Origin of the sequence: Sutterella wadsworthensis (genome assembly GCF_003315195.1) — a bacterium.
Classification (GTDB): domain Bacteria; phylum Pseudomonadota; class Gammaproteobacteria; order Burkholderiales; family Burkholderiaceae_F; genus Sutterella; species Sutterella wadsworthensis.
The window spans coordinates 1-57,671 of record NZ_QNRV01000020.1 but is presented as its reverse complement, the minus strand read 5'-3'; the positions used below and the strand labels follow the sequence as shown (position 1 = coordinate 57,671).

The window sequence follows — 57,671 nt, the reverse complement described above, 5'->3', positions numbered from 1 at the left end:
AAAAGGCTTTGTTACTGTAGAAAATCCTGTTGATACTCAAGTTCTTAAACATCTATTGCCAAAATACAAGAAGATGAAGGACTCACATCACGGCATGCTTCCCGTGCGTGACGTTCCACGGTTTATGGCAGATCTTCATAAACGACCCAGCATATCTGCACGGTGCTTGGAATTCTCAATCCTGACTGCTGTTCGCTCAGGTAATGCCAGATTTGCCAAATGGGAAGAAATTGACTTCAAGCGCAAAGTTTGGATTATCCCTAGTGAAAAAATGAAAGTAGCGTTGAATGGTGACCATGAAGTACCTCTTAGCAAACAAGCTATCAATTTGCTGAAATCGTTGCAAACTCAATCCTTACCTACTAAATATGTGTTTGCCTCTCCCATTGGCCTTGCACCTCTTTCGGATATGTCTCTACGCAGTGTCACTCTTAAGATGCACACTGAGTCACTTCTGAGCGGAGGAAAGGGATATTTCGATCCTAACCAAGTTACCCGTACGGGGAGACCTGCTATTGCAACGCCACATGGCATCGCACGTGCGTCTTTCCGTACGTGGGCGCAAGATGATGAGCTGGGAAATCATCGTCTTTTTTCCGACAAAATCGCGGAGTTATGCTTGCATCATAAGATTAGCGACGCGTACAACGGTGCTTACGAACGCAATCAAGCAATGAAGAGCCGTGCAGAGATGATGGAAGCGTGGGGAATGTATTGTGCTTCTGAATGGGAGGAATAAATGAAGATAATAAACCTTTCTCAAAAAGAGCGGGCAAGACTAATTGTAGAAAAAGAATGGACTATCGAAAATGCAGCATATTATTTTTGCAATGTCAAAAATAAAATCTTATACGGCATTCATGATAGTACCGAGCCTTCTACGCAATATGTTGAAATACAACCCACAATTGAGGGACTGATTAATGAAATGATTAAATTCTTTCAAACAAAATCACTTGAAAATGCCACCCCCTTGCAAAAGGTGTATATACAATGTCGCAGATTAATTCTTCAACAATATCAACTTGGTAAAATGATCTACACTAAAGATCCACCAATAAAACAAATTATAGAAGAATTTGAGCCGATCATAATCACAAGGTATTCATCAATTGATGTATTTCAGATTATTGTTTGGGGCATCAATCATTACAGCAAAAATCAGGAAAAATTACCAGCAATCATTAATGAATACAGTCTTCAAAAATTAATATATTTAAGTGATAATTATGAAAAATTAGAAACTGAAAATAAAAAATATAGGAACGATCTAGCCAAAATTAAAAGCAAGTTAGAAGATTCTAAACAAAATCAACCTTTCTCTGACAAGGTTTACGAACAATGCAAATTTTTAAGTGTGAGAGGGGTGCGACTTGATCTTTGGATTTGCCTTTTTTACAAGAGTTATAAATTATTTTGGAAGGAAGCATTAACCCCATTACCACTTCCACCTGTAAAAAGTGTTGAAGAACAGGAAGCAAGGGATAAAGAAGAAGAGAATAAAATCAAAACTATTAGAAGTTGGTTTGATAGTAAAGGTTGTTTTAAAGAATTGAATATTGGGCACATCCCTCAAGATATAAAAGGTATGCTTAGCCCTAAAAATAAGGGAGGAAGAACTGTAGGATCTAAGAATTTAAAAGGTAGAAAGAAATAGTTTGGTGTGATATTGTATTTAAAACATCGGGAATAAAAACTTTTATAACTTGCGATGCTTTCATCAATATTAAATGCGGTGATGAAATATTTTACGATATTTCAAGCAATAGTGACATTCTATTAGGTAGTAGCATCTATATTCATTTTTTGAACGTTCTCAAATAGCTATCCAAGTCACTCCAGATTTGAGATTTGAGAGCTTGTTTCAAGTATTCGAGCCCAAAAAAGGTATGTATAGGTTTTTTTGTTAGGGTTTTTCCTAGACAAGATGCTCGCTCCTCTTATCACGGGCACCATACCTCTATCAATCAAGTAAAAGCGCTCATCAAGTCACGAATAACATCAGTGACTCTTTTTTTTCAGCCGATCTCCACTACAAACTTGTCTCGTGAATAACGAACAAGTGCAGGAGATGCGATGCAGAGATCCGTACTTAGAGCTAACGAACTCGCAACAAGTTTGTCGATCAGCAGATCAACACTGTGGCGGTGGTGCAAGAACAAAAGCCACTTTCCTCAACCTCGAAAGATTTCGCAGGGTGTGACGGTGTGGTTTGCAGATGAAGTTCAAGAGTGGTTGAACTGTCAAAAGCGAAAGGAGGAGACGGCTATAGCAAAGAGATGAAGGGAGCAAACCCAAAAAAACAAAGCGAGTCACTCCTTCAAATGTTTGACTCGTTCGTTAACTTTATATTGCTGCCCTTCATCCAGGACTGTATCACGGTCACGGATAGGGGTGGCAAAGGAGTGATGACATGAAGTCATTATTCATCACTGCCGAAGAGGCATGTCTTGCTGTCGGGATTGATTTCGACGGTATATACCCGGCACCGGGGAAAAATCATCGTTTGGATATAACGGGGGATCCTCGTGGTAAAGGCGACGCCAACATCTACACTTTCCCTGATGGAAGTGGTGGTTGCGTTACGAATTTCAAAACAAGATCGCAGGGAATTTGGCGTGATGCCCATATTCCTACCGATCAAATCACGATGAACAGCAAGGTTTGTGTCCCAGAGCACGATCCGAGATTAAAAAAGTTGTGGGAAAAAGCTCAACCTGTGAAATCGCACCCTTACTGTGAACGCAAATGCATCAAACCGACAAAAAGGATCCGGCAAGTCTCTTGTGAAGAAATTCAAGTAATTTTTCGTTGGGCACCGTGGGATTTAACAGAACCGTTGCTCTGCATACCCCTTGTGATCGGAAAACACATGGTTTCGATGCAATTTATCGATGCCAATGGAAACAAAAGGTTCATTAAAGGACATAAGACTACTGGCGCCTATTGGTACGCAAGAACGATTCGTAGTGATAAGCCGTTAGGTATTGCTGAAGGTGTCGCTACAGCAATCAGCGTAGAAACTGTGAATCATTTCCCTGTCGTAGCGGCCATGAGTTGCGGAAACTTGCTTTCTGTTGCAAAACGAATGCGTGATCGATTCCCCACACGTCTTATTTATGTGCTTGCAGATGTTGGTAACGGTGAACAAGAAGCAAACGAAGCTGCTTATAAAATAGGAGCGCAGATTGCTGTGCCGTCATTTACAGATGAAATGAAAAAATCATTTAAAGATGGAACTACATCTGATTTCAATGATTATTATAGAATTATAGGGGTATTAAAATGAGTAAACCTCCATTCGTATTGATCAAAGATATTGCCCAATCCCCTATCAAGCCTGACAAGATCTGCTCACAGGATAAGCAAAGCAAACAACTGAAATTCATTCCTCCTCCGCTTTGTGAAGAGGATGTTTCATTTAAAGAAACGCTCAATAATTGTATTGATCTGTTGAAAAAGTTCGTATGGATGAGTGAATCGGAAGCTATTGTTATTAGTCTGTGGGTAGCCTCAACATGGTTTGTAGATTCTCTTGATCTTGTTCCATATCTGTTAATCACCTCAAAAACTAAAGCTTGTGGGAAAACGAAATTACTGGAATTCTTAGAACGACTTGTACGATTTCCAATTAAAGCTGGAGATTGTACCTCGGCTTCAGTGTTCCGATTGATGGATCAAGGCTCGCCTACTTTACTTATGGATGAAGTCGATCAATATTTGAAAGATCGAGATGGATTTTCTTCAATTTTGAACAATGGCAATACTCGAAGTGGTAAAGTTTTTCGTTCAGCCAGTAATATTAACGGCGGCTTCAGTGATAACGTTAAAACTTATAATTGTTTCGGATTTAAAGCTATTGCTGGAATTAAATCTGAACAGCTCTACGATACATTAACTAGTCGCAGCATTGTTATCTATCTTATGCGCAAACCAGAAAATCTCGCAAATAAGAAACGAATCAAGTTCAAACAACACGAAGAAGAGTTTAAGTCGATTAGACAACGATTCTATACACTCAGTATTAGATTCGGTGAGGAAGTGCGGAAATTAACGGATTCAGGAGAAATAGAATTTCCTAACGAATTTAATGATCGACAGATTGACTGCTACGAACCGATATGGGCAATGCTTGAATGTATGGCAGATGGAAATACACAGAGAATATGCAAAAATGCATGTCAAATGTGCTTAACTTCCACCTTATCTCCAGAATTGAGACTATTACACATTGTTTATGAAATAGCAAAAAAGAACAAACAAGACTGGATTACTACGTCAAAACTTATTAAGGAGCTTAACAATATGCCTGATTATATTGAATTAAGTTGCACAAAACTGTCTCGTAATTTAGCAACTTTCGATATAAAACCCAAACAGCTATCGCAGGAAAATAACAAAAGGGGATATTTAACTGTCCAATTAAAACGAGCATGCTCAGGATATAGATAATATATAAGGCGCCCTATAAATTACTTGGGCGCTATATATTTAGCAAAATTAATCATAACTTCCTCCTCATTTAAGGAATCGGAAAATTTAATTTTGAAACTCATAATGTAGTATCGATGATGGAATTTACCCAAATCAGTATAAACAACCATCATGAAAACCTCTAACGGCTCTAACGGGTTTAACGGGTTTAACGGGTCTTTGAAGACACTCCTCACCTTATCATTTATAGATGTTATTTATTATAAATAACATCTATAAATTAACGATGGTAATAAACGCATGTCGTATTGAGTGCTAGACCCGTTAGACCTGTTAGATCTGTTAGTAGATTAACTTCAACCGATTTTCTATCAAAATGGTAAACTCTTATTTTTTACCGATTCAGAAGAATCACGATTTTATTAAAGCTAAGGTCTACAATCTAAAAAAAGATAGGGATTTTGAGTTACTCTCAACCGATGTAGCTTCCCCAATATTTGATAAGTGCTATGCATCAGAAGATCGTGAAATGATTATTTATGTCGCAAATCCAAGAAAAAAATTGCTCGATACCTTCTCTGATTTCATACAGGTTGAGGTATATGACGAAGATGATATAAAAACCACCTTGAAAGCATTAAATAGATTGTTCCCTAAAGTTTCTATCTTTGTAGCTACAACAAGAAAAATACATATTCGATTAAAGAATTTATTTAAAGATATAGTTATCCTTGATGAGACAGATTGTTTTATTTAATGTAGGGGGGGGGGGTAGAAATCCCCCCCCCCCCCCCCCCCCCCCCATCGCAAGCGGGTAATCCCCTAATAAACTACTAACTGATTGACTTTCAGAAATAAAATCTCAATCAATGCGATCTGTATATGTTTGCAATAAACAACATATCGAATGTTTACATAAAGTGGTAGTGCATGAGTAAACATTGACCTTGCCTGCTTGTCTGACTCAAAAGTCTGTTCTTCCATGTCAGATTCTGTTTGACAATCCAACTCGGGGAATTGGAGTTTTCGTACGGGGACAAGAATGAGAGCACGATTGCGGGCGGTTCATTCTTCTTCACTGGCGTTGAACCCAACGCCGCAAACAGCGGGAAGACTTTGTCGATCGGCAGCAAAACTGCCCCGGCTGCTGCGGCTTTCGCCGACATTGCCAATGCCGGCAAGGTTATGGTGACCCCCGGCAGTACGCTGGGGTTGGGGAACGGCGCAGGCCTCTTCTCTCAAACCAAAGGGGCGGCTGCTTTGACGAGCAATACACCTGTGGTCTATGCGAGCGGCAATGTGAATCTCACTGGTTCGACCATCCTTGCCGGTGCGGGGACTGCTTCAGCTGGGCTGGTTGTTCATAACGGAACACTGGTGGTGGACGCCGCAGGGAAGACCAATATTACGAATGGGACCGTGACGCTGGAAGGGGATTCGATTCTTTACTTCCATAACGTCGGCGTCAATTTGGCTGACGGCGAAACCACGCAGACGGGCAGCCTGACGCTTGCGGATGCGCCCAGCACCGTGAAAGTCGACAACATTCTGTGGAAGTATGTCTATGGAACGGATACCTACACGCTTGCGCAGAAGTCTGCCGAAGAAGTTGCGCAGACAACCGGCATCAAGACTGCCGGCGTGATTGACTTCTACAACCGACTGCCGAGTGTGTCGCCCTTAAAGGACCGTATCAAGGATGAATTCTTCCTCGGCGAAGCCAATTTGAAAGGCGGGATGAATCTTGCCGCTGCTGCGGGCGTTCAGGCAGCCGCTCTGCAGGGGCTGGGTTTAGCAACGGATACTGCACAGAAACGTGCATCACTTTCGCAGACCTTTGTCGACGGGGTTACGAGTTTCGCCGAAGTTTCCGGCACGCGTCTGGATTTGGGCGGCAATTCATCCATGAATGAGATCAATGCTGAACTCGGCGGCGTGATCGTCGGCGGTGAGTGGACGAGAAGCGACATGACGTTCGGCGGGCTGGCCAATCTGGGTTCCGGCAGCGTACGCGGTCAGTCGGCCAATGCCGGCGTCAAGAATGATGTCGACTACTACGGCGCATCGCTCTATGCGGGCAAACGCTTCGGGCAGTTCAACCTTGTCGGGCAGGCCGGTTATCTGCGTACCAGCAACGATCTGACAGATTCCTCTGTCGGCTATGCTAAGGCCGACAGTGTGAAGACCAATGTCTGGACTATTGGGGTTCGCGGTGAGGCTGCGGTTCAGCTTTATGAGAATTCAAAACTCATTCCGTATGTCGGGCTCAACTATGTGCGTCTGAACACGGATGACTACACCGTAAGCAACGGCACTCATGTTTCGAGCACTCATCAGAGTCTCTGGACGGTCCCGGTCGGGCTGATGTTCACGGGCAAGACGGCAGCTGCCTCCGGGTGGACTCTGCAGCCGCTCTTGGATGTCGCCTATGTTCGATCCTTCGGCGACAAGGATGTCGAAGCAACGACGACTTGGGGTTCTACTGTCGGATCCGTCAATATGGTTGTTTGGGCAGAAAATGTTCTGCGCTCGCGCGCAGGCATTGAAGCCCAGAAGGGCGCGCTCAGTCTGGGCATTCAAGGCGGAGCCGCCTGCGGCAGCGACAATATGAGCAGCTTCTTCGCTCAGGTTTCGGCTCGCTACAGCTTCTAAAGAGAACGGCAGGAACCTTCTTAAGGAGGAAGGTTCTTATTCCAAACTCCCGAACGACTTGATCCTATTCCATAGGGCATGAGTCTTCGGGAGTTTTGTTTTTTCCCCGAGAGAGCCATTAGAGCTTGATGCGGGGAGCTGAGATTGCCGCATACAAACGTCTTTTTTGCCCGTAGGGGCAGGGTTGTATGCAATGAAGTCGGTTCGCTCGGATGTGCGATCTCAGAAGCAATGCCTCAAAGGTGGTGGATGCCTAGGTCGTTTGACCATCTTGCAGTATCTGGAGCAGAGCGTATGATGATTTAAGAAAACGTATGAATATCTGCTCTCGAGCAGTATTCAAAGCATTTATCTCCTCTCAGAAGGCATCGAGCAATGAAGCTTCAACTTCAATTCAGCACAATTGCCGCAGCTGCGGTTCTTTCGCTTTCAAGCGCTGTCGCTTGGGCACATTTCGGGATTGTGATTCCAGAGCATTCCGCCGTTTTGGAACAGAAGGATGCAAATGTGCATTTCACTATCGCCTTTGCTCATCCGATGGAGCGCAACGGGATGACAATGGCTAAGCCCGATGCTTTCTATGTCGTTCAGGACGGACGAAAGACGGATCTTTCGGGTTCACTCAAGGCTGACAAGCTTTTTGAAAAGGCTTCTTGGCAGGCAGACTACCGTTTCGCGCGTCCCGGGGTTTATCAATTTGTGGTTGACCCCAAGCCTTACTGGGAACCTGCGGAAGACAAGTTCATCGTGCATTACACGAAAGTGATTGTTCCTGCCTACGGCGATGAGGATGGCTGGGATAAGCCTGCAGGCGTTAAAACTGAAATTGTTCCGCTCACACGGCCTTTTGCCAACTATGCCGGCAATACTTTCCGCGGTCAGCTTCTGGTTGACGGCAAGCCCGCGGCAGGGGCAGACGTCGAGGTGGAGTACTTTAATCGCGACGGCAAATACGAGGCTCCCAATGACTACTTTGTCACTCAGGTCGTGAAAACCGATGTTCAAGGGATCTTCGCTTTCACTGCGCCGTGGGCCGGCTGGTGGGGCTTTGCTGCGCTCACGGACGCTGACTATAAGCTCAAAGAAGCCGGCGCTGAGAAGGATGTCGAGCTCGGGGCCGTGCTTTGGACGGAATTCACCGCACCGCTGGTGAAGTGAGCCATCATGCATATCGCCGAAGGTGTTCTTTCCGCGCCAGTGCTCATTGCCGGCGCGGCTGCGGCTGCGGCAGGCATCGCCGTCGGATTAAAGCGCCTTGATGAGTCCCGCCTCATAACTGCGGGGCTCGTTGGCGCCGCTTTTTTCATCGCTTCCCTGATTCATGTGCCGATAGGCGTGTCAAGCGCTCATCTGCTGCTTTGCGGACTTGTCGGCGTGATGCTGGGAGTCTCTGCCTACCCTGTGATTTTTACAGCGCTTTTGCTGCAGGGAGTGCTCTTTGAATTTGGCGGGCTCACCGTGCTCGGCGTCAACACAACTACGATGGGAACCGGCGCATTGGCTGCAGGCATGCTTTTCCATGCGTTGGTTCACCCTGGCGTATCGCGCCGGCGATTGATGATTGCTGGCGCTTTAGCGGGCGCAGCAGGCGTTTTAATTGCGGCACTGATGACCGCCTGCGCATTGGCATTCTCGAGCGAAGGTTTCGTTGCTTCGGCGGCTGCGCTCCTTGCGGCACACGTCCCCATTATGGCGGCGGAAGCCGTGATTACCGCTCTTGTGGTCGATATGATCGCTCGAACTTATCCTGAACTGCTTCATCTTGGTGAAGAGAGGCCCTTGTGAACACATCAAAAATCGCAGCCGGAGCGCTTGCGCTTTTGCTTTGTGCGGGTGCGAACGCACACCGCGTGAATATTTTTGCTTGGATTGAAGGTGATCAAGTTGTCACTGAATCCAAGTTTTCCAGCGGCAGCCGGGTGCAAAAGGGAGCCGTTACGGTGAAAAATGCCGCCGATGGTTCTGTTTTGGCGGCCGGCGTCACGGACGATGCCGGGGTCTGGCGGTTCGATGTCACTGACGCGATGCGTCATGCGCCCAAAGGCCTAGAGTTGGAGATCAACGCAGGAGAGGGCCATCAGAATCAATGGTCGATTCCCGCTGATGAGCTTGCTGCGGCCGACGGAGCCGGCGCATCCAAGCTCCCGGCAGCTGCTCCCGTCAGCACGCAAATGACTCAGCCAGCTGCACCGCCGAAAAAAGACAGTGCTGCGGCGGCTATGAGTGAGGCCGAGCTTGAGGCGGTCTTCAGCCGCGTTCTCGATAAGAAGCTTGCACCGGTTTATCGAGAGTTAGCGCTGAGTCACGATAAAACGCCCGGGATCCCGGAAATTGTGGGCGGAATGGGCTGGCTGATTGGCTTGGGCGGCATTGCCGCATGGGCTCGCCGTCGGCGGTCATAAGCATGCGTCTCACTTTGTCTCCGGCATTGCGGCTAGCCGTTCCGAGCATCCTTGGGACGGCAAGTGCTTTCCTGACCACGTTGTCGGCGGCGGAAGCGGCACTCTTGGGAGCCGTTGTGATCCGTCTCGCCGCATGGTTTAGCGGCGAACCGCTTCGTCTTCGGCGGCTCGCCGCCGTGAACGGTTTTCTGATTCTGATCTGGTGCTTCACGCCCTGGAGCACGCCTGGAGTGACGGTTGCTTCAGCGGGTGTCTTTGATATTACGAAGGAGGGGCTCCTGCTATCGCTTCTCGTCACGATGAAGTGCAATGCAGTTTTTCTGCTCTTCGATGCGTTTGTTCCAGGTATGCGGCTCACGGAAGTGGCTTCCGGTCTGCGGGCTGCTCGTCTGCCGATGAAGCTGGTGACGCTTTTGCTTTTCATGACGCGTGAGACGGAACTGCTCAGCCGTTCGTACCGTTCACTTTCGGAATCTGTTCAGCTCCGAGGTTTTCGGGCTTCTATGAATAAGCATTCTTACCAAACGCTTGCAGCCTTTATCTCGACACTCTTTATCCGGGCATATGCAAGAAGCCGTGTGCTCAATGAGGCGCTGATTCTTCGGGGATTCTCTGGGCACTGGCCAGTCCCTGCAAGCGGATTGAAGAATGCCGGTGAAGCGGGACTTCTTGTTCTGACGATTGGCCTTGCTTTGCTGCTTCTCGTCTGGGATTTCGTTTCATGATGCAGACTGCGCTTCTTGAGGTGAAGAACCTTTCCTTTTCACGCTCAGACCGCGTGATTTTTCGCGATGCGGCATTCTCACTAGCTCCAAAGGAATCGCTCGGCCTCTGTGGTCCGATCGGCTGCGGGAAGACCACGCTGCTGAGAATCCTCACGGGACTCGAGCGCCCGCAGGCGATGAATCTTTCGCTGGAAGGCGTGCCGGTAACTGCACAGAAAGACTTTCAAAGACTCAGAAGAAAAGTGGGCTACGTGCTGCAGAATCCGGACGATCAGCTCTTTTTCCCGGAGGTAATTGAAGACGTCATGTTCGGGCCGCTGAATCTCGGTCTCTCATACGCTCAAGCGCGCACTCGTGCATTGGATGTGCTGTCGATGCTTGGAATAGCAAATCTTGCCGAGAGCATCTCTTTCCGGCTCTCCGGCGGGCAGAAGCGGTTGGTCTCCATCGCCTGCATCCTTGCGATGGAACCCGAAGTGATTCTTTTGGATGAGCCGACTACGGCGCTCGACCCCGCATCGGTCGATCGTCTCACCAAGACAATCGAGTCTTTGCAGATCGCCAAGCTGATCGTCAGTCATGATTACGCATTTCTCAAACGTGTCTGCGGCCGAATGGTGACGATTCGCGACGCTCAAATCTTGGCATTGGAATAAAACAGAGGGGATGGCGCTCACCGGGCAGAGACGGTCGAGTGCAGAAAATGAGCTTTCGCTGCAGCGCTGGAAATGCTCTGCGTTCCCACAAAAAGCCAATGGTGGTTGGCAGGCGCATTCAGCCGGTACCGGCAATCTGAGGAGATGCTGGATTCAGCCTTCAGTTCAATGCGGCAGTGATCTGGGCTTTCCGGCTGAGGAAGGCCTTTATTCTCAATGCCGGCCTGACAATCGTCGTGGAGCGTTTGGCTGCTCCCAACAGGACTCGCGTCATTTGGTCAGTCAGAGTGAAGCTTTTCGGCTTTGCAAGCAGGCGGGAATGTCAGCGTACTGAGGCAACGGTGTGAATGACGCTTTTCTGAGGATGTCTTGAATGATTCATGGAGAATAAATAATAAATTCATAAAATTGTAAATGTTGATGTCTGTTGATTCCCATGTGAGTCAGCCGTCCGAGCAGTCTGCAGGCTGTTTGCTGGTCAAAATATTTTGCCGGAGACTAGATAATGATTTTTATAGTGAAATTGATCAGTCACCGCTGTGTATTTATCAATTGAAACGTATACAATAATGGATGAAAACGGATTTTCAGCAACGTATACTAAATAATTTAATTAAATGAAATTTTATTCAGTCAATGAATAAGTAATTTTACCAAGATTACAACTGACAGTTTTAGACTGTGATGAAAACAACTGATGCCGTTTTGTTTAATCCTAGTCGCAGTCTCAGATGGATGAAATAGGAAAGGCAGAGTAATCAGATGTATACGAAAAATTTGGAAGAATGAAAGGTCCTTCCGGGAATGTGTTTCAAAGATGAATTGAGAATGCACTATTCATATAATGCGAACAATTCTCAATATCAATTGATTTATTGATAGTAAACATCTGATTCGCTTAACTCGACAATGCCTATAACTTTTATTTCTTCTGCCGCCCATACGAAAAGATTAACGGCCCAATGGAGTTTCAAACATTCCGCCGTCATGGCAGCCCTGCTGATGGCGTGCTGCAGCGCTCAGGCACAGAATGCGCGTATGGATGAAGATCCAGCATCTGATGACGCTATTGAATTAAAGACGACTTATGTGCGGCCGGAATATGTAGAAATCGAACGACTGCGTGAAACAAAGGAAATTATCGTCATTCCAAAGGAAGATATTGTTGAGCGCGGCAACAGAACAATTTCCGATGTGCTTGAAGGCGTGCCCGGTGTTTCCGTTAATACGAGCGGGTGGGGCAGCATCGATTTGCGCGGTCAAGGCAATGATACGGCTAACCGAAATCTTCAGGTGATGCTCGATGGTGCGCCCATTACGACCTTGCTGAATCATCCTCACTCTACGAACTATGACGTCGTTCCCGTAGAGGAACTCGAACGCATTGAAATTATTCCGGGCGGCGGCAGCGTCCTTTATGGTTCGGGCACAGCGGGCGGCGTGATTAACATCACAACGAATCTTCGTTCGATGAAGGATCCGAAAACGTCAGCCTTCGGCGAATGGAATTCAGACGGATATCGTATCGGCGCGAGCGTGGGGGCTCGGCTCAATGAAAAATTCTCTTTCTTAGGCACCGCTTCAAAAATTGATCGGGATCTCTACTTCAAGAATACGTATCGCAATTCGAATTATTACTCTGCCGGTATTCGATGGGATTTAACCGAAAAGCAAAGTCTCACGCTTCGCGCCAGCCGACTTGAAGAGGATTCTCAGTTCATCAAAACGGCTTCTGCCAGAAACATTCAAAAATACGGGAAAGACTACGTCCCTCCATGGACTACGCAAACCGTTGGCGTGGACGAAAATGGTCAGCTTATTAAACGCCGAGTTAGGGGTTATCTGAACGGAGATCGCGCGATCAACAGCTATAACCTCAGCTATGCCAACGATCTCACGGATAGACTGCATTTGACGGCGGATAGTTTTTACAGCGATGGGTATTTCTCCAACAATCAGTTCGGGGATCAGATCATCGATCAGGAAAGCAAGGGCCTCAAACTGAAATTGGATATAGATTATCTTGAAGGCAGCGATCTGCTGCTTGGGTTTGACTACACCAAGCAAAGTGCTGACTTTAACTACATCGGTTCATGGAAGAAAGACAGCAGCGGCAAGTATTATGGTGAGCCCTACAGCTTCCTTTACGACAAAACAGTCATCGCGCTATACGGTTTGAATACTTTGAAGTGGGGCGACTTCAGCTTTACCCAGGGGCTGCGCCGTGAGCTCACTAAATGGGGATATGACAAAACGGGCAACAGGATTGCCGGCGCAGATACCTCAGATCGCTGGAATACGGCGTTGGAATTGTCGGCGGCTTGGCGGTACCGCGATACCGGCAGAATTTACGCTCGGTATGAGCGCGGCTATACCGTCCCTGACGGTCTGATGATTGCAGATCAAGCGGTTGTCAACGGGGACAGGGTTTATAAAATCACCAATGCCGAAGATGAAAAGTACGATATGTACGAGATTGGTCTTCGCGACAAGGTCGCCTTCTCAACCGTCAGCGTTTCACTCTGGATGTCGAACACCAACAACCAGCTGTACCGTATGTATGTCAGGGGACTCAGTGATGCTCGGACGCTGAATTTGCTTCAGACGCGCCGTTGGGGGGCTGACGTCAGCCTTCAGCAGACGATCGGCAGGCTGACGCTTACGGAATCGTATTCATGGCTTAAAGGAAGGTCTGACTATACATCTGCCGGCAGTCGATTCATGGATGAGGTCGGCAAGGACAAAATCGATTTCACGCGGAGCGGTCTGCAGAAAGTGCCGCAGCACTCTCTGTCGGTGCTTGCAAAGTACGACTTCACAGACAACTTCTCCGGTGACGTTCGCTATACCTACTATGGGAAATACAACAATTTCCTCTCAGATGCTGAAAAGGAAACGGACGGTATTGTCAAGTCCGGACAGATCGTCGATACAAGCCTGCATTTCAAACCTTGGGAGCATTTGGAAATTTATGCCGGCGTAACGAATCTCTTCAACGAGAAGTACTACGACTACGTATCAATCGGGAGCTGGTCGCTGATACCAGGACGTGAGCGGACTTATTTCGTTGGCCTGCGCGGCACGTATTGATCTCATTCAGTGCGAAGGAGGTGCAATAGCACCTCCTTTCGACGTCAGATCTTTTTTTGGGAACGCTGTCTCATGTCTCAGTTTATTCAAACCTTCCTGACAGGAGGGTTCATGATGTGGCCGCTGTTGGCGGCCTCCATCGTTACGATCGCCATCGCCGTCGAACGTACAGTTTTCTACCGACGCTCCGCATCCGATATGCAGGTGCTTCAAGGTGAATTTCTGTCAGCAGTACGGGCTAAAAATTTTGATGCTGCAGCCGCACTTTGCAAAAAAGCGGGAGGCACCGTCGGTGCAGTTCTTGAAAAAGCCATTGCAGAGCGCAATGCCGTGATCAATGCTGAGCAGTATCTTTCCGGAGCTGCGGCTTACAGCGCAGCGCGGCTCAAGGATCATCTCAACTATGTGAGTGCGATCGTAACTTTGGCTCCTTTGATGGGGCTTTTAGGAACCGTGACCGGCATGATCCGATCATTTGATATTTTGTCGATCTCTGAAGGACAGCCGTTTGCTATTACCGGCGGTGTTGCGGAAGCTTTGGTCGCAACGGGGTTCGGGCTGCTCGTCGCCATTATTGCAATGCTGGTTTATGTCTGGCTTTCTCAGCGGGCCAACCGAATTATTGAAGACCTTGAAGCTGCGGCAAGTGCTTATCTCGCCTGTCTTTCGGAGAAGTAAGGCATGCGCATCAACAGTCTCAAGGAGGACAGGAAACCTCTGCTGATGATCATTCCGATGATCGACATCATCTTTTTCCTGCTGGTGTTCTTCATGATGTCGATGCTGACCATGGTGACGCAGAAAACCATTGCCCTTAATCTCCCTAAGGCGACCATCGCAAAAGTGGACACCACCAAAACAGTCCCCGTGTCAATCACAGAGGACGGGCGTCTTTTCCTTGAGCAGAATTTAGTTTCAGAGGAGGAGTTAGCTCGACGGCTTGTGTCTTTAAAGACTGAGAATGAGAAGCTCACTGTGGTGCTGCGCGGCGATGAAAAAACCGATTTCGGCACGGTGGTTGGCGTTATGGATGTCATCCGCCGCACAGGCATTGAACGAGTCTCCATAGCAACCGAGGGAAGACGCTGATGAGTCCGAAGCCACTTTCCTGGCAGTCGGCATTGAGCGCTTCTGTCGTTATTCATGCTTTATTGGTCGGAGGTATCGGTCTTATCTTTTTCCAATCCGCGCCTGTCGGCGGATCCGGCATGCTTACCGTTGATCTTGGCGGCCCTGCAGGGAATGCCGGCGGTTTGGGAGATATGCATCAAGACGGCCGACTTGGCAACGGCGGGGCAGGCGGGGACGGCGCAAAATCCCATTCCAAGGACAGGCGTCTGGAACCGACTGATGAGCCCGAAAAGCCATTGGCCCCGAAAACAGAAGGAGAGACACTGGACGAGCCTCCGAAAGCCGCTGCCGCTGAGACTTCATTGGATTCGAAGCCCACTCCCAAAGCGCCTGAGCTGACATCGACACAGCCAACAGCAGATTCGGGGGATGAGCAGGTGAAGTCTGCGCAGGCAAAGCCTATTCTAAAAAGGCAGAATCCTCAGCCCCAAGTTTCCAAAAACATAAAGCCGGTCAGCAAACCCAAAAGAGAAAACTCGGAAGGCAAAGCTTATAAAGGCGAAACCCAAAAGCCCGCACCGCTTAAAGAAAAAGCTTCCGCTTCCGAAACGGATGGCAAAGACGGCAAGACTAAGCATGTCAGCGCAGGCTCCGGCGGTGCAGTTGGAGCGAGCGGAACGGCTGACGGCAAAGCTCAGACCGAAGGATCCGGAGTGGGGGATGGGCAAGGAACGGCTTTCGGCAGCGGCAATTTCATTGCGAACGGTGACGGCTCCTATACGGCATTGGGTTCCGGCGGCATCTCGTACAAAATCCTTTCAGAGGCAGCGCCAAGGTATCCGCGGGCAGCTCGTTCCATTGGCTTCAACAAGGTCGTACGGGTGCGGGTGAAATTCTTGGTAGGACTCGACGGACAGGTTGAAACCACAGAGATAATCGCCCGAAATATCCCGGATCTAGGTTTCAAAGAGGCTGCTGTCGAGGCAGTAAAGAAAATGAAGTTTGCGCCTATTTATCATCAAGGGCGTAACATTAAGGTTTACTTTCAAAAAACTATTGTGTTTCAACCTTAAATTTTCGTCGTGCTGCTTCCTTATTTGAGAACAGCACGGCACTAATTTCACAGCATTTTCCGAGCGATAAATTTAAAAAAACAGGCTCCGGCAGATTCTGATGCCTGACTGCACCTTCAATGCTCTGAGGGGCAGATGGCTGTACTGCGTGCAAACATAACCAGCACCAAATTGCAGACGTATCGCGGATGCGGCACTTAACTGTGCTCTTCTAGTTTACACGTTTGGCTGCGGCAACTATTTTTAAAGATTGGAACCCAGCCCCTGTTAGGTATCTAAGGCAGTTGTATGCGCGTTCTTTGCCGCAGTAAGATGATTAAAGCGGTATACAAATGAGCCAAAGAACAAATAATATTTAAAATATAGGAACGCAAAATGGTTCTGTATGCGGCATCAACTATTGAGCGCCGCCTGTTTATATAGTGTAAGCATCACATGGTCGGATTGATGTTATTGAGCAGAAGCATGAATCTTTAGATTTTGACTTATCCATGGATATTAAATCATATTCGTTTAAGATCCAATTGATCGATCTGTCGCTGGTTAGAATTTTTATATTATGTGCTTTTGAAGGTGAAGATAGGTGATGAGAAGGTAATAGAATTAAGTCGAGATATAAAACATTTTATGCAATGTTTAAATTTGATTTTGGATTATCTTATGACAGTAAGTATTAAGAAGCAAATTCTAATTCTCATTTTGGCGGCTTTTTCCCTGAATGGAGCATGTGGGATGTTGGATCCTAAAGTTGATGCTGCTGTTAAGGGACTCAGCCCTTTGAATTGGCCTCTGACAGTTAATGATCTTGAGTTGTGGAATAAAGAAAATTTAGTTGTTGCCAAAAATGAAAAAGAGCTCCTTGCTCATTATATGAGATATTATCATGCTAAATCTTCTTCATTGAAAAATGAATTCTATGATGGATTTTTATCTCGCTTCTGGGGATATTTTGTTTCGTGTGTGGCATCTAATCCATTTCATAAACAAGAAATATCTGTATTTGATGTCGCCTATAATCATAGTTTTGATATGGAGTATTTTTATTTTTTGTACGGTCTTCCTGGCGGCAATGCTTGGTCCGTTGATTCTAAAAAAATCGATGAAATCAGAACTAATTTCTACACAATGATTAAAGCTTACCCTAAGCTGAAGGATTATATGACGCCGGAAATGTATAAATATCATCCTTTAATGTTTGCGAATAAAGTTTTCCCTCCCCGATTAGAGGTTTGTGTCAATCGATCTGGGAAAGTTTTCGCACAAATGCAAGAAGCTCAATCCTTTAATGAGGACCCGCTTAATAAAGCTAAAGGGCTGAAATATCAATTTCAATATGAAGGAACGCTCAATCGTAGACTTGCATATAAGTTATATGACACCCTTATTAGAAAGGATGAGGATGTTAGTCAATATGTATATGAATACAGCTTTAAGGGTGCGAAAAAATAATGTAGATTGATGGTAATTCTTGTGTGTGAGTGAATGACCTTGAGTTTTAGGTGTTCGCCTTTTTGTTATATGTGTTTTTGGTGTAATCAAGGCGTCGGATAAGTTTTAAATGTTTGAATCGATGATTGTAGTTGCGCCCCTTTTTTATTAAAGAAGATAAAATCTGGCTTTAATCAAAGCAAAAGTGTTCTGAATATTCGTAATTGATAGTAATGCGTATATAAGAGTTTTTCGTGCTATAGGAATGAATTTTCTATTGCTGGGGTATGTTGAAGACAACACCGTTGGAAACGGTCATTTCACAGGCTTTAATAAGCGGCAGCATTGTGCAGCGGCGTCTGCGACGGCTTGGAGCACAGCTTCGGCTGCCTGTCAGCTGAGATTGAATAAATCTTCGATATGGGAAAAGTTGAGTCGCTTCTAATGGTTGGTATTTTCGAAAAATAATGCCAGGTCGTGCATCTGACAATTCATCCAGAAATCCAAGAGATCAGAGAACGTTGAGGGCATTCATTGCAGCCCCATGGACTGCGAATGAGGAAGGTTAGAGGGGGGCAAAGCAATTTCGAGCAGTGAGGACCTCCTGATTTCTGCTGGAGGCCGCACAGGCTGATTCCCCACTTTGGCACATCTCAAGAATGTCTGCGGGAGGGGTGCATGTTTGTCACGCGATGGAGCCGGAGCCCTCTGGGCTCTGACCGCAGACGAGCTGCGTCAGAAAATGATTTATAGCGGGCGCGAAAGCCGCTCGGTCTTTCGCGAGCCCAAGGCGGAGCGGCAAAGCGGCGGTCTGACAGGATCAAAACGCCGTTACTTCAGTGGTCGGGCTGCTTAGTCGGCCAATACATCGCTCCATGCTTCAAGTATTTCATGGCGTCTCAAGTCGAGCGCATGACAGTAATACGGTGCGCCGTAAATGCGTCCATTCTTTACCGCATTGCATTCGGCGAATTGGGGGTGTTTCCGGATGAATTCAGTTATTTTTTGTCCGCAAGCGGCCGCATCGCCGGTATAGACGATGAGGTCCGGGTTCTTTTCGAAGAGTTCGGAGAGGTCATCGAGTTCCTGAATGCCAGGGATGCGTTCTTCGGCATTTGGCCGAACATTGATGTTCTCTATTGCAAAAGTGTTTGTGAGCAGTTGAGAGAGTGCACTGCGCTCAGAGATCCGGAAGACATAGCTTTCATGGCGAACGGGACTGCGGATCGCCAGAAAAATTGCGGCCTTTTGTCCCTTACGAATGGATTTGCGCACATCGTCGAGCGCTGCCAGTCGCTCCGTTCGTTCACGAATAATGCGTTCGGCTTGTTTTTCCTCGCCGAAAAGTTTGCTGGCGCGGCGCAGAACCGATTCTGTTGATCCCCGCACGTCAAGAATTTTGACCGATATGCCTTCTTTTTCGAGTACTTCTCGGCCCGCTGCAGGATTGAAGTCGGCGGATCCGTTTTCCTCAAGCACCACAAAATTGGCTTTCATGCGCCGCACCGCCGGCAGGAGCACCTGTGTTGGGTCATTCAAAAAGCACGAAACGCATTCAAGGTGCTTTTCCATCGGATGGAGAAGTTCCATGGATGGTACGTCGCCGCCAATCAAGCCGCGGCCATAGATGCGCAGTGCACCGAGATATTCAGCGGCGGCATCGCCGACGATGATGATGTTTTCACATCTGGGAAACGGAATGAACGGATTGCCCATGAGCTGGTCCTTGGAGGTTGATGATTTGGTCCGCAAGCGGCCAAAGCGATTGCTGATGTGTGACGAGAAGCATTGCGGTCTGAGGGAGTTTCGCCTTGAGCAAGGCGATCATCCAGTGTGCATTGGCCGGATCAAGGCCGCTCGTCATTTCGTCGAGAAGCAGGATGTCAGGTTTGACAATAAGAGCCCGCAGCAAAGAAAGCCGCTGCTGTTCACCGCCGGAAAGCAGTGCAGACCAGTCGCCCGAGTCGTAAAGCTTTTCTTTGAGATGGTCAAGGTGTGCGGCACTGAGCAGTTCCTGTGCTGCCTGCTCCGTGATCGTTTCAGGACTTTGCGGATAGGTGAGCGCAGCGATGAGCTCTCCTTTTGGCAAATAAGGCTGCTGCGGCATCCAGAAGATGGATCCGCGTTCAGAGAGTTTACCTTCGTAATTTCCGGCGAAGCCTGAAAGAACTTTGAGAAGCGTGGATTTTCCGATGCCAGACGGGCCGCAGACGATGGTGAAGCTGCCCGGGACGAGTTTGAGATGGACGGGCACGCGGCTGATGTTTTTTCCGTTTGGAACGATGAGATCAAGGGCCGCGGTGAGACCAGTGCATGAATTGTCCTGACATCGTTTCTCCAAAGCTTGGCGTTGATCGTCCGCTTCGGAGAGCCCTGCTTCAAGACGGCGAAGACGCTCATAAGCGGCCGCAAGGGCAGCCAGATCGTCGTAGGACATGATGATCCATGAGAGTGACCGTGCCACGTCATTGAAGGCGCCCCTGATCTGCATGAGTCCGCCCAATTGGATGATGCCGGCGAAAAAACTCGGCAGCGCGAAAAAAATGGGAGCGAGGTGTGTGAATTGTCCGACGCCGACCGTGAAGAGGTTGAGGTCTCGCTTTCGTTTTACCAACGCAATGAGGACAGAGAGAAGCTGCCGGAAGCGCTCGACCAGACCGGCTTCCTCCACAGCCTCAGCATGAGCCCCGGCGATGGCATCTGCATGACGGCGTTTTTCCATCAGGGCAGCACGCAGATTCGCCTCCATGTGCTGAGCATTGATGTTGAGGCCTTTAAGCTTGCGTCCGATGAGGTGTGTAATCCATGTGGCAACGATCGTATAGAGGATGCAGACCCAGAACATGTAGCCGGGGATCGTGATGCCGAACACTTCAGCAGAGCCTGAGAGCTGCCAAAGGATGACTGAAAAACTGCCGATCGTGAGCATGGCGTCGTAAAAGCTCACCAGAAGATCGACGGAAAGATTGACGAGCTGCCGAACATCCTCCGTCACGCGTTGGTCTGGGTTATCGGGTTCTCGGCCGCTCTCGCGCAGCAGATAGTGGGCGCTTTCCGGAGATAGCCAGCGTTTGAAGAAAATCTGCGTAAGGTCGCGGCGAAGCGCAAGCGCCAAGCGGTCCTTGACATAGCCAGCCCAGACGAGCAGTACGATGATGACGGCGGCAAGCCCTATGAAATAAAAAAGTTCTCGGAAGATCGCATCGCGATTGACCGCCTGAAGTGCGTTAAAGAACCGTCCGTTCCAATCGTTATAGAGAACAGCAAGCTTGATATTGAATGCGTATGCCGCAAGAACGATGGCAAAAAGTCCCCACAAGCGCCATTGACTGCGGGTAAAAAGATACTGCGTGATAAGACGGCATAAGCCGCTCGGACGCGGATTAAGGAACATGCTTGTGCTTGAATGGTGCTGTGCCGAAAGCGGTTCGGGGAGACCGCTTTCGGCAGACTTTTTCAGGTGAAATTAGAACTGGGCCGAGAGCCAGGCACGGAAACCTCGAGCATAACCCACGTTGTTCTCACGCATGCCGAACAGCGCAACGTACTTCTCATTTGTCAGGTTAGTGACGGCGAGACCTGCCTGAATGTTGAAGTAATTCGGAATCTTCGGCGTCCAGTTGATGCCTACGGAGTGCAGGGTGTAGTCATCCAAATGGGTTGCTGCATATCCTGGGAACGGAACGGTATCGCCGCCCTTGGCCCAATGGAGCCGGTACCAAGGCTCAAGTTGGGCAGCTGCAATTTTGTAGCTCAGCCGCAGATTGGCGCTCTGAGGCGTAACACCGCCCAGCCGTTCGCCGGTTTCCTTATCTTCAGAATGCAGATAACCGTATGAAGCGGAGGCTTTAAAACCGTTGAGTTCATAGGTGCCGGAAAGCTCAGCACCCTTGTTGACAACGTGGCCGTAGTTCACCGTTTGGTACTTGATCGGTCCGACCATGCCGCCTTGCCACCATTCGAGCATATTATCCTGAACCGAAATGAAGTCCTTGACGTCGTCATAGAAGACCGCAACTCGCCAGGAAAGATGATCGTTCTCAGTGAGAAGATCGCCGAACAGGCCGCTCATGCCGACTTCGTAGTTCGTGGATTTTTCAGGCTTCAGATTGGGATTATTGATGACCTCAACATTCTGACCGTAGTCTGTGCTGTAGAAGTACATCTCATCGAGCATCGGCGGACGGTAACCGGTGTGTACGGACCCCCAGACCAGCAAAGATTCATAGGGCGTCATCTTCAGCGTGATGCCCGGCGTTACTTTGGAGTCGGAAAGCGAAGGGAAACCGGTATTCGATTCGCGCTTGAAGTAGTTGAAGCGCACGACGGGGACCACGGAGAAAAGACCGTTGATCTTATATTCGTCCTCAATGAAGAAGCCGCCGTCAAAACCGTCAGCATCCGGACGGGTTGAATCTTTGTTCCATTCATTTGTCGTTTGATCTAAAACTAAGCCGCTTTGCGATGTCTTTGAAAAATCGAACCCATAGGTGACGGCATGCCGGCCGAGTCCGCTGAGGTAGGAGGTGTTCTGCACATTTCCGCTCACGGAGTCGAACTTATCTTTGGAATTGATGCCGCGCCAAGGATCAGGATTGACGTAGTGGAATTTGGAGTGGGCGTATTGAAGGGCTGCGGTGAGATTCCAGAGGTCGCCTCGTTCGAACTCCCATTTGCCGGTGACGCGTTGCTGTTCATAGCGATAGAACGTATCGCTTTCAGAATTTGCACGGTCAAAATTGTATGAGAGGCTCAGCACGTTGGCATCGTTAGGCATGAAGGAGGCTTTGCCGAATGCTGCTGTGCTGTAGGCATCGATATCGGCTTTGCTTCGTTTGCCGGTCAGTGAGTTGGTGGAAGCACCTGAGTCACGGCGTGAAACCCCAAAGACGACGTCCCACTGGTTGGATCGGCCGAATGCGTAAGCGCTCTTTTGCCATTCCAGATTGTCTGAGGTGTAGCCGGCCTTGACTTTGGCGCCAAAGTTTCGATCGGTTCCCTTCAGGAAATCATTGGCGTTCATTGTGGTGACGGCCAATGTGCCGCCAATACCGCCGTTGCCGTATAGCGCGCTGCCGCCGCCGTGCTTGACTTCAACTTGTTTAAGAATTTCCGGATCAATGAAAATGCCGCTTGGACGGTTGCCGGCCATTGTTTGGTCGTCCTGACGCATTCCGTCAATCAAATACGTAATTTGAGAGGAGTTCGATCCTCGGATTGAAATTTGCGACGATATGTAGGCAAAGTCAAGAACGTCAACGTTAGGAATATCTAAAAGCAGTTCGCCCAAAGTAACAGGCTGATCTTCCTGAATATCCTGCTCTGTGAGCACGCTGAGTGAGCTTGCGGCCTGAGAGAGGGGCTGAGTGGTTCGGGTAGCCGTTACGACAATGGGCTGTGTATCAATGTAAGTCGCTTTGGGAGTCGAATCTTCAGCTGCGGCAGCACTATTCATTCCTGCAAATAGAAAAGATATCGTCAGTACGAGAGGACGAAATGAAAAATGGGGGGGGGGGTAAATATTAGAAGGGCTCATGCCAATCTCCGTTGACAAAGCGGTCTGCGTTTGTAGACTGCAGACGACCTTAATGATGAGAATGATTCGCATTCTAAGGTGAGGTTGGCGAAGCTAACAGATTATTTTTATTGAGAAATTTTGATTACGGCGCTAAGTAATTGGTTAACAAAGGACAATGACGAATTTGAAATGACAGAAGTAATTCTCTGAAATTGTTGTTTGGCGTTCACTGTAAAGGTTTACGAAAAGAGGGGTTTTTATTTCCAAACAGTGACTCCATTGGATGTTTTATAAATTATTAGGCCATTGCATATATCAATAACGACTAAAAATGTGATAGGTAAACTATTTTTTAAGATGTAATTATATGGTTTTCAGATTGAATTTTGGGATGGCTACGAAATTAATACTTGTTGAGAACAAGAAAACATTCAGAAGTTGACAGATTTGAATGCCTAGGTGACTCACCTAAGATACGGGCCTCCAGCTCATTCTTAATGACCGATCGGGCATTGAGCGCTAAATTAGTTCATCCGTTATCGGCAATCCAATGTATTTTTCCAAAGCCGGATGCCAGGGTTGGATTTGGCATCGGCAGAAGACTGGACATTTGCAGGTGAGCGCTGCATCACTTAGGCAGAGAGCATGACGAACTAACGAGATCTTCAAGCGAAATATTCGAAAGATTTTTTGTTCCGAGCTTTCGGTAAATGGCGTTTCGGTGCGCATAGATGGTGCGGTCGCTCAAACCCAAACGTTCGGCAATCTGCTGAGAAGATACGTCTTGGATCATGAGTTCCAGTATTTCGCGTTCTCGCTCAGTGAGGAGGTCAAATGCTTTTTCAAGATCCCGGCCGGTAAGTTCGCCGCAGCTTTTGGCGAGACTTTCTCTGCACAGTTTGGCGATCGCCTTCATCAGGCGGTCTTCGTCAACGGGTTTTTCAAAAAATTCGGCTGCACCCGCCTTCAGCGTCGTAACGGCGAGATCAACGTTGGCGTGTCCCGTAAGGATGATGATGGGCAGCGAGTACCGGCGGCGGCGCATTTCCATCTGCAGCTCCGTGCCGGTCATGTCCGGCATGCTGATGTCAAGAATAAGGCAGCCAGGCACAGATGGTGCGTCATCCATAAGGAAAGACCACGCACCAGCATAAGTGCGAACCTGCCAGCCGGCATAGGTGAGCATCATTTCACACGTTTCACGAAGGTCTTCGTTGTCATCAACGATGCGCACGAGCGTGTGCTGCTGAATATCCTTTAGCGTTCGTGTCATGAGGAGCCGCCTCCGGGGAGAGGAAGAATGATTTGTACTTCGAGACCTTTGTCGGCTCGTGCACTGAAGTGAATGCTGCCGCCGTGTGCGCTGATGATGCTCCGCACGATGCTGAGGCCAAGACCCAAACCGTCTCGTTTCTGTGACGGTCCGCAGGAGGCAATGCGTTCAAGCGCTTCAGCATCGAGCTGTTCTGTTTCGTCTGAAACGATCAGCTCGACGTGATCTTCGCCGCAGGTCAGTGCAATCTTGGACTGCGGGTTCCGTCCGGCTGCAGCTTCTGAGGAGTTCTTGAGGAGATTAAGCACAACCAGCTGGAGTTCAAGGGGATTGCCAGTAATGAAGACATTGTCCGATAGGACAAGCGTCACTGCATGATGAATGAGTTTCATCTGGGCGGCTTCAGCCACTGTTTCCCGGATCAGCTCGGAAAGATTAATCGGGAGGTTGCGGCGGTCCGTTCGGGCATAGGAGCAGACGTGCTCGACAATGTCGTTGATTCGCTCTGTTTGCCTTCGGGCTTTGGCACAGGACTTCTCAATGACGGCAGAGTCCTCTTCGTCGCGGGCGGCGGCCATCTCGATCGTACGCAGCGCATAGCGCAGTGCTGAAAGCGGCTGACGGATTTCGTGCGCAACCATGTTTGAAAGCATGCCCATCGTGCTCATTTGCTCGTAGCGGTGGAACTTTTGGAGAAGCGCAGTGTTGCTCTCTTCCAGAGCCATGCGTCGGGCAGCTTCGTCATTAAGTTCTCGGGTCCGGCGCTCAACGAGGGCATTGACCCGACGAAGGTGCAGCATTAAGGCGAGAAAAGCAACTAGAGCAGCCAATGCGAACGGCCAGACGGCCTCCCAGACTCGCGTAAAAGTCCAATGCCGCAGGTATTCATAGCGTCCCCATTTGAGCTCTCGGTAGAGCTGATCAATGCTTTTGAAGCTGTTGGCGGTGCTCCATGCGATGCCCGCTTCTGTTTGCGGCGGCGCGGTGAGCAGTGCCAGAGAGATTCGCTTGGCAACGTCGGACGGCACCTGACTCATGGCGCCAACCGTCCAGTTAGGAAAGAGCCTCGAGGTGTGCGCGCAGGCGAGAGGAGAGTCTTCTGCCGGCTCGATTACCTTGAAGTGTTTTCTCCTCTCTATAGGCAGTCCTTCCAAAACGCAGGCCCGCATCAGTCCAACGTCAATGGTTCCGTCTTCAAGTGCCTGCAGAATTTTCGGCACGGGCTGATCCACCTGTCTGAGGGAACTGAAGAAGCGGTACGGATCCAAGCCTCTGTCAAGGAGCGCAGAAGCCGGCATCTGCCAGTTGAAGAACATCGATTCGAGACCCGACATCGCCGAGAGATGTTTCAGGTCCTTTAGACTGTTGAGATCAGTGCGTCGGCTGCTCACAACGACTGCGCCGGCAACCGCTCGGTTGGGATCCGGGGCGAAATTGGTGACGAGCGTGGCGAGCGGATAGATGCCGTCAGGCAGCAGCGATGCATAGCACCCGCTGCTGCCGAAAATCACATCTACTTTGCCGCTGCGGGCTGCCTTGATGAGGGCTGCCGTACGGTAGACCTTCACATCCACGCGGTATTCCGGGAGACTTTGCGAGAGAATCTGCGGCAGTTTGCGCAGCACGTAGTCGTCGGCATTCACATAGGTCGTGAATCCCGACGGAGTGCCTTCCTGCAAAAAGGCCATCATCCCAAAACGCAGGACGGGACGGAGGTCTTCCGCCCCGCAGACAGAAAATCCGGGGAACGCGCAGAGCAAAGCCGCTGCTGCGGCCGCGGATCTTATTCTCCAGCTGGATATGTGAAAGGCCATTATGAGGAAATGGGGAATTCCGCACCGACAAAGGTGAGGGGGAGAGCAGCCGATGCCGATGCGGAGATGAAAGACGCTGTGTGCAGGCTACTTCTCTAATCGCCCAAGCGCTTTGAGAATGGATTCACTCGCGACCTTGCCGGAGGTGAAGCCCCACGCCACGTTCATGCCGGGTGAGGAGTCATCGCCGTGCACAGCATTCACAATTTCACCGGCGGCATAAAGACCCGGAATCGGTTTGCCCTGTTGGTTAAGAACCTGAAGATTCTCGTCGACGATAACGCTTCCCATCGTAGTGGCAAAGCGCGGTTTTTGTTCAACGATGTAATACGGACCTTCTGACGAGATTGCGGCCTTCATAAATGCTGCAGGACGGCCAAAGTCCTCATCTTTGCCAAGCTTCACGAGTTCGTTGTAGCGGGCAACGGTCTTCTCAAGCGTGCTGCCGTCAATGCCGGCTGAGGCAGCGGCTTCAGCGAGGGTTGAGCCATGAGCGAAGATCGGAGCTTTGCGGCCGTTTTCGGCGAGCCATTTTTCAAGATCTTCGTCCGTAATGCCCAGCGTGTGAACGCCGTCACGGAAGCCATTCCATGTAGCCTGATCCATCACGAGGTAGAGCATTCCGCCCTTTTGCTTCTCGAGCACAGTGAGGATATCGTGATTGGAGGCCTTTTCATTAATGAGGCGGCGTCCTTCATTGTTAACGAGAATACCCGACTGGAGCCACGCACGGTAGTTGCCTTGAATAATCGACTTTGCTACGCCGGGAGCCGCCTCAACGCCGTTAGGATAGCGCTTGCCGAATTCCATGAGTTCAAGCTTGGCGCCGACGGCTTGGGCCATACGATGTCCGTCGCCGGTTGCTGAGACCGGTCCGTAGTAGAGCGCGCTTTTGAGCGGTTCGATGAGCATCGCCTTATTTGCGCCGTAACCGCCGGTGGCGAGGAGAACTGCTTTGCTCGAGAAGATGTATTTCGTTCCGTCCTTCTTGTGCGCTTCAACACCCACGATCCGGCCGTCTTTAACAATCAGTCGTTCAGCCTTGGTGTCGGTGTGGATCTTGATGCCGAGATCCCGCACGGCCTTTTCCACCTTCCGGTAGGCCGGGCCGCAGCCGCCCTTGAGGTAGAGCGAGCGGTCGAATTGGAATTCGGCGCGGTACTGCAGTTTTTGGTCAATGAATTCCGGTTTGAAGCGATTGATCGCCCAATCGGCAGCGCGAGGAGAGTTCTCCGCGAACATCGTGAGCGTTGTCAGGTCGTTCTTCAGGTGGCCATTGCCGATGAGATCGTAGACCAGAGCTTGCGGAGGATCGTAGGGGACACCTTTTTCCTTCTGGAGCTTCGTGCCCATGATGGCCCACTGCCCGCCGCAGATGGCCGATGCGCCGCCGGTAACGCTCATCTTCTCAAGGACTGTCACGCGGGCACCGTGCTCAGCAGCGTTGACGGCAGCGGCAAGTCCTGAAAAACCCGATCCGATGATGACGACGTCTTCAGCTGCTTCAATCGTTTTTCCGGCATGTTTCGGCGCAGTGCTTCGGGCTGGCTGATTCGGATCGCCTTTGGCTTGACGAATGCAGTCTTCAACAGCCGCGAAGATGGCTTTGCTTGTTACCGTCGCTCCGCTCAGTCCGTCGATCTTTGTGCTCTGGGCTTCAACGATTTGCCGAGGAAGTTCGGCCGCCGCAGTCGTCCCGATGCCTGCCGTTTCCTTCTCTTCGATAACCTTGACTGAAGTCACCGCATCCTTTGAAAAAGTGACCGCAACTTTCACCGGTCCCTTCATGCCCTGAGCCGATGCTTCATAGGTCCCCGGCGTGTAACTCCAGGATGGACCGGCAATGAGCGCGGTTAAAAGAGCCGCAGCAGCGGTTAGACGAAAGTTTCTCATGACTGAATCTCCAAGTCGTTAGGCGGACCTCAAGGCCGCCTGACATGAGTTCATCGTCGTTGTGCGCTTTTCTAATCAACATGACCTAGATCAATCGACTGATTAAGAGAAAAACGCGGATGTGTTGAGAAATTCAGCAATTAAACCCTGTGGGGCCGGATGATTTGTATAAAACCGTCAAATTGTCCAGCGAACGCTAAATTGACCTACCTGATGATGTGCAGGCGTTCTCAATGATTGACTCGGGTCCGAAAGTGCTTTGAAATACCGCCATTATTGTGATTGGCAAACTGGGGTTTCTGGGCTGCCGCTTGCTATCGGACGGAATAAGAGAAAACAGCCCGTTTCGGCGAATTGCGAAAAACATGTTCGTCAAGTCGCCGTATCACGGGGGCAGCTGCAGCCATTATTTCGTTTCAACACGCACGCCGTCAGCAGCGGCATGGAGCACGTGGCCCGCAAAATTCGGATGACGAGCACGAACGAGTTCGATAAAACGCTCGGCAACGTTCTCAGACTTTGTGAGTGCAATCATCGTTGAACCTGATCCGCTGATGAAAAAAGCTGGTGCTCCGGCTGCCTTGGCAGAGGCCCGCACCGAATCGTAGTCTTTGATGAGTTTGCGCCGGCAGGGTTCATGAAGCACGTCCTGACAGGCTTCGGCCAGAAGTTCTTCGCTGCCGGAGCGGAGCGCCTCAATCATGGCAATGGCATGAGAGGTCGTAAAGACGCTGTCTTTAACGGCGATTTCTTTAGGCATTGCACGTCGGGCGTCAGCCGTGCGCACTTCATAGTCAGGGATGATGACGGCAAACTTCCAATTTTGGTCAAGCGGCATACGCAGCGCGTGAAAGCGTTCATCCGAGGCAAAAGACGCGGTGAAGCCGCCGAATGTCACAGGGGCCGCGTTGTCAGGGTGACTCTCAAAGCGAGCGCAAATTTGAAAGAGCTCGTCCTTCGCAAAGGGACTGCCGAGGAAAGCATTGGCGGCGGCAGCGCCGGCGGCGATGCAGGTGCTTGAACTGCCCAGGCCGCGGGCAACGGGAACCTCTGCGTCAATGTGAAGCTTCACGGGAAAGGGCGTCTGCCCGGCTTCACGGAAGATTTCTCGAAAGCCTTGAAGCACCAGATTGTCTTCATTTTGAAAAGCTTCCGGACAGCCGGAAATCTGGAGCGCTTCAGAACGCTCAAAAGTGAAAACGGAGTAGAGCGAAAGTGCCAGGCCGAAGATGTCAAAACCCGGGCCGAGATTCGAAGTGGAGGCCGGAGCACGCACGGTGATCTGCATGAGACTGCTCACGATGGAAAGAATAGAGACGAAGCAGCGGCAAAAGGGCTCCATGCCGCTCGGCCGCTGCCTATGATTTGCACAGCGTCAGAGCTTGGCGGCTGCGGCAAGCACGCGTTCAGGCGCCTGATCAACGTCATAGACCGCGTTGAAGCGCACGGACTGCGTGCGAAGTGCTGAGAGGCACTGCGGGGGTTCAACACCCGTGGAGTCAGCAAGCGCATCCATATATTCAAATGCTGCGGCTTCCGGCGTCGTGCTCTTTAACTTCAGGGGACCGTAAAGGGCATTGAAGACGTCGCGGCAGAATTTGAAGGGCGAGGCAGTGGAGAGCACCACCATCGGCACTTCCGGAGACGCCTGCTCCTGCGCAATCTTCCAGGCAACAGCCGTGTGCGGGTCGATGAGCCGCCCGGTGGTTTCCCAGGCTTCGCGCACAGCGTCGGACGTTTCGGCATCGTCAAGCCAGCCGCAGCCGTAGACGGCGCGGAATTTATCGAGCAGTTCGGGTTCGATCCGGTAGATGCCGTCCGCTTTCAAAGCAGCCATGCGTGCGGCCGTGCGCACGGGATCCATGTCGTCGAGATAGTAAAGCGCTCGCTCGAGGTTGCTCGAGACCAGAATATCCATCGACGGCGAAGACGTCCGCACGAGATCTCGGCGGCGGTCGTAGACGCCCGTTTCGAGGAAGTCGCTCAGGACATGGTTGGCGTTGCTCGCAACGATGAGGCGGCGAACAGGGAGCCCCAGCGTCTTGGCAAACCAGCCGGCAAGCACGTCGCCGTAATTGCCGGTCGGGACGCAGAAGTCGATGCGTTCGCCCTGACGGATGACGCCGGCTTCTGCGAGCTGGCGGTACGCGTCAAAGTAATAAACCACCTGCGGCGCAAGACGGCCGATATTGATGGAATTGGCGCTCGTAAGCGTAATGTTCCGCGCGGCGAGCTCGGCTTTGAGCGGCGAAGCGAAGAGCGCCTTCACCGCGCTCTGAGCATCGTCGAAATTCCCGCGGAGCGCCGCAACTTCCACGTTATTGCCTTTTTGCGTTGCCATCTGCAGGCGCTGAATAGCGCTCACGCCCCCGTCAGGGTAAAAGACTGCAATGCCGATGCCCGGAACGTCAGCAAATCCTTCAAGCGCGGCTTTTCCGGTGTCGCCGCTCGTTGCCGTGGCAATCACAAGTCGGCGGCCGGTGCCGGCCAAGGCGCGGCTCATGAGCTGAGGGAGCATCTGGAGCGCTACGTCCTTGAAGGCGGCCGTGGGACCGTGATAGAGCTCAAGGAGGTGCATGCTGCCGATTTTCGTCACCGGAGTGACCGCGGGATCGGCAAAGGTATTTCCGTAAGCCGCCTCCACCGCGCCGGCGATTTCTTCGGCGCTGAAGTCCGGCAGTAGCGTACCGAGCACACGGCGGGCAGCGCCGGCATATCCGCCGGTGAGCGAAGCCGGGTCGATGTGAAGCTCGGGCAGCTCGTCGGTCACAAAAAGACCGCCGTCGGCGGCCAGACCCTGAAGAACAGCCTCGCGGCTGGTGAGCTGCTGAACGAGGCTGCGGGTGCTGTGATAGCGCATGATGCAATGAACTCCTGCTGTTTTCTTTGAGGTGCGGCGGCTTCTTTCAGTCTTCAGTCTGCCGGTTTTTTGCTGCGGTAAGTCTGCCGGAGACGGATAAACGTGTAAAACATGAAAAACAATTTCTTATAGAAGTGTTTTTGTCGCTTAAGATGTTGGGCAGACGCACGCTGATTGGAAATCATCCTACTCAACGCAAACCTCTGCGGGGCGAATGCGGTTCAAAAGGGCGCTTTTGCACAGAATTCTTTGGCCTTTGTCCGTATTCGCGCAGAACATCTAAGGTTTTTTACCGTCATTACTGAGATATTTTCCCCAAGGGCACTCAGGTAGGATAGTCCAAAGACGCACGCGAAGCGGCGCTTGTTCGTGAAGAACTCCAGCGCGCGGAATATTGAAGTCTTCCTCCGGCGCACCTGCGGATTCGAATCCGGTCGGCAAGCCTCAGGGGAAGCGTCAAGCCGCGAGCCTTGAGGTCCTTCAGGATGACCCGCTGCCATCTATAAACACCTATCCAGCAACCTCAGGCGAAACGCCTGAACATCATCTCAACGTTCAAACGTCAGCGCCGCGCAAAGTGCTTTGCCTGTAGGGAGAGCGGCCGCGCGCGATGCGGTGCCGGTTCTCGGAATTCACAAAAAACGGGAGCTGCCGATGAATCCATTGAATCAGACGAGCTTTCCGCGCCCGCCGGCGCGCTTAGAAATGCCGTCGGATCCGCAGGCCATCGGCTCCGATGCTTTTGCGATTCCGGATGAGCGACATGAGGACATTGGAACGGAGGAAGACATGCTCAAGATCGGACTTCTCGGCTTTGGGACGGTTGGCCGCAGTATTGCCGAACAGCTCGCCGAGCGCGACTGCGGCATTGAACTGCGCCACATTCTGCGCCGCCCGGGGAAAGCCGGCGGCCCGCTCATGACAGAGCATTTTGCCGAGATCATCAATGATCCTGAGGTCGATGTGGTAGTGGATGTGCTTGCCGGCATTGAACCCTCCCGCACGTATATCCGTGAGGCGCTCCTCGCCGGCAAAGCCGTCGTCACCGCCAACAAGGCTGCGCTCGCTGCCAACTACGAGGAGCTTCTCGGCATTGCGCATGCCAAGGGGCTGCCCCTCCTCTTTGAAGCGAGCTGCGGCGGCGGCATTCCCTGGATTGAAAGCCTCAAAAAAGCCGCGCGCATCGACCGCATTGAGTCCATGCACGGCATTCTGAACGGCACGGGGAACTTTATCCTCGACCGCATGGACCGCTTCGGCATGGATTTTGATGAGGCGCTCAAGGAGGCGCAGGCGCTCGGCTATGCCGAAGCTGATCCGACGGCTGACATCGGCGGCTTTGATGTCGCCAACAAAGCCGTTATTTCCGCTTCTGTGGCGTGCGGCGCCCCGTTTAAGGACGATTTTCCGGTGCTCGGCATCGAGAAAGTGACGAAGTCCTTCCTCGACGATTTAAAACGCGAAGGCAAAACCCTTCGCCACATGATGCTTTTTAAGCGCACCAACAACCGCGCTGCCTTGGGCGTTGCGCCTGTTGTGCTTCCGCTCGAATCACTTGAAGCACAGGTGCGCAGCAACTTCAACTGCGTGACGCTTGAGGGCGACCTGGTCGGCAGACTCTCTTTTTACGGTCAGGGCGCCGGCGGCCAGCCGACCGCCGATGCGGTCCTGCAGGACCTCACAAGCATTCGAACACGGCGGGTCGAGCCGCTTCCCGTCGCGGCGCCCCCCGTCTATGACGCGGGGCTGCTTCGCGGAGCCGGGCTTACCGCCCGCGGGATTCTGCCCGACCGCACCCTCGAAGAACTCGCCCGTGCTGCCCGCGAAACCGGCGAATTCATGACCTTTCAACCCGAACCCTGAACCCAACAGACTCTCTAATCATGCTTAAGATCACGAAATTCGGCGGCAGCAGCTGCGCTTCCGCAGAACAATTCCGCAAAGTCAAGGCCATCATCGAGGCCGATCCGTCACGACGCTTCGTCGTTATTTCCGCTGCCGGGCGCAAGACCCCTAAAGACAATAAGCTCACCGATCTCCTCTACCTCTGCCGCGCCCATATTGAATATCACGTGGACTGCCAGCCCGTCTTTGATCTGATTAAGGGGCGGCTCCTCGAGATTAAGAACGAGCTCGGCCTCGATACGCCCATTGAGGAAGAGCTCAGCCGATTCCGCGAAGCGCTCCCCGACCTCACGATTGACGACATTGCGAGCCGCGGCGAATACTTCACCTCCCGTCTGATGGCCGATTTCCTCGGCTTCCCCTTCGTGGATGCCAAGGACGTCGTAGCGATGGAGTTTGACGGCACGTTTAATTTTGAGAAGACGACGGAAAACCTCAAGGGCGTTCTGCAAAAGAACAGCCGCTTCGTTATGCCGGGGTTCTACGGCACGACGCCTGACGGCAAGATCAAGGTGATGACCCGTGGGGGCTCGGACATTTCGGGTTCCATTCTTGCGCGCTGCCTCAAGGCGGACCTCTACGAAAACTGGACGGACGTATCGGGCTTCCTGATGGCCGACCCGCGCATTGTGCCCAATCCGAAGAACATCGAGAAGATCACTTATGCGGAGCTGCGCGAACTCTCCTACATGGGAGCTAGCGTTCTGCACGAAGACGCAATATTCCCGATCCGCGAATACAACATTCCGATTCACGTGCTCAATACCAACCGTCCGCAGGATCCGGGCACGCTGGTGCTCGACAAGATCTCTGACCGCGACACGGGGCCGCTCGTCACCGGCATTGCCGGCAAGAAGGGGTTCCTCTCGATTGAAATTGTCAAGCGCAACATGTCCACCATGGTGGGCATCGTCTCGGGCGCGCTCGACGTGCTCAACAAATACGGCGTTTCAATTGAGCATCTGCCGAGCGGCATTGATTCCTTCAATGTCGTTGTCAACAAAAAGGATGTTGAACACAACCTTTACGAAATCCTTTCGGAAATCAAACAGGCCATTGCGCCCGATTCGATCCGTGTGCCCGAACCGATCGCACTGATTGCCGTTGTCGGCCGCAATATGAATGCCCGCGTGGGATCGTCCGCGAAGCTCTTCGGCGCCTTGGCCGAAGCCAACGTCAATATCCGCATGATCTCGCAGGGCTCGAGCGAAATCGACATCATAGTCGGCGTCTCTCAGCAGGACTTTTCGAAAGCCGTTCAGGCGCTCTACAACACCTTCACGAAATAAGCTTAGCGGCGCCTGCTGCGCCGGGGAAGCGGACTGCCCGACGGCAGCCGCCTCTCCCTCGAGCGGCAGAACGCGTTTTTTGAAGCTTCCACGATGAACTGAATTCAAGCAAACCCAGAGGAATTCCATCATGACCGAACCCAAAGCACTCAAAGTCGGCATTCTCGGCGCCACGGGCGCCGTCGGCGAACAGATGATGATCGTACTGGCGGAGCGCAATTTCCCAGTTACTGAGCTTCGTCTTTTCGGCAGCGCGCGCAGCGCCGGCTCGAAGCTTGCCTTCAAGGGCAAGGAGTACGAGGTCGAAGAGGCCAGTCTCGAACGCATGAAGGGGCTTGATCTCCTTTTAGGCGCGGCTGACAACGATGTGGCCAAGAAGTTCCTGCCCGACGCCGCTAAGCTCGGCGTCACGGTGGTCGACAATTCGAGCGCCTTCCGGCTGGATCCGGAAGTCCCGCTCGTCATCCCTGAAGTCAACCCCGAAGACGTCAAGTGGAGCAAGGGGCTCATTGCCAACCCGAACTGCGCCACGATCATCGGTCTTACGGCCATCGCGCCGCTGCACCGCAAGGCTAAGGTGAAGCGCCTCATCGCTTCGACCTATCAGGCCGTTTCCGGCGCCGGCAAGGGCGGCATTGATGAGCTTGAGGCTGAGGTGAAAGCGCCGGCCGGTACGCCCGCTCCCTGCAAGGTCTTTCCGTATCCCATCGCTTACAACCTCATTCCGCAGATTGGCGGCTTTAACGATGAGGGTTATACGAGCGAAGAAATGAAGATGCAGAACGAAGGCCGCAAGATGCTCCACGACGACAATCTGCTCGTCTCCTGCACCTGCGTGCGCGTGCCGATCATTCGTTCGCACTCCGAGGCGCTTACGATCGAGTTCGAAAACGAAATCTCGCCCGAAGAAGCCCGCGAGCTTTTGAAGGATGCGCCGGGCGTTCGCCTTTGGGATGAACCCGAAGAGAAGCACTATCCGATGCCGCTTCTGACGAGCGACCAGGATCTCGTCTATGTCGGCCGCATCCGCCGCGACCTTTCGGCGCCCAAGGACGTTTACAATCGTTCGCTTGTGCTTTTCTGCTGCGCTGATCAGGTCCGCAAGGGGGCGGCAACGAATGCCGTGCAGATTGCCGAGCTGGTGTTCGGCTTATCCTAAAACGCTTTTTAAGTGCAGAGCGCTTAAAGTCTTCAATGGGCGGGCGGCGGATTTCTTATCCGGCCGCCCGCCGGTCATTTCAGGTGCTCGCCCAAATATGGACGAATGGGCGACCGGGCACCGCTTTTAGTTTGTCCCGTTGATTAAATAGTCAAAGATGTGGCGGTTGCGAAGCGCTTCTGCTGCTGCGCGTTCCTTATAGGCGTCATTGAGCGGCCGATTCAGAATGAAAGGAACTTCCATTTCATGAAGGCTCCCGTGGGAGCGCAGGCGATGGCCCGAAAGCCCCTTCAGATCATGTTTGGAGCGGCTTGTGCCGATGCAGACGTGCTCCTTGGCGAGCACCACCACATCCGCTTCGCGGTCCGGATAGAGCTCGAACATGCGCACCGCGCGTTCCTTGTCGACGGCAATGTCCACTTCCGGCAGGGCGGAAATGGTTTCGATAAGCTGTGCCGTTGAAATGCTGCCTTTGCTCCAGACGCGGACCAGGCCGCCCAAGGCACCGTGGTGCGCGACGAAGGCATCCGTGATCGGGCAGATGACCACCGCTTCTCCCTTGCCGAATTTGGCATCGAGAATATCCTGAAGCCAGAGAACATGAGGTTCGAGATTGTCGAGGCTCATGTCGCTCATGCCGTGGTCTGCGGTCAGCCCCAGATTGATGTCTTCGGCGGCCAGAAGGCCAAAAAGAGCGTCGAGCTTTTGGTAGAACGCGAGCGCTTCAGGGGCTTCGGGCGCATAGCGGTGCTGCACAAAGTCGGTGAGCGAGAGGTACATGACTTCCGGACGGCGGTCACGAAGGAGCTTCAGGCCGGCCTGCAGCACGAAGAGAGAGAGCGCTGCAGAATATTTGCCGGGCTGGGGTTCGCCGACATAGGTGAGCACATTGTCAATGCCGTTTTCTTCGATCGTGCATTGATCCGCGAACTCGGCCGAAAAGGAGATATTGCCGCGCGTCAGATCCAGATCCTTTTGGAGCTGCCGGCGGAGTTTGTCTTTGGCCGTAATTGAGACCACGCGGGCGCCGGCATCTGCAAACCCCGAAAGAATGGTCTGTGCCATGAGCAGCTTGGGATCGGTCATGACAACCGGTTCCCAGGTTTTCGTGTCAAGGTAATAATTGCCGGAAATGCCGTGCTGCGACACGGGAACGCCCGTGATGATGGACATGTTGTTGGGGCAGGTGAAGGCCGGCACGGAGGACTGGGCAGTGCCGGCGAATCCTTCCCGGATGAAACGCGCGATGTTTGGGAGCTCCCCGCGGGAGAGGTAGCGCGCGAGATAGCTCGGATCCGAGCCGTCGATGCAGACGGCAACACAGGGGCGCAGCGGACGGCGATAGTGAATGTGATTGATGGAAAGCAATGACATAAGTGAATTCCTGAATCAGAAAGGGCTGGTTTTTTTAGGCACGGGTACTGGCCATGCGGTTGGCTTGAATGAGTTTTTGGGTATAGGGATGCTGCGGGCGGTTCATGACTGCTTCGGCGGGTCCGTATTCCACGATGCTTCCTCGATAGACCACGGCGATCTTTGTGGAGATATGCTCGACAACCTCCAAGTCGTGGCTGATGAAGAACATCGCAAAGCGGCGTTCCTGCTGCAGACGGTGCAGGGTGAGGAGGACCTGCACCTGTACCGTCGGATCCAGAGCAGAGACAATTTCGTCACAGATGAGCAGATCGGGGTGCGAAAGGATTCCGCGCGCGATGCATACACGCTGGCGCTGGCCGCCGGAAAGTTCATGCGGGTAGCGGGCGAGAAAATCCTCCGGGAGGCTCACGGACTGGAGCGCCTCCCGGATGCGCTCTTGGGCATGGGACTCTAGATTCATGAGTTCGAGCGGTTCTCGCAGAGCCGCTTCGACGGTGAGCCTGGGATTCAAGGCGCCGAACGGGTTTTGGAAAACAATTTGGCAGCGTTTTCTCAGCGCAAGCGCCATTTTGCGGGTACGGCTGATATCTTCCTCAAACAGCGATACCTTGCCTTGACTCGGCTGAACCAACCCGGCAAGCAGCTTGGCAATGGTGGATTTTCCGCTCCCGGACTCTCCCAAAATGCCGAGTGTTTCGCCCGGATAGATGCGCAGAGAGATGTCCTTAAGCGTCGGCTGAGCGCGGCGGCAGAATCCGGCGGCGGGATAGGCATAGGAGACGTTTGAGAGCTCCCCGACGGGGGAGGCGTTGTTTTGGGCTTCGCAGGCAACGGGCTGAAGGGCGGCCAAATTCTCTTTGGCGCGGATGAGCTCCGCCGTATAGGCCTCGCGGGGATGGGCAAATACCGCTGCGGTGTCGCCCGATTCGGCAATGCGGCCGTGCTGCAGCACATACACGCGGTGCGCAAGAAACCGTGCGGCAGCCATGTTGTGCGTAATAAAGAGCATAGAGAGCGCAAACGCTTTCTGCAGCCGCTCGAGGAGCTTGAGGATTTCAGCCTGCACGCAGGCATCCAGGGAACTCGTCGGTTCATCGGCGATCAAAAGCTGCGGACGATTGGCGAGCGCCATGGCAATCATGATGCGCTGCTGCTGGCCGCCAGAAAGTTCATAAGGGTATTTGCCGGCCGTCTGTTTGGGCTCGGGCAGATCGACCATTTCGAGGAGTTCGAGCATGCGCGCATGCGGATCCTCGTCTGATGCCGAGCCGCGCTTAAGGGCTTCAAGGATCTGTGTTCCTACGCGAAGATAAGGATTGAGGCAGGACATCGGATCCTGAAAAATCATGCTGATCGAGCATCCCCGCCAGCGGCGCATCCGGGCATCGTTTTCAATGGGAAGAGGCTCTCCCAAACAGTCAATGCGGCTCTCGGGTGTCAGGCGGCTCCGCTGCGGCTGCAGTCCCAAAATGCATTGGGCTAAAGTGGATTTGCCGGAGCCGGACTCTCCGATGAGGGCCACGGTTTCGCCCGCGCCGATCGTCAAATCGATGTCCTGCAGAATGGTTTTGTGTTCAATCGACAGTGTGAGATGACTGATGTCGAGTACGTTGGCGGTCATGGGGTCATCCGGGGATCGAAAAGTTTGTGCAGTGCATCAACAGCCGTGTTGATCAGTACGAGGGAGACAGCAATAAAGGACACGGCGGCCAGAACCACCGGGGTATCGCGTCCTTGAATGGCATTGAGGGCAAGACTGCCGATGCCGGGAAGTCCGAAAAGAATTTCCATGGTTAAGGTGCCGGCAACGAGGCTGCCGGCAACCAGTCCGGAGAGCGAAAGCAAAATGCCGGCGGCATTAGGCAGGATGTGAAAAACGGCAATGCGCAGCGGCGCCAGTCCTTTGGCTTTTGCCGTGCGGACATAAGGCAGGGCGGCCGATTCTTTGAGCTCTTCACGCAGGGGCTTGACGATGGTTCCGCCGCTGTCGAGCCCCATAATGACAGCGGGCAGGATGAAGCTTCCGATCACCGGCAGCCAATGGAGTTCAATGCAGAAAAGGAGAATGAAAATAACGCCCGCACAAAAGGTCGGCATGGCAATGGACCAGGCATTGAGCCCTTCGACCAGACTGTCAGCGAAGGCTGACTGACGCGCAGCCGCCCAAAGTGAAAGACCGAGCGCGAGGAAGAGCCCCAGCACAAATGCCCAGCCGGCAAGCTGCAGCGTGACGGGAATGGCATTTAGGAGCATGTCCGATACGGATCGGCCGAAACGAAGCGACTGTCCCAAGTCGCCGCGGCTCGCTGCGCTGAGCCAGTCGCCGAACTGAACCAGCCAAGGGTCGTCAAGCTTCAATGCCTGACGAATGGCCGCAGCCTGCTCCGCAGTGAGTCCCCCTTCGAGCCCCAAAACGTCAACCGCGTCGCCGGGAATCGTCCGGCAAAAGAGAAATGTCAGAGCCACAATCAGGACGCACTGCAGGAGACCCTTGCCGGCAGTCGATGCGAGCAGCCATAACTTATGCATGATGAAACCTCCGTTCCTCAGCAGCGCTCAAGCCGCCGTATGGGATCGAGCCTTTCGCGCCATTCATTGGCCAGCAGGGAAAGTGAAAAGGTGAGGAGCACCAAGGCGCACAGGGGAACGATCACTTCATGCGGGGCGCGTTCCATCATGGGCGCTGCGTCGGCAATCATCCTTCCCCATGTCGGCTCATCCGGCGAGCTTCCCAGTCCAAGGAAACTCAGCACCGACTCCGTTACGATGCAGCGCGGCAAAACGATGCCCAGCTGGGTGATCAGCGCGCCCATGATGTTTGGGAGCAGGTGCAGCTTCAGGATGTGCATGCGGCTGCCGCCGAAACTTCTGGCGGCAAGCACATACTCCCGCGATGCTTCGCGCTGATAGACAGAACGCGCGACGTAAGCGACAAGGGGCGAAAAGGCAATGCCGGTGGCCGCCATGAGCTGCCACTGACCGCTGCCCAGCCCCACGATAACGAGGAGCGCCATCAGGGTGCTCGGCAGCGCGCGCACCAGATCGATAAAGGCAAAAAACACGCCGGCGGCAAAACGCCCCATGGAAAGCGCCGTCAAGCCGATGCCGGCACCGATGAAAAAGGCGATGAAGGTGCCGCCCAGCGAGATCTCCAGCGTAGTTCTTGCCCCATAAACGAGCCGCGCCAGTATGTCTCTTCCCAGACTGTCGGTCCCCAAGGGGTGAGCCGGGGAAAAGGGCTGGTCTAAGTTCATGAGGTCTTGGTCGAGCGGAGAAACATCCGTGAGCCACGGTGCAAAGAGAGCCGCCAAGACGATGCTGCCCAGAGCTGCGTAGAGAAGCATCTGCCGCAGGTCTGGAAAGCTTTGAATCTTGTCTGCGCCCGAGGGCGACGCCTTCAGCATGCTGAGCCTCCGCCTCAGGCCTTCAGGTCGGCATGGTCCACGCCGCCGTCCGCCCAGTGACAGGCCCAGGTAAAGCCCGTGTGAAAGCCTATGACGCCCTTGCGGATCGCAATGAGGTCGGGCGTCAGACCGATGACATAGAAGTAGCCCTTTTCCATCACGCGCTTAAAAGCCTTGAGGTAGGCGGCGCGGCGGGCCTGAGCATCGGTCGTTTCTGCGGCCTCGGCAATGAGCTTATCGAGCGTCGGATCCTGAATGCCGCCCCAGAGGACTGGGTTGGGACCTTCGCTCATCAGGCGAACGTAGCGCAGATAAATATCCGAGCGCGGGCCGGAGTTCATGACGGTGAGGTCCCAGTCGTACTGAGACAGCCGCTTTTGCGTGCCGATGTCGTCGAGCGCAACGTGGTGCACCTTGAAGCCCAGTCTGCGGATCATCTGCACGGCAATCTGCGCGTAGGGCACCTGCCACGAGACGAATTCAATCGTGTGCTTCGAGGGATCGACGCCGGCCTCTTTGAGAAGCGCCTTGGCTTTCTCAAGATCGGGCTTTTTGAACTCATCGGCCTCATAGAGCGCACGGTCAAAATAGAAGTTGTTCGCCCCCACGAACTGGTTGCTCGTCTGCGCACGGCTGCCGCCCACAAAGTTCATGAAACCCTGCTTATCGATGCAGTGGGCGAGAGCCTTTCGTACGCGGATGTCGTCAAAGGGCTTGCGCGGCTTGCGGTTGTTGAAGGAGAGGAAGTACCAGGCACTGTCTTTGAGGCCTTCAATGACCGCGGCGCCCGCGCGCTGCAGATCTTCGGCGGCATCTTTGCTGACATAGGCAACATCCAGGTCGCCCGAGCGGATGGCAAGGCTCTTGTCTGTGCCGTCGCGAAGGTCAAAATGCACGGCGGCGAGTTTGGGGAGCCCCTTTTGCCAGTAGTCGGCAAAAGCCGGAGCGTCCAGACTGACCTTCGGGAGCCATTTGCCGAAGCGGAAGGGGCCCGTGCCGATCGGCTGTGTAATCGTGGAGTCCCAGCCCGGGGATTTCGGCGAAAGAATCCAGAGCTCAGCCATGAGCGACATGAAGGGAGCGAAGGGGCGGGCGAAGGCAATCACCACCGTGTTGGGTTCGGGCACAGAGAGGCTCTCAACGTTTTTGAGCGACGAAACGAGCCACCCGCCCTTGATCTTCTCGCGGATGCGGTTGATGTTGGCGACAACGTCTTCGGCGGTCAGCACGTCGCCGTTATGAAATTTGACGCCCTGACGAATTTTCAGGGTATAAGTGCGCCCGTCGCTGCTCACCGTCACTTTTTCCGCGAGGAACGGTTTGACTTGGCCGTCGTCGGCAATGGAAGTGAGCGGCTCAGCGTAGCACTGCTGCACCGCAATGCTGCCGGTATGCCGGTGCGGGTCAGACGTGTCGAGACCGAGCGTGGCATAGCGAAGTTCCCTGCGCTCTGCAGCGTCGGCCGGGAAGCTCGGCAGAGCCGCGGCGGCAAGCGACGCAAGAAGCAGCGTGCGGCGGTGAAGCGAAAAAGCATTGCCCATGATTAATCTCCAAGAGTGGGAACACCAAGAATTTGCTGAAGAGAGCGCCCGTCCAATCCGTCAAGGGACAGTCCAAGAAACCTCAGAACCGTGGGCGCAATTAGGGTGAGATCCGTGACGGCAGAGATCTCGCTCGGACGGAGGCCGGGATGATTGACAAGGCAGTACGGACTCTGTTCATGAAGACCGAATCCGCCGTGCTGACCGCAGCCGATGGGGTAAGGAGAGCCTGGCACCAAGCAGGCCAGACTCTCACCGGCAACACCGTACGGATTGAGGGCCGCGGGGTCAGACTTGAGGGAGAGGAAAAATTCAAGCGCCGGCGCCTGAGAAATGCCGTACAGCTCGAACTGCCGGCGGCAGACGACGTCGCTCAGCCAGTCGGCCTGCCGGAAAAACGCTTCCAGCCGTGCCCGCACGGCTTCAGGAGCCTGCAGATAGACCAAAGCAGCAGTGCCGTTGGGTGCAGTCACAAGCCGGCCCGAGGCGAGTTCTGACTCAAAGCCCGCCTCAGCGAGTTTCTTATCGATGTCGACCAGTCCGGACACGGTTTCGTGCCCATGGTCGGAGCCGGCTATAAAAAGAACGTCCTTTCCTTTTCTGCGGAGTTCATCGACACAGGCATAAACGGCAGAGACATTCTCATCGGTTCGCCGCAGTGCTTCCAAGTGCTCGGGCGAACCCAATGGGCAATGGTGCTGCGTCGTGTCGGGATGCCCCAGCCAGAGGAGGTTCACGGCGGCCAATTGGTTTTCAAGGTCGTCGATGAAACGCTCGGTCATTGCGCGGTCGCCCGCGAGATCCGAACTCACATTGAGCGCTTCGGTTTGCGGGAGTTCCCCGCGCGGACCGAAGCTCCCGGCTCGATGAAAGACATGTCCGCGGTGCGTCGGATCCTGAACATAAGCGGCGCCGGGCGAGGCATTGCCGTACATCCGCAGCCCGCCCGCCGCCTCAGTTCTTTGGGAGAGCGTAGGAACGCCGAGCACATGACCCCGGAGCTCGCGGCAGAGAGAAAAGAACGAGGGTACTCCGACATCGAGGAGCCGGAGCTTTCCATGGTCAAGGAGACAAAGCTTGTTGCCCGCTAGTTCGTGGCGCAGTGGATAGCAGCCCGTTGCGATCGTGGCAGAACAAACGCGCGTGACCGAGGGCGCAGCGGAACGGTGGCGGCGAAGCCACACGGACTCGCCGCGCAGCACATCGAGCGCCGGCGTCGATTGCGCTTCAATGGAATCACGGCGCAGACCGTCCGTAATCACGATCACCGCCAGTTTGTCGACGCTCATGCAATGGCCTCACTGCTGAAGTTGGAATGAGAGGCAGTCTAGAGATCGTAGATTGCAGATTGCTGACAATCTGATGACCTTTATAATTCAACCATCTTTGGTGAGCCATAAACATGCCCGAAAACACTCAAATCGCGTTATTGACGAGCAAATCGCTTCCTGAACTGATTTGTTCAGAGCTAGAAGGCTGGATTGCACAAGGCAAAGTGTCGCCCGGACAGCCTTTGCGGGAAGCGGATATTTCTGCGCAAATGGGGCTTTCACGCGGTCCGGTGCGTGAGGCCTTCCGCATTTTGGAAGAGCGGGGATTGGTGTGCTGTGAGAAAAACAGAGGCGTCCGGGTAGGAAACCTCACCCTTGAACAAGTCAAAGAGATCTACGAACTGCGTGAAACGCTTGAAGGCCTAATCGGACGTCTGGCAGCGGAGCGGGCTGGAGCGGCCGAGAAAGCTGCGCTTAAGGGCATTGTGGAGGAGATGGCTAAAGCCGTGGACGCCGAAGATGTCGCCCGCTACACTGAGCTCAACTTCAAAATTCATGAGATGCTGGCCGGCTGCACGCAGAATGCGGTGCTCAAAGAAATCTATTTGCGTTTGGTTTCCAGACTCCATCTTTTTCGCAGCTACGTTCTTCGTCACCAGACGGGGAGCGCAAAACGGTCCTATCTGGAGCATCAGGCGATTGCCGAAGCGGTTTGTGCCGGTGAGGCCGATGAGGCAGAAAAACGGCTTAAAGCACATACGCGCGAGAGTCTGCAGCACCTGATTGCGATTGCAGAGAAATAATCTTTTAGTTGTCCTTGAGCCCATCGGCATGCTTCGGGGTGCGGGCTTGAGGCAAAAGAGGCCGGAGGATTCTTTCTCTTTGCCGATGCCTTTGCATCAGCTCCGGGCGGCGGCAAGCCTGAGGCCGAAAAGAATGAGAATCACGCCCATTGTGCGGTTGAGCCACCGCTGAAAAGCCGGCCGTCCGAAGACCGGACGAATACGATCCATCATCACTACGAGCACGGCAAGCCAGGCAAGTCCGAGGAATGCCCAGGTGACGCCCATCAGCGCGAGCTGGGGCCCCGCGGGGAGCGCCGCGTCCATAAACTGCGGAAAGAACGTGAGCACGAAAAGCACCACCTTCGGGTTCAGAAGATTGCAAAAGAGCCCGCTTCGAAAGGCGGCGGCAGGCGTTTCGGCCTTGGCGTTCTGAAGGGCGGCTGCCGCAGCTTCAATCGGGGCGCCGTCTTCATGAGATTCATGACGCCGGGACGCAAGGAGCGAACGAAGGCCGAGATAGAAGAGGTACGCCGCACCCGCCCATTTGAGGACAGCAAAGAGCTCTGCGGACCCGGCAATCACCGCAGAAATCCCAAGAATGGCTGCGATGGTATGCACCGCTACGCCGCAGTTGATGCCGAGGACGCAAGCGAGGGCCTGACGGCGCCCGGAGAGGAGCGCTGTTTTGACAACGATGGCAAAGTCGGGGCCGGGCAGCAGCGTGATGACAAGAACGGCCGGTAGAAAGAGGAGGTAGTTTGTGAGCGAGAACATGATGAAGAGCCGGAAAAAACATGCTGTGGCGTCGGCTCGAGAGAGCGGCCCAGCGCCGAATGCGCAGCCTCGGCGTTAAAGAGAATGCTATCGCTAAAAGCGAGCGGGGAGACATCAGGCCTGTCGTTTGAGCCGCGGCCGCTCTTTTGAATTTCGTCACATGTTGTCCGAACAAATGTGAAGCCTTCTGATTCAATTCTCTTGGTCTGTAAAGAAAAGTTTTCTGCTCCGCTCTTATATGCTCGAAAAAGAAGAACGATGAGACGTCCGCAGAAATTCGCTGCGGGCTTCACCCGGAAAAGTTTTATGACGAGCTCGTTCTTAGAGCCTGCGGACAGCATTGAGCTGCTGCCTAATCATCGTCCGCCGGATTATCCATGTTGAAAATGACGCACGCTTTTTCTCGGAGGATTCCCATGAATCGACTCTCCCCAGCCTTTGCCGAGTCCCGCCTCGTCGGCAGCATCGCTGCCGTTATGCTCGCCGCCGCAGCTTCCGGCACTCATGCCGCTCCCCTCGAAACCCTCACCATCGCCGTCAACACAGGTTTCACGACAATGGATCCTTGGGACGCAACGGACAACCTTTCTCGTACTGCGGCCCGCTCCTTTTATGAGAGTCTTTATACGTTTGACAAGAATCTGAAACCGACGCCGCAGCTCGCGGAATCTGTTGACATCAGTCCGGACGGGCGCATTTATACCTTTAAGCTCCGGCAGGGCGTGAAGTTTCACGACGGCACGATCTTGGATGCAGAAGCCGTCAAGCTCAGCTTCGAGCTCGGCGCAAGTCAGGATCTCAAACGCACGCGCCGAAATTTCTTCAATTTTGTCGAAAAAATCGAAGCCGCAGACCAGTACACCGTCCGCTTCACCTTGAAGAGTCCGATGACGGCTTTCCTTGAACGGCTCTCCAACGGCACAGCTGCAATCGCCTGCCCGAGTCTGCTCGCCCGCGCGAAGACGAAGCAGGCGCTTGCTTTTGAAGCCTGCGGCACGGGGCCCTATAAGCTGGTCCGCTTCAATCCCGCCGAGGAGCTTCTGGTTGAACGCAACCCTGACTACCGAGTGCCGGGGCTGCCCAAATTTAAGGCACTGCGCTGGGTGCCGGTGGTGGAGAACAGTACCCGCGCGGCGATGCTGCAGACGGGCGAGGCACAGTTCATACAAATGGCGCCGGTGGAGCAGATTCCGGTTCTGAAGGCCAATCCCAATTTGGCGGTCAACGTGGTGCCGTCTGTTGTTATGCGCTATATGTCCATGAATATGAACGAGAAACCTTTTGACAACCCGAAGGTGCGGCAAGCCGTCAACTATGCCATCAATAAGCAGGCGCTCTGCAAAGTGGCATTCAGCGGCTATGCGCGTCCGGCTGACGGCGTGATTCCTGAGCAGATTCCCAATGCTGTTAAGCTCGGTCCCTGGCCCTATGATCCGAAGAAAGCCCGTGAGCTCTTAAAAGAGGCAGGCTATCCGAACGGTTTTAAGACAACGCTCTGGTCAGCTTTTAACAACACGACGGCCGTGAAGACGATGCAGTTCGTCCAGCAGCAGCTCGCGCAGGTAGGCATCAAGGCCGAGGCACGGGCGCTTGAAGCCGGGCAGCGCGTACAGGTCTACGGCAACAAGGATCCGAAGAAGGCACCCAACCGCCTCTATATCATTGGCTTGTCCAATTCCACCGTTGACCCGGACTGGGGCATGCGCCCGGCGCTTTATTCGAAGAACCAGCCGCCGGTCCTGAATAACGAAGCGTATTACCAAAATCCGAAGGTCGACGCGCTCTTGGATCAGGCGCTCGCGGACACGGATCCGGCAAAGCGCGCAGCCGAATATAAGGAACTGCAGGAAATGGTCTGGCAGGATGCGCCGTGGGCGTTTTTGGTGTTCGAGGATGTGACCTCGGCGGCCAACAAGCACCTCAAGAATTTCAATACGTTGGCTGACGGCAGCTTCGAATTCTATTCGGCCGAGTGGCAGGAAGACTGAGGGCTTATGCAGTCTCCCTCTGAGACTGAGGCATAAGCAAACGTCCTCTGAGAACGGCTTCGGCGCTCAGAGGACGGTTTATTCGGCTGTAGAGAGCAGTCTTCAGAAAGAAAATAAAACCGATGCTTTCAACGGTGACGATTCTCGTCTTCCAGCATCATCTCTGGATTCATGGGCGGGTGTTTCTTGAACCAGAGGCAGATTTCCGAGCGCACCCACTGCAGCGCAAAGTCGGCATTGTTGCGCCGGTGCCAGATGATCTGCGGGTTCCAGCCTCGAATGTCGGCCGGATCCGTTTCCAAAATGGCGAGCGGCAGGTGTGAAGACAAGAGTTCTGCGCCTTCTCTGGGCAGCAGCGCATAGGCATCTGACTGCGCGAGCAGATAGGGCATTGAGAGGAAATAGGGCGTTTCAATGCGCACCGGGCTTAGGTTTTCAGCCCGCCAGGCGAGGTCAATGTTTCTCAGCGACCGCCACTGGGGCATCGAAATCGAAATATAAGGATAGGGTGCAAGGACCTTGGCGCCGACAGGGATGCCGGCCTTAACGCTGGGATGGTTCAGCAGGGGATGGCCGCGGCGCATGACGGCGACATGCCGGCTCTTAAAGAGTGTGGCGGACTGAATGTCGCCGGGCAGCTCTCGGTCGATATCAAAACCGAAGGCCAGATTCGTGGTGCCGTCCCAGAGATTCTCGAGGGTGAGCCCAGCAGCCGGGCGAATCCGGATTTTCAGCTTGGGCGCCCGTTCTGTCAGTGCGGGCAGCGCCGGCGCGAGAAGCACGGCGGCGGCGTTGTCGACCATTTCGAAAATGATCGTACGGTCAATTTCCAGCGGCGAGAATCGTTCTTCAGCGAAAATCCCTTCGAGCGCCTCCAGCGCACGGCGCATGGTCGGCACCAAGGCCTCCATGCGTTTTGTAGGCACAAGGGAGTTGCCCGAGCGGACAAAGAGTTCGTCGCCGATCAGGGCTCTGGCGTGATTGAGCCGGTGCGACGCTTTGGGCGTGGACCAGGCGAGCGTCATTGCAGAACGCGTGAGCGAGCGTTTTTCGGCAAGGAGCAGCAAGAGCGCCAGGTCGTCGTGGGTGAGGTCGTTGGTGAATTCGGGCATCGGGAAGCCGCACTCTGTTTGTCTGAAAAAGAAAATAGAGAAACCGTTTCGAGCTTAGTGCGTCGAAACGGTTTACCCATCTTAGCGAATTCTCGAATATATGCTGCTCAAACAAACAGCAGACGAATAAGCAGTCGGACGGCGTTTAGAAGAAATACGTGAGCCCCGCCATGAACTGAGAGGAATTCGGATCGCTCGAATCGCTGAAATTCTTCGTGTCAAAGAGCCCGGAGCCATGCGTCCAGTTGGCCGAGGCATAGAGGTGAGTGTGCTTGGAGAGCGGATACTCAAAAGCGGCGCCAAAAAGCACTCGCTTGAGATCCGTTGTCTGACCGTCTACGACATGGCCTTTATATTCCCAATCATCGTAGGCGGACGTGAGGTACAGGTCGCCGCCGAAGCACTTGATTTGGGCATTGAGGCTCGCTACCCAGCCGTCAAAACCGCGTCCGGCAATGCCGGATTGATTGTCGGAGGCGAGATTCCCCGCACTGATGAGCTTGCTGACAGGATGTTCAGGCGTGCCCGGCGCACTGTAGACGTTTTTAAAGCCTTGTCCGACAACGAAGAGCCGGACATCGGGATGCACGAGAAAGTTGACGGTCAGACTGGCAATGGTGGTGTCTTCGCCGTAATCGGCGCCGTCTTTATGCGTATTCATGATGCGGTCGAAAACACCGACAGCGGTGAGTGACTGTCCCTGCCAGCGAAATGCCGCAGAAGCGCGGCGGGTATTGTGGCGCTCTTTGCTTTCTTCAACACCGGGATCCGCATTGGTGCCCGTTTGGAAGGAGTATTGTGCAAAGAGCTGCAGACCGCCGGCGATGGTCGGCGTAGCATAGGAAATAGTGTTGTCGAGGCGGTCGCCGCCCACCATCCAGTGCATGCCGCCCGAACGCCCCCAGCCGAAGCCGAAGGGCGTTGCCTGCATGCCGAAAATACCCCAATGACCAAAGGGCGACACGAGCGCGCCCATGCGCCCGAAAGCAATTTCACCCATAGAGCCCTCGAGAGCGAGCGAAGCTTCGCCGCCCCAGAGACGGCTGAAAAGCATTTCGCCGTCATCGGATTCAAAAAGGTTCTCAAGCAGCATCTTCACTTTGGTGCCGTTGCCGAGGTCTTCGGTTCCGGTCAGGCCGATGCGCGGTCCGAGATTGACGCCGAACTCTTCTCTCGCAGAGGTGGAGGACGGCTGAGAGCCCATCTTGTTGTGTTCAACGATGATGCCCGTATCCACAATGCCGTAGACACTGAAGTCGGCGGCCTGAACGGAAAAAGCTGCAGCGAAGGCTGCAGCAGCGGCAAGACGGGTAAGTCGTAGGGCTTGTGTTTTCATGACGTCGAAGGAGAAAAAAGCGCAGGTATTTAAAACGGAATAAAAGTGAAAAACTTCCCCGCAAGCGGGTCGGCGCACGGCGCCTCAAGCTTTCAGACGGTGAGGGCGCTTCACTTGCGGCAGAGGAAACAAGCCGCCGCAGCGAAGCGCCCGAGATCAGGATGGCAGTTCAGGCATTACTTGGAGGGTTTCATGGCCTCCTGAATCGAGAACGGCCAAGCCTGGTAGCCGAAGGTGTCTTTGAGATGCATGACGACGGACGGCTCCTTGGCGCCCCAGTCGAATTCGGTGAGGTAGGGCGAAGGCATGGCCTTGCCTTTGCTCACGCGCATGCCGGCGGTGGAGAAGTAGCCGACCACGGAGTCCTTGTCCCCAGCGTATTCACAAAGGCCGGTGACGGGCGAGTAGTAGTCGTGACCCTTTTCTTCGCCGTAGGTCCAGATCTGTTCAATCGTCATCTTGGATTCATTTACGCGGTAGACGACCAGACGGGTGTACTTCATGTCGGCGAGCGCCGGCTGCTCCATGCCGCGGCCGTCGCCGTTGTCAAAGACGGTGAGATAAACGTCGCCCTTCTTGGATTTTTCGTTGATTCGCCATGCCGTGTGCTGCGTCCAGGTCCAGTCGAACTTGTTTTCGCAGTGGTTCATGAATTTGTCGCAGGCAATGGGCTTCCCGGAGGCGTCGACAGGCGTAAGGAGCTTGTCGGCGAAGGGCTTCTTCCAGCCTTCATGGCTGCCGATGATCCACTTCACCTTCTTGTCGCGCCCGATCTTGATGATGGCTGACTGGTGGCGCGAGGAGACGATGATTGAATCGTCGGTCGGGTCGTAGTCAACGGAGTTGACGTGCGCCCAGTTGCGGCCCGGGCCGGTGCCCAGGATGTCGCCGAAGTCGTCCGAAGCGTCAAGTTTGGCGAGTTCTTCTGCCGTCATGGTCTTGCCGGCCTTGTCGACGTCAATGTTGAGGCACACAGCGCCCTGGTCGAGCGTTTTGATGACCGTTGAGCGGTACGGATCCAGAATGTTGTTGAGGTTCCAGTCGTCAACCACTTCGCCCGCTTCGTTGACCTCGATGATGACGTCGCGCACGGTGCGGACATTGCGGCCGTCGGCCCGGCGGTAGTTGGCGTCGGAAACACGGATGAGATAGTGGCCGTTTTCCATCGGCTCAAGCGCGTGCGAGAAGTCGTCGTAGCCTTCGGGCAGCAGGCGGTTCCAAATGCGGCGTCCGAGGATGTCGTACTTGACGTAGCGTTGGCCGTAGCCCCAGGTGAGCGCGCCGTCCTTATTCTGACGGAAGCCCATCATCACGCCGCCCCATTCGATGGAATTGGGTTCGAAAATTGAATCCGGCATCAGGTACCAGCGCAGCGCCCCGGTGGAGTCAATGATGCCCACTTCGGGCGAGCCGCCCCACTGCAGCGCCCCGCCCGCGGGATTATTCCAAACGGCGCGGCCGCCGCGCGGGTTGTTTTCGAGAATGTTGTTGACGAGGTAGAGACGGTCTTTGTATTTAGGCGCGCACTTAAGTACTTCGGCGCGGAACCAGCCGCCCGTCTGCAGATCGGTGCCGTCGCTGCCAATGTAGGCCGGACCCGCATAAATCTTGTAGGACTCGCGGATATGTTCAACCGTGCGCGCAGCATCGTTGGCCACGCGGTCGTATTCAACTTCAACAGTATTCTGATAGTCCGGATAGAGACCGAAAACCGGAATGCCGCCGTGCGTTCGGCAGAGCCGGTCGGCGACGCTGTAAGCAATTTCCTGACCGTTGGGCTTAGGCACGATGCGCACGGATGCATTGCGCAGTTCATAGCCGCCGTTGCCGATGACGGCGGTGAGCGGTGCAATCTTATAGGGATTCACAAACACCTCGCCGATCTTGCCCTGAGACTGAAAATGCACTGCCGGGCCCGACGGACCGCCGGCTGCGCGGGCGGCAGCTGAAACGGAAAGTGCGAGAACGGAAGTGAGGAATTGGCGTTTGGTGAGGAGCATATTGTGGTTCTCCAACTGGTCTTGGAAAAATATCGAAAAGCGCTGCGGCAGAAGTCATGAACCGCAAGCGCTCATCTGGATGAAGACATTGTGAGGTTTTAAGAGGCGGGGAAACCCTAGTGCTTACACAACAGCAAGTCAGAATGGATGGAACACGGTGTTTAAAAAACTGAAAAACACTCCCCCGAGCGAGAAGCCCTAAAAAAATCCCCGGCAGGTGCGAAACCTGTCGGGGATCATGAGGCCTGAAGCCTCGGGCTCTGGGAAGCCGGTCGGGCATGTGCGGCCGTTTCAGGGGAAAAACCGGCCGCTCAGGCCTCCATTAGAAGCGGTGCACCGTGCCGAAGACGATCTGGTAGCCATTCGGGGTGGCGCTTTCCTTGTTGGCCTGTTCAAGCTTTTCCTGCGAGTAGCCGGCCATGGCGTAGACGGCAGTGCGCTTGCTGAGCGAATAGTCGTAGCCCGCGGCCACCGTCCAGCGCGTGAAGTCAACGTCGTGCTGGTTGTCCATGTCGCGGTAGGCGATCTGGCCCTTGAGCGTGCCGCCGGCCACCGGGTAGTGCACGCCGAAGCTCGCGCCCCAGCCGTCGACAAAGCCGTAGCCTTTACCGCCCGTGAAGCTGTTAATGCCGTCGAAAGCAACGCCGCCGCGCTGAGCCGTATTGAGTTCCTGATCCTGGAAGTACTGATAGAAGGTCACGAACTTCAGGCCGCTGTCGAACTTATAGTTGCCGCCCACCGTGATCGTAAAGCCGTCGTCGGAATGCTTTTTCTCCCCCTGACGCTGGTTGCTGTACAAGGTGGTATCCGCGACGAAGATGCCTTCGAGACTGGCGTTCTGGTAGCGAAGGGCCAGGGAGGCGTAGCGGTCAGCGCTCGACTTGCCTTCAACCTGGTTCTTATCGTCCGTCGTATCCGTCTGGAACGAATACATGGCGTAGCCGGTGACGCCCGAGAAGGTCGGGGTGACATAGCTCAGGGCGTTGTTGACGCGGGTCAACTTGGAGGCGGTTGCAAAGCCGGAGCCGAAGCCGACGGTGTAGTTCGCAAAGAGCGGGTCAATCGCGCGGAAGAGGCCGTTGGCGCCGAGAACGCTGCCGAAGATCGGAAGCACGCCGGCGCTCAGCGTGCCGTACGGGCTGTAGAGGTCGATGTGCGCTTCACGGCCGAAAAGGCGGCCGCCCTGATCGAGCGTGCCGTCGTCAGACTTGAAGCCGGATTCGAGCACGAATCCCACTTTGTAGCCGTTGCCGAGGTCTTCAGTGCCGCGGATACCCCAGCGGGAACCGAATTCAGAGGCGTTTTCCATCGTGAACTTATCAACGGAATCAACGCCGGCCTGGTCAGCATCAGAATGAACGTAGGACAAACCCACGTCGATGACGCCGTACATCTGAACGTCGCCGGCATGAGCTGAAAGAGAACCGAAGGCAAGTGCGGCGGCAACCGCAACGAGAGTCTTGCGCATGGTGGTATTTCCTTTTGAAGTTGGTCCCGATCCTTTCTGAGCCAAAGACATCGGGCATCTGCCGGCCTTGCGGACGGCATGGTATTTAACGAAAAAGCGGAGGCCGCACGACAGTCAGTCTTCCCGCCAAAGGAGGAAAAGACGGGCAAACCGACTGATGCTTCGGCCTCCGTTCACGGAGAAGAAGATTAAACGCTGCAAACGTCCTCTCCTAAGGATGGGACTGAAGGGATCAAAGAATCCGTTCAGTCCCAGCGTCGGAGAGGCTCCTTAAGGGCTTCTGCGCCGCCGCAAAGCTTATCAAAACGCATGGACGGCGGAGAGCCCGGAGGAAGCGGATCAGCAGCCCTTGAACGCGAGCGCAGTGCGCGCAGCGGTGCGGCCGAAGATCATGCAGTCGGCAACGGCAACCGTACCGAGACGGACCATGCCGTGGACGCCGCCCGTCACTTCACCGGCAGCGTAGAGACCCTTGATCGGTTCGCCGCGGCAGGAGAGCACTTCAGCCTTGTTGTTGATTTCAAGACCGCCCATGCAGTGGTGGACGCGCGGCCAGAGGCGAACGGCGAGGAACGGGCCTTCTTCGTTCGGAACAGCGTTGTCAAAGATCATGCAGTCGAATTCCGGATCCTTCTTGGCCTTCATGTAGCTGTTGAAGTCGTCGTTGGTCTTCTTGAGCTGATCAAACGGGATCTTCAGATCGTCAGCCATGGCCTTGAGCGTCGGATATTCCTTCACGACGCCGGATTCGCGGGCATGCTTATAGAGCTCATCGGTCATGTTCTTGCCGATGATGTTGGCCTTGGCGTTCACCGCGGACGTGTAGATCAGGCAGGGATGGCCGATCGCGACGATGGCGTCAGCACGAACCTTGCGGTTGCCGGTTTCCTTGACGAAACGCTTGCCGGTGGCCGGATCGATCATCGGGCCGTAGCCGACGGCGGATTCAACGAAGAGCGGCGCGACGCCGAAGCCCTGTTCGTCAGGCGACGTCCACGGGCCGAGCTGAATCCAGTCCATCTGAATCGTGTTGGCGCCGATTTCCTGAGCCTGCTGAATCGTTTCGCCGGTTGCGCCGGGCTGGTTGGTCGAGGTGAAGGCAGCGGTGAGGCGCGGGTCGTGGGACATGCGCATCTTGACATTCTGCGAGAAGCCGCCGGTGGCGAGGAGCACGCCCTTCGTGGCGCGGATGTAGACGACCTTGCCGGACTCTTCCTTGCCGAACGTGTAGCCGGTGCGGGCCTTGACGCCTTCGACGCAGCCCTTGTCGTTGACGATGAGCTGCTCGACCTTCGTGCGAAGCTGCGGCTTGATGCCTACTTCCTTCAGGCGTTCGAGCATCGGGAGAATGAAGCCGGCGCCGGAATTGCTTTCAACGGCGTGGGAGCGCTTGACGGAATGGCCGCCGTGGTAGGTCACGGCCTTGAACTTGACGCCGATCTTGTCGCGCAGCCAGTAGAAGTTTTCGACGGATTCATCGGCGATGTGGCGGGCGAGTTCCGGATGAGCAAGACCGCCGCCGGCCTTGATGATGTCTGCGTAGAGGAGGTCGGGCGAGTCCTTGATGCCTTCGGCCTTCTGCATGTCGGTGCCGGCAGCTGCAACCGCGCCGCCGTTGATGACGGAGTTGCCGCCGGGGAAGGACATCTTTTCGAGAATGAGGATCTGATCAGACTTCATGCCGCCCTGATGCGCTTCGAGCGCAGCAGCGAGGCCGGCAAAGCCCGTGCCGATGATCACGAATTCCTTGGTTTCATTCCACTTGACGGGCTTGCCGCATTCGGAAGCGGAGGCCACGGGAACCATGCCGGCAAGGCCGAGAGAGGCGGCACCGGCAGCGCCGAAGAGCTTGCGGCGGGAAATATCAGTCATCTTTATTTCTCCTTTGAAGACAGAAATGGTTGCCCGGCAGCAGCAGGGCGGTCTCGGGACAGGCTGAAGCGCTCTCCCGGGTCATTAGACTCTGCCGCTGTTTCCTGGGTGTTGACGTCACTCTAAGCATAGTTTTCGGAATCAACTACCCAAGTACTTAGGTGCTAATTATTAGTGATAATAACTACTCCGCCGGGGGTAGTAACCCGTAAGCATATGAATCGAAAGATGAATCCAGACTTTCTCTCAGCTGAGCGTGCTTGGATCAAGAGGGGGAGCGGTTAAATACCCAGCGCAGTTCTGCGCTTCAGGTCTGCACTTATACTTTCCGATCACTTCAAAAATACCGGCGCTCAGCCGGCATGCATCCTTTTTTCCCCAAGGATTTCCCATGGAATCCGTTCTCGTCAAGGTTGTCTCCTTCATCGCTGTGATCGTCGTGGGCTATCTGCTCAAGCGCGTCGGCTTCTTTCGTGCGGAAGACTTTCGGCTCATCGCCGGACTGGTCCTCAAGGTAACGCTTCCCTGCGCCATCATTTCGAACTTCACCAGAATCGATGTCGATGCGGCGCTCTTTGTGCTCGTGCTGCTCGGGCTCGGATGCAATCTGGTCACCGTTGCCGCGGGCTGGCTCGCATCAAAGCGCGGCGATTCTGCCGAACAGGCCTTCAATATCATTAATTTTTCGGGCTACAACGTCGGCTGCTTCGCTCTTCCTTTTCTGCAGAGCTTCGTGAGCCCCATGGGTGTCGTCGCGGCCTGCATTTGGGATACCGGCAATTCGATCATGTGCACGGGGGCGACCTATTCCATCGCAGCGGCGGTGGCCGGGAAAAACGAAGGCGGCGGCGCCCGGCTTTTCTTCAGGCGGATGTTTTCTTCTGTTCCGATGGATGTTTATGTCGCCATGACGATTCTGGCTTTCCTCGGCTGGAAGCTTCCGCCGCAGGTGCTGGGGTTTACCGACATGGTGGGCGCAGCAAATCCGTTCCTTGCCATGCTGATGATCGGCATCGGCTTTGAATTGAAGCTCGCGCCGGGTTCGGGACTGCATATTGCCAAGACGCTTTTCTGCCGTTATCTGATTGCTGCGGCGCTCGCTTTTCTTTTCTACAACTATCTGCCTTTTGATCAGGAAGTACGCAAGGTTCTCGCCATTCTTGCCTTTGCGCCGCTCTCGGCCGTCTGCACGATCTATACGGCGCTCTGCCTGAATGATCCGGGCAGAGTGGCGCTTTCGTGCACGCTGAACTCGCTCTCGATTGTCTGCAGCGTCACATTCATGACTGTGCTTGTGGTTTGGCTTTAAGACAATCCTTTGATATTTAATTTATTTTTGCACCCGATAGCGCACAGGTGTGCTGGTGTGGCGACAGTTTGCACTTCGCCGAGTCGTGACCCAAGATCACGACTCGACGGAGTTGAGGAGGCTGCGAATCAACGAAGGAAACGAGTTCTGGTCTAAGAAGACGGTTAGCCGCAAGGCTCGAACCTTATCTATTTGGACCATAAGGAAGAGGTCTCCGAACGTATTGACATTCTCATCGGTTTCCGCGTCAATTGATTTGACGAACAGAGCACCGCATCTTTACTCAATTGTTTTTTTCTTCATTAGAAGAATATTAATAATTGCAGGTATGTTTTGGAGGAATGGTATGTTATAAATAATGGATTAAATTAAACCCGCAAAATATTACAAATGAAAGAACGCACATTAAAAGAATAAGTGTCAGGGCCCTTTCTACTCCTGTTGATTTAATATCACCGTAAATCGATCGTGATTCATCTGTAGGAATGGCCTCACCTGTATCAACATTATTTTCGATGTTTTCTAAGGGGCAGGTAACTATGTCCGGATGTATCTCAGACTGTTCTAAGGTGCTTTTGTCTGAACTGTCCGGAACCTCATCGTTACTTTTCATTTCTGCTTTGGAGCAGTTATCATTAAATGCTTCTTTTTCAGAACTTGTATCAACATATATTTGGTTATGATGATCGATTCTGTTATTTTTCTTGAGTCGCTCTAATAAACCTGCGATGGCTAATCCTGCCCCTCCAATCAGCATCCATGCAAGTCCGGGCAGTGCAATAAGTATTGCAAGGAAGGGATTGAAGTGATAGACATCATATAGGGCCCATGCTGCTAAACCGGCAGGCAAAAATGTCATGCGCAGAAAAATAAATATAGGCGCTGCAATATATCCAAGCCAATCCCAACCCGTGATGTCAGACACTGCTATGCCAGCTATGCAATACATAGCAAGCGCATACACGAGATACACTACAGCAACTAAGCCGCCGCTAAAAGCTGTAAATAATTCCTTTAACTTTTCCATTTATTTTTCCGCCTTCGAGAGTGCTCCCGGAACGCTGAAGAGGTATATAAGAAAAAATATATTGACTAATGGAATGAGGCACCATAAACAATGCCATTTACTCTCGTTTAAATCTGCAAGTCTCCTCGAAAATATTCCAATCGTATAGATAAGAAGCACTAAACTTGCAGCCAATATTAAGGATATAAAATAAAGGTCTAACTGACCCGAAAGTCTATATGCTATTTTATCCAATGTATCAATTACTACATTAAGTAGTAATGACAAAATAAAGGTTAAAACGAATCTTATAATAAATTGCTTCCTCGTTAATGGGTCGCAATATAAGTCGATGAAAACCTGTTTAAATGTATTCATTTGCTAAAGGAAAAAATGTAAGAAACTTGATTCATACTATGAGAAAGGCTTTAAATTTTTCTTCCGTATAATATTCGTAGAATACAGCGGCACGACTAATTGTGGTTCAGGAACTTTCAATTACGTGTTAATTGGTAAAAATTAGATGCAATCAACTGCATACGATTGATTACATTGATATAAATTACGCCGGCTGATTCTTATGGAGTACGACTTTTGTTGCTACGAAAATCGTTAAGCTGAGCGAAATTATTGAGCAATTAAACTGAAAAATGATCTCTCGCTTAACGAGCATGGTCAGGCGAAGTTCTGCAGCACCTGCATTTGGACGTATCCGCACTGCGGCGCGCAACCGCGAAGTGAATGCGTCGAAGAGCATTCGAGCATCGGGGATTCGGCTATGCAAGTCCGTTTGTTCTGAAGCGGGAGGAAAATGACCTTCGTCGGCTCAGTGCCCGCTGATGCGAATTGACATCCTCTTCGCCCTGATCTCTGGACCACCCACCCGCTGTCAAGCGGTCTACCGCTGTTTTTGATTCCGGAACTGAGGGCTGTCTCAGGCAACCTCAGGCAACCCGAGGTCAAGTGCTTCGCGGATAAAGCGCCTGCCGCCTTCGGCGGCAGGCTACTTTATACCGCGAAGCACTTGACGGAGCAGCCGCCGATAGACTTGAGCTTGGCGGATGCGTGCGGCGCGAAGCGTCGACCGCATTCCGCCTAGCTACCATCTATCGGACGAAAAATATTGTCAGATGCACCACATAGCGAATTACCAAGCGGAGGTTTCATTTCCAGGCATGCCATCGAC

45 protein-coding genes (1 of these 45 running past the window's edge) are annotated in these 57,671 nt (G+C 53.2%); 23 read left to right on the top strand and 22 right to left on the bottom strand.

The features are described 5' to 3' along the window. The 17 genes from DES29_RS08630 to DES29_RS08550 form a co-directional block, all read left to right on the top strand. Positions 1 to 739 carry the 3' portion of a tyrosine-type recombinase/integrase gene (locus tag DES29_RS08630; RefSeq protein WP_021995376.1) on the top strand. 563 nt of this gene lie to the left of the window's left edge, so 739 of the gene's 1,302 nt are visible here — the last part of the coding sequence; the start codon falls outside the window, past its left edge; the stop codon is at positions 737 to 739. Next, positions 740 to 1,657 carry a hypothetical protein gene (locus tag DES29_RS08625; RefSeq protein ID WP_113854764.1) on the top strand — a complete coding sequence of 306 codons (918 nt, stop codon included), beginning with the start codon at positions 740 to 742 and terminating at the stop codon, positions 1,655 to 1,657. A gap of 419 nt (positions 1,658 to 2,076) precedes the next feature. Then, the gene (locus tag DES29_RS12750) at positions 2,077 to 2,283 is read left to right on the top strand and encodes a helix-turn-helix transcriptional regulator (protein ID WP_021995302.1); all 207 of its coding nucleotides are present in this window, start codon (positions 2,077 to 2,079) and stop codon (positions 2,281 to 2,283) included. A gap of 130 nt (positions 2,284 to 2,413) precedes the next feature. Further along, the gene (locus DES29_RS08615; protein WP_021995303.1) at positions 2,414 to 3,289 is read left to right on the top strand and encodes a toprim domain-containing protein; all 876 of its coding nucleotides are present in this window, start codon (positions 2,414 to 2,416) and stop codon (positions 3,287 to 3,289) included. Then, complete coding sequence (locus DES29_RS08610) at positions 3,286 to 4,452, top strand: DUF3631 domain-containing protein (protein WP_021995304.1); 1,167 nt, start codon at positions 3,286 to 3,288, stop codon at positions 4,450 to 4,452. The genes DES29_RS08615 and DES29_RS08610 overlap by 4 nt, the downstream gene beginning before the upstream one ends. Before the next feature lie 358 nt (positions 4,453 to 4,810). Next, positions 4,811 to 5,191, top strand: coding sequence for a DEAD/DEAH box helicase family protein (locus DES29_RS08605; RefSeq protein WP_113854763.1), 381 nt, complete (start codon positions 4,811 to 4,813; stop codon positions 5,189 to 5,191). A 239-nt stretch (positions 5,192 to 5,430) separates the two neighbouring features. Further along, positions 5,431 to 7,086 carry an autotransporter outer membrane beta-barrel domain-containing protein gene (locus DES29_RS08600; protein ID WP_236578927.1) on the top strand — a complete coding sequence of 552 codons (1,656 nt, stop codon included), beginning with the start codon at positions 5,431 to 5,433 and terminating at the stop codon, positions 7,084 to 7,086. 375 nt (positions 7,087 to 7,461) lie between these two features. Then, positions 7,462 to 8,244, top strand: coding sequence for a DUF4198 domain-containing protein (locus tag DES29_RS08595; RefSeq protein WP_113854762.1), 783 nt, complete (start codon positions 7,462 to 7,464; stop codon positions 8,242 to 8,244). A gap of 6 nt (positions 8,245 to 8,250) precedes the next feature. Further along, positions 8,251 to 8,871: a cobalt transporter CbiM gene (gene cbiM / locus DES29_RS08590; RefSeq protein ID WP_113854761.1), complete on the top strand. Its 621-nt coding sequence runs from the start codon at positions 8,251 to 8,253 to the stop codon at positions 8,869 to 8,871. Beyond that, a complete protein-coding gene (locus DES29_RS08585; RefSeq protein WP_016474518.1) occupies positions 8,868 to 9,488 on the top strand; it encodes a hypothetical protein in 621 nt (206 codons plus the stop codon). The genes cbiM and DES29_RS08585 overlap by 4 nt, the downstream gene beginning before the upstream one ends. 2 nt (positions 9,489 to 9,490) lie before the next feature. Continuing rightward, entirely contained in the window at positions 9,491 to 10,213 is a 723-nt protein-coding gene (locus DES29_RS08580) for an energy-coupling factor transporter transmembrane component T family protein (protein WP_021995092.1), read from the top strand. Beyond that, complete coding sequence (locus DES29_RS08575; protein WP_021995093.1) at positions 10,210 to 10,869, top strand: energy-coupling factor ABC transporter ATP-binding protein; 660 nt, start codon at positions 10,210 to 10,212, stop codon at positions 10,867 to 10,869. Before DES29_RS08580 ends, DES29_RS08575 begins: the two co-directional genes overlap by 4 nt. A gap of 987 nt (positions 10,870 to 11,856) precedes the next feature. Continuing rightward, positions 11,857 to 13,959 carry a TonB-dependent receptor gene (locus tag DES29_RS08570; protein WP_236578928.1) on the top strand — a complete coding sequence of 701 codons (2,103 nt, stop codon included), beginning with the start codon at positions 11,857 to 11,859 and terminating at the stop codon, positions 13,957 to 13,959. Positions 13,960 to 14,031: 72 nt separating this feature from the next. Beyond that, positions 14,032 to 14,637, top strand: a complete 606-nt coding sequence (locus DES29_RS08565) for a MotA/TolQ/ExbB proton channel family protein (RefSeq protein ID WP_046446767.1) — start codon at positions 14,032 to 14,034, stop codon at positions 14,635 to 14,637. A 3-nt stretch (positions 14,638 to 14,640) separates the two neighbouring features. Next, positions 14,641 to 15,048: an ExbD/TolR family protein gene (locus tag DES29_RS08560; protein ID WP_021995095.1), complete on the top strand. Its 408-nt coding sequence runs from the start codon at positions 14,641 to 14,643 to the stop codon at positions 15,046 to 15,048. Between the two features lie 344 nt (positions 15,049 to 15,392). After that, complete coding sequence (locus DES29_RS08555; protein ID WP_236578929.1) at positions 15,393 to 16,103, top strand: TonB family protein; 711 nt, start codon at positions 15,393 to 15,395, stop codon at positions 16,101 to 16,103. Positions 16,104 to 16,763: 660 nt separating this feature from the next. Beyond that, positions 16,764 to 17,552 (top strand): hypothetical protein, encoded by a 789-nt coding sequence (locus tag DES29_RS08550; RefSeq protein WP_236578930.1) that lies wholly within the window; start codon positions 16,764 to 16,766, stop codon positions 17,550 to 17,552. A gap of 831 nt (positions 17,553 to 18,383) precedes the next feature. Here DES29_RS08550 and DES29_RS08545 read toward each other — a convergent pair. The 8 genes from DES29_RS08545 to thrC all read right to left on the bottom strand — a co-directional run bounded on the left by DES29_RS08545 (position 18,384) and on the right by thrC (position 30,889). Continuing rightward, positions 18,384 to 19,247, bottom strand: a complete 864-nt coding sequence (locus DES29_RS08545) for an ABC transporter substrate-binding protein (protein WP_113854757.1) — start codon at positions 19,245 to 19,247, stop codon at positions 18,384 to 18,386. Next, entirely contained in the window at positions 19,213 to 20,925 is a 1,713-nt protein-coding gene (locus DES29_RS08540) for an ABC transporter ATP-binding protein/permease (protein WP_113854756.1), read from the bottom strand. The genes DES29_RS08545 and DES29_RS08540 overlap by 35 nt, the downstream gene beginning before the upstream one ends. A 72-nt stretch (positions 20,926 to 20,997) precedes the next feature. Next, complete coding sequence (locus DES29_RS08535) at positions 20,998 to 22,986, bottom strand: TonB-dependent receptor domain-containing protein (RefSeq protein WP_113854755.1); 1,989 nt, start codon at positions 22,984 to 22,986, stop codon at positions 20,998 to 21,000. Between the two features lie 691 nt (positions 22,987 to 23,677). Then, complete coding sequence (locus DES29_RS08530; RefSeq protein ID WP_113854754.1) at positions 23,678 to 24,322, bottom strand: response regulator transcription factor; 645 nt, start codon at positions 24,320 to 24,322, stop codon at positions 23,678 to 23,680. Next, complete coding sequence (locus tag DES29_RS08525) at positions 24,319 to 26,013, bottom strand: sensor histidine kinase (protein ID WP_236578931.1); 1,695 nt, start codon at positions 26,011 to 26,013, stop codon at positions 24,319 to 24,321. The genes DES29_RS08530 and DES29_RS08525 overlap by 4 nt, the downstream gene beginning before the upstream one ends. Positions 26,014 to 26,223: 210 nt before the next feature. Beyond that, positions 26,224 to 28,029, bottom strand: a complete 1,806-nt coding sequence (locus DES29_RS08520) for an FAD-dependent oxidoreductase (protein ID WP_113854752.1) — start codon at positions 28,027 to 28,029, stop codon at positions 26,224 to 26,226. Positions 28,030 to 28,435: 406 nt separating this feature from the next. Beyond that, on the bottom strand, positions 28,436 to 29,317 hold the full coding sequence (gene thrB / locus DES29_RS08515; RefSeq protein ID WP_170126126.1) for a homoserine kinase: 882 nt from the start codon (positions 29,315 to 29,317) through the stop codon (positions 28,436 to 28,438). Positions 29,318 to 29,404: 87 nt separating this feature from the next. Then, positions 29,405 to 30,889: a threonine synthase gene (gene thrC / locus DES29_RS08510; protein WP_113854750.1), complete on the bottom strand. Its 1,485-nt coding sequence runs from the start codon at positions 30,887 to 30,889 to the stop codon at positions 29,405 to 29,407. Positions 30,890 to 31,543: 654 nt separating this feature from the next. Between thrC and DES29_RS08500 the strand changes: the two genes are divergently transcribed. From DES29_RS08500 to DES29_RS08490, 3 genes are all read left to right on the top strand, one after another. Beyond that, entirely contained in the window at positions 31,544 to 32,752 is a 1,209-nt protein-coding gene (locus DES29_RS08500; RefSeq protein WP_113854749.1) for a homoserine dehydrogenase, read from the top strand. 20 nt (positions 32,753 to 32,772) lie between these two features. Continuing rightward, the gene (locus DES29_RS08495; protein WP_005428872.1) at positions 32,773 to 34,083 is read left to right on the top strand and encodes an aspartate kinase; all 1,311 of its coding nucleotides are present in this window, start codon (positions 32,773 to 32,775) and stop codon (positions 34,081 to 34,083) included. Positions 34,084 to 34,213: 130 nt separating this feature from the next. Then, positions 34,214 to 35,242 (top strand): aspartate-semialdehyde dehydrogenase, encoded by a 1,029-nt coding sequence (locus DES29_RS08490; protein ID WP_113854748.1) that lies wholly within the window; start codon positions 34,214 to 34,216, stop codon positions 35,240 to 35,242. Positions 35,243 to 35,368: 126 nt separating this feature from the next. Here the strand turns inward: DES29_RS08490 and phnA are convergent, their stop codons facing one another. From phnA to DES29_RS08460, 6 genes are read right to left on the bottom strand one after another with little or no spacing between them, the layout of a single operon-like run. Continuing rightward, a complete protein-coding gene (gene phnA / locus DES29_RS08485) occupies positions 35,369 to 36,616 on the bottom strand; it encodes a phosphonoacetate hydrolase (protein WP_113854747.1) in 1,248 nt (415 codons plus the stop codon). A gap of 34 nt (positions 36,617 to 36,650) precedes the next feature. Beyond that, positions 36,651 to 38,240, bottom strand: a complete 1,590-nt coding sequence (locus DES29_RS08480; RefSeq protein ID WP_113854746.1) for a dipeptide ABC transporter ATP-binding protein — start codon at positions 38,238 to 38,240, stop codon at positions 36,651 to 36,653. Further along, complete coding sequence (locus DES29_RS08475) at positions 38,237 to 39,148, bottom strand: ABC transporter permease (RefSeq protein ID WP_016474488.1); 912 nt, start codon at positions 39,146 to 39,148, stop codon at positions 38,237 to 38,239. The genes DES29_RS08480 and DES29_RS08475 overlap by 4 nt, the downstream gene beginning before the upstream one ends. A 17-nt stretch (positions 39,149 to 39,165) precedes the next feature. Further along, a complete protein-coding gene (locus tag DES29_RS08470; protein WP_113854745.1) occupies positions 39,166 to 40,023 on the bottom strand; it encodes an ABC transporter permease in 858 nt (285 codons plus the stop codon). A 14-nt stretch (positions 40,024 to 40,037) separates the two neighbouring features. After that, entirely contained in the window at positions 40,038 to 41,564 is a 1,527-nt protein-coding gene (locus DES29_RS08465) for an ABC transporter substrate-binding protein (protein ID WP_113854744.1), read from the bottom strand. Between the two features lie 2 nt (positions 41,565 to 41,566). After that, positions 41,567 to 42,853 (bottom strand): alkaline phosphatase family protein, encoded by a 1,287-nt coding sequence (locus DES29_RS08460; RefSeq protein WP_113854743.1) that lies wholly within the window; start codon positions 42,851 to 42,853, stop codon positions 41,567 to 41,569. A 113-nt stretch (positions 42,854 to 42,966) separates the two neighbouring features. Here DES29_RS08460 and DES29_RS08455 point away from each other — a divergent pair, with 113 nt between their 5' ends. Continuing rightward, entirely contained in the window at positions 42,967 to 43,638 is a 672-nt protein-coding gene (locus DES29_RS08455; protein ID WP_005428889.1) for an FCD domain-containing protein, read from the top strand. A 96-nt stretch (positions 43,639 to 43,734) separates the two neighbouring features. Here DES29_RS08455 and DES29_RS08450 read toward each other — a convergent pair whose 3' ends face one another. Next, positions 43,735 to 44,394 carry a LysE family translocator gene (locus DES29_RS08450; protein ID WP_113854742.1) on the bottom strand — a complete coding sequence of 220 codons (660 nt, stop codon included), beginning with the start codon at positions 44,392 to 44,394 and terminating at the stop codon, positions 43,735 to 43,737. A gap of 416 nt (positions 44,395 to 44,810) precedes the next feature. On the opposite strand from DES29_RS08450, the gene DES29_RS08445 reads away from it, so the two are divergent. After that, a complete protein-coding gene (locus DES29_RS08445; RefSeq protein ID WP_113854741.1) occupies positions 44,811 to 46,382 on the top strand; it encodes an ABC transporter substrate-binding protein in 1,572 nt (523 codons plus the stop codon). A 128-nt stretch (positions 46,383 to 46,510) separates the two neighbouring features. Here DES29_RS08445 and DES29_RS08440 read toward each other — a convergent pair whose 3' ends face one another. From DES29_RS08440 to DES29_RS08420, 5 genes are all read right to left on the bottom strand, one after another. Further along, positions 46,511 to 47,494 carry a LysR family transcriptional regulator gene (locus DES29_RS08440; RefSeq protein WP_113854740.1) on the bottom strand — a complete coding sequence of 328 codons (984 nt, stop codon included), beginning with the start codon at positions 47,492 to 47,494 and terminating at the stop codon, positions 46,511 to 46,513. A 145-nt stretch (positions 47,495 to 47,639) separates the two neighbouring features. Further along, positions 47,640 to 48,830 (bottom strand): porin, encoded by a 1,191-nt coding sequence (locus tag DES29_RS08435; protein WP_113854765.1) that lies wholly within the window; start codon positions 48,828 to 48,830, stop codon positions 47,640 to 47,642. 176 nt (positions 48,831 to 49,006) lie between these two features. Then, a complete protein-coding gene (locus DES29_RS08430; RefSeq protein WP_113854739.1) occupies positions 49,007 to 50,830 on the bottom strand; it encodes an aryl-sulfate sulfotransferase in 1,824 nt (607 codons plus the stop codon). A gap of 322 nt (positions 50,831 to 51,152) precedes the next feature. After that, complete coding sequence (locus tag DES29_RS08425; protein ID WP_113854738.1) at positions 51,153 to 52,298, bottom strand: porin; 1,146 nt, start codon at positions 52,296 to 52,298, stop codon at positions 51,153 to 51,155. A 339-nt stretch (positions 52,299 to 52,637) separates the two neighbouring features. Then, positions 52,638 to 54,170 carry a flavocytochrome c gene (locus DES29_RS08420; RefSeq protein WP_016474475.1) on the bottom strand — a complete coding sequence of 511 codons (1,533 nt, stop codon included), beginning with the start codon at positions 54,168 to 54,170 and terminating at the stop codon, positions 52,638 to 52,640. A 391-nt stretch (positions 54,171 to 54,561) separates the two neighbouring features. Between DES29_RS08420 and DES29_RS08415 the strand changes: the two genes are divergently transcribed. Then, entirely contained in the window at positions 54,562 to 55,479 is a 918-nt protein-coding gene (locus DES29_RS08415; RefSeq protein WP_005428899.1) for an AEC family transporter, read from the top strand. A gap of 349 nt (positions 55,480 to 55,828) precedes the next feature. On the opposite strand, the gene DES29_RS08410 is transcribed toward DES29_RS08415, so the two are convergent. After that, positions 55,829 to 56,506 (bottom strand): hypothetical protein, encoded by a 678-nt coding sequence (locus DES29_RS08410; protein WP_016474474.1) that lies wholly within the window; start codon positions 56,504 to 56,506, stop codon positions 55,829 to 55,831. Further along, complete coding sequence (locus tag DES29_RS12745) at positions 56,507 to 56,863, bottom strand: DUF805 domain-containing protein (RefSeq protein ID WP_038024966.1); 357 nt, start codon at positions 56,861 to 56,863, stop codon at positions 56,507 to 56,509. Between the last annotated feature and the right edge of the window lie 808 nt (positions 56,864 to 57,671).

What these genes read in the sequence shown, in the direction of transcription:
- DES29_RS08560 (WP_021995095.1), top strand. Translation starts at nt 14,641, where the DNA reads ATGCGCATCAACAGTCTCAAGGAGGACAGGAAACCTCTGCTGATGATC.
- DES29_RS08610 (WP_021995304.1), top strand. Translation starts at nt 3,286, where the DNA reads ATGAGTAAACCTCCATTCGTATTGATCAAAGATATTGCCCAATCCCCT.
- DES29_RS08410 (WP_016474474.1), bottom strand. Translation starts at nt 56,506, where the DNA reads ATGGAAAAGTTAAAGGAATTATTTACAGCTTTTAGCGGCGGCTTAGTT.
- DES29_RS08435 (WP_113854765.1), bottom strand. Translation starts at nt 48,830, where the DNA reads ATGAAAACACAAGCCCTACGACTTACCCGTCTTGCCGCTGCTGCAGCC.
- DES29_RS08440 (WP_113854740.1), bottom strand. Translation starts at nt 47,494, where the DNA reads ATGCCCGAATTCACCAACGACCTCACCCACGACGACCTGGCGCTCTTG.
- DES29_RS08530 (WP_113854754.1), bottom strand. Translation starts at nt 24,322, where the DNA reads ATGACACGAACGCTAAAGGATATTCAGCAGCACACGCTCGTGCGCATC.
- DES29_RS08550 (WP_236578930.1), top strand. Translation starts at nt 16,764, where the DNA reads ATGACAGTAAGTATTAAGAAGCAAATTCTAATTCTCATTTTGGCGGCT.
- DES29_RS08605 (WP_113854763.1), top strand. Translation starts at nt 4,811, where the DNA reads ATGGTAAACTCTTATTTTTTACCGATTCAGAAGAATCACGATTTTATT.
- DES29_RS08615 (WP_021995303.1), top strand. Translation starts at nt 2,414, where the DNA reads ATGAAGTCATTATTCATCACTGCCGAAGAGGCATGTCTTGCTGTCGGG.
- DES29_RS08580 (WP_021995092.1), top strand. Translation starts at nt 9,491, where the DNA reads ATGCGTCTCACTTTGTCTCCGGCATTGCGGCTAGCCGTTCCGAGCATC.
- DES29_RS08420 (WP_016474475.1), bottom strand. Translation starts at nt 54,170, where the DNA reads ATGACTGATATTTCCCGCCGCAAGCTCTTCGGCGCTGCCGGTGCCGCC.
- DES29_RS08450 (WP_113854742.1), bottom strand. Translation starts at nt 44,394, where the DNA reads ATGTTCTCGCTCACAAACTACCTCCTCTTTCTACCGGCCGTTCTTGTC.
- cbiM (WP_113854761.1), top strand. Translation starts at nt 8,251, where the DNA reads ATGCATATCGCCGAAGGTGTTCTTTCCGCGCCAGTGCTCATTGCCGGC.
- DES29_RS08500 (WP_113854749.1), top strand. Translation starts at nt 31,544, where the DNA reads ATGAATCCATTGAATCAGACGAGCTTTCCGCGCCCGCCGGCGCGCTTA.
- DES29_RS08465 (WP_113854744.1), bottom strand. Translation starts at nt 41,564, where the DNA reads ATGGGCAATGCTTTTTCGCTTCACCGCCGCACGCTGCTTCTTGCGTCG.
- DES29_RS08445 (WP_113854741.1), top strand. Translation starts at nt 44,811, where the DNA reads ATGAATCGACTCTCCCCAGCCTTTGCCGAGTCCCGCCTCGTCGGCAGC.
- DES29_RS12745 (WP_038024966.1), bottom strand. Translation starts at nt 56,863, where the DNA reads ATGAATACATTTAAACAGGTTTTCATCGACTTATATTGCGACCCATTA.
- DES29_RS08415 (WP_005428899.1), top strand. Translation starts at nt 54,562, where the DNA reads ATGGAATCCGTTCTCGTCAAGGTTGTCTCCTTCATCGCTGTGATCGTC.
- DES29_RS08470 (WP_113854745.1), bottom strand. Translation starts at nt 40,023, where the DNA reads ATGCTGAAGGCGTCGCCCTCGGGCGCAGACAAGATTCAAAGCTTTCCA.
- DES29_RS08570 (WP_236578928.1), top strand. Translation starts at nt 11,857, where the DNA reads ATGGCAGCCCTGCTGATGGCGTGCTGCAGCGCTCAGGCACAGAATGCG.
- DES29_RS08545 (WP_113854757.1), bottom strand. Translation starts at nt 19,247, where the DNA reads ATGGGCAATCCGTTCATTCCGTTTCCCAGATGTGAAAACATCATCATC.
- DES29_RS08480 (WP_113854746.1), bottom strand. Translation starts at nt 38,240, where the DNA reads ATGACCGCCAACGTACTCGACATCAGTCATCTCACACTGTCGATTGAA.
- DES29_RS08520 (WP_113854752.1), bottom strand. Translation starts at nt 28,029, where the DNA reads ATGAGAAACTTTCGTCTAACCGCTGCTGCGGCTCTTTTAACCGCGCTC.
- DES29_RS08535 (WP_113854755.1), bottom strand. Translation starts at nt 22,986, where the DNA reads ATGAATAGTGCTGCCGCAGCTGAAGATTCGACTCCCAAAGCGACTTAC.
- DES29_RS08490 (WP_113854748.1), top strand. Translation starts at nt 34,214, where the DNA reads ATGACCGAACCCAAAGCACTCAAAGTCGGCATTCTCGGCGCCACGGGC.
- DES29_RS08575 (WP_021995093.1), top strand. Translation starts at nt 10,210, where the DNA reads ATGATGCAGACTGCGCTTCTTGAGGTGAAGAACCTTTCCTTTTCACGC.
- DES29_RS08625 (WP_113854764.1), top strand. Translation starts at nt 740, where the DNA reads ATGAAGATAATAAACCTTTCTCAAAAAGAGCGGGCAAGACTAATTGTA.
- DES29_RS08475 (WP_016474488.1), bottom strand. Translation starts at nt 39,148, where the DNA reads ATGCATAAGTTATGGCTGCTCGCATCGACTGCCGGCAAGGGTCTCCTG.
- thrC (WP_113854750.1), bottom strand. Translation starts at nt 30,889, where the DNA reads ATGCGCTATCACAGCACCCGCAGCCTCGTTCAGCAGCTCACCAGCCGC.
- DES29_RS08430 (WP_113854739.1), bottom strand. Translation starts at nt 50,830, where the DNA reads ATGCTCCTCACCAAACGCCAATTCCTCACTTCCGTTCTCGCACTTTCC.
- DES29_RS08495 (WP_005428872.1), top strand. Translation starts at nt 32,773, where the DNA reads ATGCTTAAGATCACGAAATTCGGCGGCAGCAGCTGCGCTTCCGCAGAA.
- thrB (WP_170126126.1), bottom strand. Translation starts at nt 29,317, where the DNA reads ATGCAGATCACCGTGCGTGCTCCGGCCTCCACTTCGAATCTCGGCCCG.
- DES29_RS08460 (WP_113854743.1), bottom strand. Translation starts at nt 42,853, where the DNA reads ATGAGCGTCGACAAACTGGCGGTGATCGTGATTACGGACGGTCTGCGC.
- DES29_RS12750 (WP_021995302.1), top strand. Translation starts at nt 2,077, where the DNA reads ATGCAGAGATCCGTACTTAGAGCTAACGAACTCGCAACAAGTTTGTCG.
- DES29_RS08540 (WP_113854756.1), bottom strand. Translation starts at nt 20,925, where the DNA reads ATGTTCCTTAATCCGCGTCCGAGCGGCTTATGCCGTCTTATCACGCAG.
- phnA (WP_113854747.1), bottom strand. Translation starts at nt 36,616, where the DNA reads ATGTCATTGCTTTCCATCAATCACATTCACTATCGCCGTCCGCTGCGC.
- DES29_RS08565 (WP_046446767.1), top strand. Translation starts at nt 14,032, where the DNA reads ATGTCTCAGTTTATTCAAACCTTCCTGACAGGAGGGTTCATGATGTGG.
- DES29_RS08455 (WP_005428889.1), top strand. Translation starts at nt 42,967, where the DNA reads ATGCCCGAAAACACTCAAATCGCGTTATTGACGAGCAAATCGCTTCCT.
- DES29_RS08595 (WP_113854762.1), top strand. Translation starts at nt 7,462, where the DNA reads ATGAAGCTTCAACTTCAATTCAGCACAATTGCCGCAGCTGCGGTTCTT.
- DES29_RS08425 (WP_113854738.1), bottom strand. Translation starts at nt 52,298, where the DNA reads ATGCGCAAGACTCTCGTTGCGGTTGCCGCCGCACTTGCCTTCGGTTCT.
- DES29_RS08525 (WP_236578931.1), bottom strand. Translation starts at nt 26,013, where the DNA reads ATGATGGCCTTTTTGCAGGAAGGCACTCCGTCGGGATTCACGACCTAT.